Source organism: Hydrogenophaga sp. OTU3427 (assembly GCF_038440225.1).
In the GTDB taxonomy this organism is placed as follows: Bacteria; Pseudomonadota; Gammaproteobacteria; order Burkholderiales; family Burkholderiaceae_C; genus Hydrogenophaga.
In genome coordinates, this window is record NZ_JASATI010000008.1 from 55,997 (window position 1) to 113,432 (window position 57,436).

Annotated in this window: 47 protein-coding genes (2 of these 47 cut by a window edge); 25 read left to right on the forward strand and 22 right to left on the reverse strand. The window is 66.9% G+C overall.

The genetic code is table 11. The features are described 5' to 3' along the window. Both AAHB17_RS07025 and AAHB17_RS07030 read right to left on the reverse strand, forming a co-directional pair. On the reverse strand, positions 1-667 hold the beginning of the coding sequence (locus tag AAHB17_RS07025) for a S8 family peptidase (RefSeq protein ID WP_342129801.1). The gene continues 1,415 nt to the left of window position 1, outside the view; 667 of the gene's 2,082 nt are visible here — the first part of the coding sequence; its start codon is at positions 665-667; its stop codon lies off the left edge, out of view. Between the two features lie 478 nt (positions 668-1,145). After that, the gene (locus AAHB17_RS07030; RefSeq protein ID WP_342129802.1) at positions 1,146-1,724 is read right to left on the reverse strand and encodes a recombinase family protein; all 579 of its coding nucleotides are present in this window, start codon (positions 1,722-1,724) and stop codon (positions 1,146-1,148) included. Between the two features lie 489 nt (positions 1,725-2,213). On the opposite strand from AAHB17_RS07030, the gene AAHB17_RS07035 reads away from it, so the two are divergent. After that, entirely contained in the window at positions 2,214-3,050 is an 837-nt protein-coding gene (locus AAHB17_RS07035; RefSeq protein WP_342129803.1) for a hypothetical protein, read from the forward strand. A gap of 3 nt (positions 3,051-3,053) precedes the next feature. Here the strand turns inward: AAHB17_RS07035 and AAHB17_RS07040 are convergent, their stop codons facing one another. The 5 genes from AAHB17_RS07040 to AAHB17_RS07060 all read right to left on the reverse strand — a co-directional run bounded on the left by AAHB17_RS07040 (position 3,054) and on the right by AAHB17_RS07060 (position 7,520). After that, positions 3,054-3,500, reverse strand: coding sequence for a YbjN domain-containing protein (locus tag AAHB17_RS07040; protein ID WP_342129804.1), 447 nt, complete (start codon positions 3,498-3,500; stop codon positions 3,054-3,056). A 2-nt stretch (positions 3,501-3,502) separates the two neighbouring features. Next, positions 3,503-4,273, reverse strand: coding sequence for an NUDIX hydrolase (locus AAHB17_RS07045; RefSeq protein ID WP_342129805.1), 771 nt, complete (start codon positions 4,271-4,273; stop codon positions 3,503-3,505). Positions 4,274-4,324: 51 nt separating this feature from the next. Next, positions 4,325-4,942: a hypothetical protein gene (locus AAHB17_RS07050; protein ID WP_342129806.1), complete on the reverse strand. Its 618-nt coding sequence runs from the start codon at positions 4,940-4,942 to the stop codon at positions 4,325-4,327. 802 nt (positions 4,943-5,744) lie between these two features. Continuing rightward, positions 5,745-5,942, reverse strand: a complete 198-nt coding sequence (locus AAHB17_RS07055) for a helix-turn-helix transcriptional regulator (RefSeq protein ID WP_342129807.1) — start codon at positions 5,940-5,942, stop codon at positions 5,745-5,747. Between the two features lie 330 nt (positions 5,943-6,272). Continuing rightward, positions 6,273-7,520 carry a tyrosine-type recombinase/integrase gene (locus AAHB17_RS07060; protein ID WP_342129808.1) on the reverse strand — a complete coding sequence of 416 codons (1,248 nt, stop codon included), beginning with the start codon at positions 7,518-7,520 and terminating at the stop codon, positions 6,273-6,275. 276 nt (positions 7,521-7,796) lie between these two features. On the opposite strand from AAHB17_RS07060, the gene AAHB17_RS07065 reads away from it, so the two are divergent. The 4 genes from AAHB17_RS07065 (at position 7,797) to AAHB17_RS07080 (ending at position 12,026) form a co-directional block, all read left to right on the forward strand. Continuing rightward, a complete protein-coding gene (locus tag AAHB17_RS07065; protein WP_342129809.1) occupies positions 7,797-8,690 on the forward strand; it encodes a LysR family transcriptional regulator in 894 nt (297 codons plus the stop codon). Positions 8,691-8,851: 161 nt separating this feature from the next. After that, positions 8,852-9,832, forward strand: coding sequence for a Bug family tripartite tricarboxylate transporter substrate binding protein (locus AAHB17_RS07070; protein ID WP_342129811.1), 981 nt, complete (start codon positions 8,852-8,854; stop codon positions 9,830-9,832). Between the two features lie 14 nt (positions 9,833-9,846). Continuing rightward, the gene (locus tag AAHB17_RS07075) at positions 9,847-11,055 is read left to right on the forward strand and encodes a CaiB/BaiF CoA transferase family protein (protein WP_342129812.1); all 1,209 of its coding nucleotides are present in this window, start codon (positions 9,847-9,849) and stop codon (positions 11,053-11,055) included. Continuing rightward, complete coding sequence (locus tag AAHB17_RS07080) at positions 11,052-12,026, forward strand: hydroxymethylglutaryl-CoA lyase (RefSeq protein WP_342129814.1); 975 nt, start codon at positions 11,052-11,054, stop codon at positions 12,024-12,026. The genes AAHB17_RS07075 and AAHB17_RS07080 overlap by 4 nt, the downstream gene beginning before the upstream one ends. Positions 12,027-12,040: 14 nt before the next feature. Here the strand turns inward: AAHB17_RS07080 and AAHB17_RS07085 are convergent, their stop codons facing one another. Next, the gene (locus AAHB17_RS07085; RefSeq protein WP_342129816.1) at positions 12,041-15,898 is read right to left on the reverse strand and encodes an EAL domain-containing protein; all 3,858 of its coding nucleotides are present in this window, start codon (positions 15,896-15,898) and stop codon (positions 12,041-12,043) included. A 23-nt stretch (positions 15,899-15,921) separates the two neighbouring features. Continuing rightward, entirely contained in the window at positions 15,922-21,537 is a 5,616-nt protein-coding gene (locus AAHB17_RS07090) for an alkaline phosphatase D family protein (protein ID WP_342129818.1), read from the reverse strand. 195 nt (positions 21,538-21,732) lie between these two features. Here AAHB17_RS07090 and AAHB17_RS07095 point away from each other — a divergent pair, with 195 nt between their 5' ends. Further along, entirely contained in the window at positions 21,733-23,382 is a 1,650-nt protein-coding gene (locus AAHB17_RS07095; RefSeq protein ID WP_342129820.1) for a hybrid sensor histidine kinase/response regulator, read from the forward strand. Here the strand turns inward: AAHB17_RS07095 and AAHB17_RS07100 are convergent. Further along, entirely contained in the window at positions 23,375-24,055 is a 681-nt protein-coding gene (locus tag AAHB17_RS07100; RefSeq protein ID WP_342129822.1) for a response regulator transcription factor, read from the reverse strand. The two genes, AAHB17_RS07095 and AAHB17_RS07100, sit on opposite strands and share 8 nt — an antisense overlap. A 215-nt stretch (positions 24,056-24,270) precedes the next feature. Between AAHB17_RS07100 and AAHB17_RS07105 the strand changes: the two genes are divergently transcribed. The 4 genes from AAHB17_RS07105 to AAHB17_RS07120 are packed head-to-tail and all read left to right on the forward strand — an operon-like array spanning position 24,271 to position 27,835. Further along, positions 24,271-24,891: a nuclear transport factor 2 family protein gene (locus AAHB17_RS07105; protein ID WP_342129824.1), complete on the forward strand. Its 621-nt coding sequence runs from the start codon at positions 24,271-24,273 to the stop codon at positions 24,889-24,891. Positions 24,892-24,902: 11 nt separating this feature from the next. Next, on the forward strand, positions 24,903-25,886 hold the full coding sequence (locus tag AAHB17_RS07110; protein WP_342129826.1) for a Bug family tripartite tricarboxylate transporter substrate binding protein: 984 nt from the start codon (positions 24,903-24,905) through the stop codon (positions 25,884-25,886). Between the two features lie 54 nt (positions 25,887-25,940). After that, positions 25,941-27,281 carry an amidohydrolase family protein gene (locus AAHB17_RS07115; protein ID WP_342129828.1) on the forward strand — a complete coding sequence of 447 codons (1,341 nt, stop codon included), beginning with the start codon at positions 25,941-25,943 and terminating at the stop codon, positions 27,279-27,281. 59 nt (positions 27,282-27,340) lie between these two features. Beyond that, on the forward strand, positions 27,341-27,835 hold the full coding sequence (locus tag AAHB17_RS07120) for a RidA family protein (protein WP_342129829.1): 495 nt from the start codon (positions 27,341-27,343) through the stop codon (positions 27,833-27,835). A 2-nt stretch (positions 27,836-27,837) separates the two neighbouring features. Here AAHB17_RS07120 and AAHB17_RS07125 read toward each other — a convergent pair whose 3' ends face one another. After that, complete coding sequence (locus AAHB17_RS07125) at positions 27,838-28,734, reverse strand: LysR family transcriptional regulator (RefSeq protein ID WP_342129830.1); 897 nt, start codon at positions 28,732-28,734, stop codon at positions 27,838-27,840. A gap of 57 nt (positions 28,735-28,791) precedes the next feature. On the opposite strand from AAHB17_RS07125, the gene AAHB17_RS07130 reads away from it, so the two are divergent. The 6 genes from AAHB17_RS07130 to AAHB17_RS07155 all read left to right on the forward strand — a co-directional run bounded on the left by AAHB17_RS07130 (position 28,792) and on the right by AAHB17_RS07155 (position 33,989). Beyond that, complete coding sequence (locus tag AAHB17_RS07130; protein ID WP_342129831.1) at positions 28,792-29,874, forward strand: amidohydrolase family protein; 1,083 nt, start codon at positions 28,792-28,794, stop codon at positions 29,872-29,874. Positions 29,875-29,884: 10 nt separating this feature from the next. After that, complete coding sequence (locus tag AAHB17_RS07135; protein WP_342129832.1) at positions 29,885-30,781, forward strand: dioxygenase family protein; 897 nt, start codon at positions 29,885-29,887, stop codon at positions 30,779-30,781. A 149-nt stretch (positions 30,782-30,930) separates the two neighbouring features. Beyond that, complete coding sequence (locus AAHB17_RS07140; RefSeq protein ID WP_342129833.1) at positions 30,931-31,698, forward strand: SDR family NAD(P)-dependent oxidoreductase; 768 nt, start codon at positions 30,931-30,933, stop codon at positions 31,696-31,698. Next, on the forward strand, positions 31,695-32,594 hold the full coding sequence (locus AAHB17_RS07145; protein WP_342129834.1) for a 3-keto-5-aminohexanoate cleavage protein: 900 nt from the start codon (positions 31,695-31,697) through the stop codon (positions 32,592-32,594). Before AAHB17_RS07140 ends, AAHB17_RS07145 begins: the two co-directional genes overlap by 4 nt. A 38-nt stretch (positions 32,595-32,632) precedes the next feature. Further along, on the forward strand, positions 32,633-33,619 hold the full coding sequence (locus AAHB17_RS07150) for a quinone oxidoreductase family protein (RefSeq protein ID WP_342129835.1): 987 nt from the start codon (positions 32,633-32,635) through the stop codon (positions 33,617-33,619). 16 nt (positions 33,620-33,635) lie between these two features. Further along, the gene (locus tag AAHB17_RS07155) at positions 33,636-33,989 is read left to right on the forward strand and encodes a cupin domain-containing protein (RefSeq protein ID WP_342129837.1); all 354 of its coding nucleotides are present in this window, start codon (positions 33,636-33,638) and stop codon (positions 33,987-33,989) included. Between the two features lie 26 nt (positions 33,990-34,015). On the opposite strand, the gene AAHB17_RS07160 is transcribed toward AAHB17_RS07155, so the two are convergent. Continuing rightward, a complete protein-coding gene (locus AAHB17_RS07160; RefSeq protein ID WP_342129838.1) occupies positions 34,016-36,619 on the reverse strand; it encodes a PAS domain-containing protein in 2,604 nt (867 codons plus the stop codon). Positions 36,620-36,874: 255 nt separating this feature from the next. Between AAHB17_RS07160 and AAHB17_RS07165 the strand changes: the two genes are divergently transcribed. Continuing rightward, a complete protein-coding gene (locus AAHB17_RS07165) occupies positions 36,875-39,985 on the forward strand; it encodes a bifunctional diguanylate cyclase/phosphodiesterase (RefSeq protein WP_342129839.1) in 3,111 nt (1,036 codons plus the stop codon). A gap of 25 nt (positions 39,986-40,010) precedes the next feature. On the opposite strand, the gene AAHB17_RS07170 is transcribed toward AAHB17_RS07165, so the two are convergent. Together AAHB17_RS07170 and AAHB17_RS07175 are read right to left on the reverse strand one after the other, a co-directional pair. Then, positions 40,011-41,327, reverse strand: coding sequence for a GGDEF domain-containing protein (locus AAHB17_RS07170; protein WP_342129840.1), 1,317 nt, complete (start codon positions 41,325-41,327; stop codon positions 40,011-40,013). A 21-nt stretch (positions 41,328-41,348) separates the two neighbouring features. Continuing rightward, positions 41,349-42,080 carry a substrate-binding periplasmic protein gene (locus AAHB17_RS07175; protein ID WP_342129842.1) on the reverse strand — a complete coding sequence of 244 codons (732 nt, stop codon included), beginning with the start codon at positions 42,078-42,080 and terminating at the stop codon, positions 41,349-41,351. A gap of 248 nt (positions 42,081-42,328) precedes the next feature. Between AAHB17_RS07175 and AAHB17_RS07180 the strand changes: the two genes are divergently transcribed. The 4 genes from AAHB17_RS07180 (at position 42,329) to AAHB17_RS07195 (ending at position 47,388) form a co-directional block, all read left to right on the forward strand. Continuing rightward, positions 42,329-43,735 carry a nucleobase:cation symporter-2 family protein gene (locus AAHB17_RS07180; RefSeq protein WP_342129843.1) on the forward strand — a complete coding sequence of 469 codons (1,407 nt, stop codon included), beginning with the start codon at positions 42,329-42,331 and terminating at the stop codon, positions 43,733-43,735. 189 nt (positions 43,736-43,924) lie between these two features. Further along, on the forward strand, positions 43,925-45,289 hold the full coding sequence (locus AAHB17_RS07185; RefSeq protein WP_342129845.1) for an 8-oxoguanine deaminase: 1,365 nt from the start codon (positions 43,925-43,927) through the stop codon (positions 45,287-45,289). 53 nt (positions 45,290-45,342) lie between these two features. Continuing rightward, positions 45,343-45,987 carry a glutathione S-transferase gene (locus AAHB17_RS07190; protein WP_342129846.1) on the forward strand — a complete coding sequence of 215 codons (645 nt, stop codon included), beginning with the start codon at positions 45,343-45,345 and terminating at the stop codon, positions 45,985-45,987. A gap of 198 nt (positions 45,988-46,185) precedes the next feature. Then, entirely contained in the window at positions 46,186-47,388 is a 1,203-nt protein-coding gene (locus AAHB17_RS07195; RefSeq protein ID WP_342129847.1) for a hypothetical protein, read from the forward strand. A gap of 44 nt (positions 47,389-47,432) precedes the next feature. Here the strand turns inward: AAHB17_RS07195 and AAHB17_RS07200 are convergent, their stop codons facing one another. From AAHB17_RS07200 to AAHB17_RS07230, 7 genes are read right to left on the reverse strand one after another with little or no spacing between them, the layout of a single operon-like run. Beyond that, complete coding sequence (locus AAHB17_RS07200) at positions 47,433-48,164, reverse strand: lysophospholipid acyltransferase family protein (RefSeq protein WP_342129848.1); 732 nt, start codon at positions 48,162-48,164, stop codon at positions 47,433-47,435. Continuing rightward, positions 48,161-49,483 (reverse strand): dihydroorotase, encoded by a 1,323-nt coding sequence (locus AAHB17_RS07205; RefSeq protein WP_342129849.1) that lies wholly within the window; start codon positions 49,481-49,483, stop codon positions 48,161-48,163. Before AAHB17_RS07205 ends, AAHB17_RS07200 begins: the two co-directional genes overlap by 4 nt. Then, positions 49,480-50,595 (reverse strand): histidinol-phosphate transaminase, encoded by a 1,116-nt coding sequence (hisC, locus tag AAHB17_RS07210; RefSeq protein WP_342129850.1) that lies wholly within the window; start codon positions 50,593-50,595, stop codon positions 49,480-49,482. The genes AAHB17_RS07205 and hisC overlap by 4 nt, the downstream gene beginning before the upstream one ends. A gap of 2 nt (positions 50,596-50,597) precedes the next feature. Beyond that, positions 50,598-51,560: an aspartate carbamoyltransferase catalytic subunit gene (locus AAHB17_RS07215; RefSeq protein ID WP_342129851.1), complete on the reverse strand. Its 963-nt coding sequence runs from the start codon at positions 51,558-51,560 to the stop codon at positions 50,598-50,600. Positions 51,561-51,564: 4 nt separating this feature from the next. Continuing rightward, on the reverse strand, positions 51,565-52,098 hold the full coding sequence (pyrR, locus tag AAHB17_RS07220; protein ID WP_342129852.1) for a bifunctional pyr operon transcriptional regulator/uracil phosphoribosyltransferase PyrR: 534 nt from the start codon (positions 52,096-52,098) through the stop codon (positions 51,565-51,567). Further along, a complete protein-coding gene (ruvX, locus tag AAHB17_RS07225) occupies positions 52,095-52,481 on the reverse strand; it encodes a Holliday junction resolvase RuvX (protein WP_342129854.1) in 387 nt (128 codons plus the stop codon). The genes pyrR and ruvX overlap by 4 nt, the downstream gene beginning before the upstream one ends. After that, positions 52,474-53,067: a YqgE/AlgH family protein gene (locus tag AAHB17_RS07230; RefSeq protein WP_342129856.1), complete on the reverse strand. Its 594-nt coding sequence runs from the start codon at positions 53,065-53,067 to the stop codon at positions 52,474-52,476. Before AAHB17_RS07230 ends, ruvX begins: the two co-directional genes overlap by 8 nt. A gap of 23 nt (positions 53,068-53,090) precedes the next feature. Between AAHB17_RS07230 and AAHB17_RS07235 the strand changes: the two genes are divergently transcribed. Then, the gene (locus AAHB17_RS07235; protein ID WP_342129857.1) at positions 53,091-54,566 is read left to right on the forward strand and encodes a cryptochrome/photolyase family protein; all 1,476 of its coding nucleotides are present in this window, start codon (positions 53,091-53,093) and stop codon (positions 54,564-54,566) included. A 12-nt stretch (positions 54,567-54,578) separates the two neighbouring features. On the opposite strand, the gene AAHB17_RS07240 is transcribed toward AAHB17_RS07235, so the two are convergent. After that, positions 54,579-55,055 carry an Lrp/AsnC family transcriptional regulator gene (locus AAHB17_RS07240; protein WP_342129858.1) on the reverse strand — a complete coding sequence of 159 codons (477 nt, stop codon included), beginning with the start codon at positions 55,053-55,055 and terminating at the stop codon, positions 54,579-54,581. Between the two features lie 122 nt (positions 55,056-55,177). Between AAHB17_RS07240 and kynB the strand changes: the two genes are divergently transcribed. The 3 genes in view from kynB to AAHB17_RS07255 are tightly spaced (at most 59 nt apart) and all read left to right on the forward strand, a layout consistent with a single transcriptional unit that may run on beyond the window. Further along, entirely contained in the window at positions 55,178-55,813 is a 636-nt protein-coding gene (gene kynB, locus AAHB17_RS07245) for an arylformamidase (RefSeq protein WP_342129860.1), read from the forward strand. A 25-nt stretch (positions 55,814-55,838) separates the two neighbouring features. Further along, the gene (kynU, locus tag AAHB17_RS07250) at positions 55,839-57,113 is read left to right on the forward strand and encodes a kynureninase (RefSeq protein ID WP_342129862.1); all 1,275 of its coding nucleotides are present in this window, start codon (positions 55,839-55,841) and stop codon (positions 57,111-57,113) included. Positions 57,114-57,172: 59 nt separating this feature from the next. Continuing rightward, positions 57,173-57,436, forward strand: partial view of an amino acid aminotransferase gene (locus tag AAHB17_RS07255; RefSeq protein ID WP_342129890.1) — the 5' portion only. Its footprint extends 930 nt past the window's final position; only the first 264 of its 1,194 coding nucleotides appear in the window; the start codon lies at positions 57,173-57,175; its stop codon lies off the right edge, out of view.

Consider the following 57,436-nt stretch of genomic DNA (forward strand, 5'->3'; position numbering starts at 1 on the left):
CTGCAACGACAATACTGCTCGCACCTTGTGTCGTACCCCATGCGGTATAAGCATCAGTCCCCCCGCCAAGTTCGGAGGAACTAGCGAGGCCATGTTGAAATCGTAGAAACGTATCATTAGGAACTAGACTATTTTGAATCTGCAAGTCAAGCGATACGTAATCAACTTCAGGAAGTTTACTTATTTTTACCCGAAGTGATTCGGCAATGTCTTGCGATAATGGTTGCTCAAAAGAAAACAAGTAGTCCCCCAGAGCTAAAGTTCTAGCATACTTTAGTTGCTTTTCGCCGATAGCCTCAATTGCCTCAATGATGCTTTTCTTTTGCCAATCGACATCATTTGTGCCAAGCTTAAAGCTTACTATCAAGCCGAGAACCGATGACAGTCCACCATTATCTAATGCCGATTTATTCTGCAGCGACTCTATTTTCCTCTTGAAGGGCTGCTCAAGTTTCTTGATTGCTTTATCACTTTTCGTGACTACGAGGTCCAAAGAACTTTGACTTTTATCAAGAATGCCAGCACTCTGTAGCAGCCTTGAGAAATTGTCACCTAATGCTTTTGATTGCTCCAATTGATAAGGTACTGCATCTCCCGAGAAAGATGGCGTGGCAATTCCGCCAACAAGTAGTGCCATTGCCCATATGAGTAAGATTTTTGTCATCATTACCTTTGCCTATACAGTGAACTGCTGAGTAACAGAATGAATAGCGTGATAATTGTATTTACTACTGCATCTAGAAAATTGGCACAATATTCTCACAACAATAAAGAGTTGTCGTGCTGCGCCCATGTCGTTGACAATTATATGGCGGTGAATCTGCAGGATAAACAGAGCCTCAAGCGATAGAGGTTCAATCCACTACACACAAGTGCCACTCCCGATCTGTTGTGTACGACCGCATACCTGTTCGCTTTCTCTCCAGCCGATAGAGACCTGATATCCACGCTTATTAAGGGGCATCACTTGACCTCTAAGGGGCTTCACGCTGATGGATGAGGTAGATTTGGGCGTCCAGATGCTCCAGACTCATCGCCTTATTGCGGAAAGCAACATTGCAACGCAAAGTGACGATTCGAGGCGATCCAGTTTCGACCATGTGTCAACTGTGCCACAAGAGTTGATCTTTCGGTCGGTCTACTCTTCAGCCCGAGCAATACCGCTTCACACTGGCTGTGCTGATCCCAAACTTCTCGGCAGTTATGGTGATGCTTGCCTTGTTCACTTGGCGCCACTGACGGACCGCATCCGCATCAGCCACAGGAGGTCGACCCAGACTGGTCTTACCATGCTGCGTCCTACCTGTTTCAGCCAACATGCGTTTCGCGGTGGCACGACCTGCAGTCGTACGCTCAACGATCCGTTTGCGCTCCATGTCGGCCACCTGTGCGAGTACCGCCAAGATGAGTTCTCCAGCACCTGTCCCAATTCGTCCAAGCCCTAGCACATCGATTGCCACACCCTTCGCAGTAAGTGATCGGACAGTCGCCTGTACATCCAAGGCATCACGACCCAACCGATCCACTGCGCTGACATGAAGCACGTCACCTTTTCTGATGTATGCAAGTAGCTCACCGAAGCCCGGACGGTCTGCGGCTGGGACCGAGCCAGACACACCGATATCCGAGAACTCCATGTCAAACTGACCCCCAAGTAGTTGACGCTGAGACTCAATCGATTGCTCAGAGGTCGAAACTCGGTAATAGGCGATTTGTTGACTCATGTGGATCAGAAGATTTACATCAATTATGAGCCTAGATCAAAAATCTGTCAAGAATCTTTTGATCCATATAAACAGTGTTCACTAACCCTAGATCATTTGGTACAACTAGTGGACCAATTTTTATAGTCAATGCGGCATGAGCAACATAGGTAATCACCGTCTCTTTCAAGCAGTACAAGTTCTCGCCACTGGGCTCGGAGACGTAAGAAGCCGAATGGCAGTTGCGATGGCTATTGTCGACAGGATGCAATCGTCAGAGTTGAGTGACAGGCCAGACCTCAGAAGCAGATTGGATGCGTTGTTAAAAAGAACATCAAAACACCCGGCCAATCTCACATTGGGCAAAGTTACACGAAACACATTCGAGGTTACGGCTGGTGCCAGTCAGAACAAAACGTACTCGAAACTTGCACGAGAGCTATTTGATATTTGGATAGAAACAACCACGTGCTAACAATCTTCAGCAAGTTGTTCTTGGAGGTAAGTCGCATGCGCAATGGCATTCATTCTTTAATTCTCTTACTTCTTATACTTGGGCAATCGACAGCGCAGTCGCAGATCAATTCTGGACGTGATCTTGATTCTAATAGCAGTCCTGTAGAGGTGAAAGCTGGCGTTGATGGTTCGCCAACAAGGGTTGCTTACGTCCCAGAGTTGCTTATAAACGAAGAGAAATTACCATCCGAAACAAGGGAGCAGAGCATTGAAAAGATCTCTCAGAAGCTTGAACGGAATTTAAGCCAAGGACAGATTGATTTCATTCTGACCAAAGCAGTGATGGTGACCAAGCAATATGGTGTTGAGCGAAGCTATCTTGTTGCAAAAATAACACAGCCAGAACTATTTTCAAATCCAAGCGTGCAATTTTTAAACATGACTCGCCTTTTAAATGAGTCAGGCCTCTCATTGTCACAATTGAATGATGCACTGCCTGCATTTATAGTTGCAAAGGGTGCGGGCATTACGCTTCAAGAGGCAGTATACGTTAATCCATCCGTTGATGTGACTAGCGAATTTGTATCATTCATCAAGACCAAAACTGCGCCTAGGCGTATTGCAAACACTGCTACAGCAAAAATTGGCGTCATAAGACTCTCGGTCCTTTCGGAGAGTTTGTTGCTCAAGTCAAATAGTCGGGCCTATTCAAATAAAATCGCAAATGAACTTAATATGAAAGTTGCAAACGAGGCGATACAGAAAGTTGCGCTTTCTCAAGGCATTGATATTGTTTTTCAGCATGGCTTGCATGGATTTCTCACAAATGCACGAAATTCCAGAATAGATATTTCGTTGGATGTGCTGAAGCAAATTGACTTGAACAAGTGAAGCCTAATCATGACTCGCCAAGGCGACTTTAACCTTGCTGCAGCCATCTCCAAAATATCGGATCAACCTTAGCAGGTGCGATTTTTGGAGATGATCTTTCATGTAGATCGGCATGAAGCACCAGATACGGTTATCCCTGTAGTATGCAGACGGAACCAAGAATTTTTGATTGATCTCGTTGCAGAACTTCAAAAGTTCGTCTTGCGTTTTGTCTTCTTGCGCTTTGATGTACGTCGAGAATGCGAGAATATGAGCTGAGTCGAAAATCCGAATCCAAAATGGAAATATGCCATCTTCATTCAAGTAGATGCGTTCCTCTTCTTCGATCTGATGAGCAAGGCAGGCGTGCTCCAACATCAGAGAAAGATTGACGAGAGTGATTTCCTTCTCGGGAATCAGCTCAGAGTTCATAAATAGTTGAGTTTCGTTCAATTGTTGATACTTTTCCATGTTTAGTGCTCCTGTCTGGCCGACATCCAACGATAGAGATCGCATAGAACAGACTGATCCCTGTCTCTGCCAATAGGATCGGTTGTCAGCTGCAGAAGGCCATGCGCTTCTTGGATGCCAACCCACCGCGTTTCTTCAGTCTCGGTTCCAAAGGGCTGCTGATCACCCACTGGCACACCAACAAAGAAGATGGTCGAGCCTGTGGTGCCCATGTATCGATCGGGCAGAAGGCCAATCAGCTTGCAGTGGTAGCCGGCCTCTTCCAGAAGTTCACGACTGGCAGTCTGTTGAGGCGACTCGTAGCCATCTGGTCGCCCCTTGGCAAAGGTCCAGCAGTAGCCACCGAAGCCACCAGAAACCTGCCTGAGCAACGTTTGCCCCTCTGGTGACACCAACACCACCCCGTAGCTGTCTGCGTCAGGTACGGCCATCTTGTCTATCGCTGCAGTGCTATTCCATTCAAAGGCTTCTGGTTCCAGCTGTAGTTGATACAACTCGGTCCTGAGTCGGCCATAGAGACTTGCTCTGTTCTTGCCCTGCACCGACTGGACTTCGTTTTTGAAGTTGCTGTAGCCAATGGAACCAATCAGATGGACCATCGCATGGGCAAGATCAGATCGAGAAGCCTTGGCTCGATATTGGTAATCTGATCTTGTGGACTCTGTGATGCTTCCCATCGCGGGAAGGTATAGAAGCTTCAGTGCTTCAAGATCAGACCGAATCCTTGATCTGATTGTGAGTTGATCGTGTTGTCGGTCTTCTTCCTTTTGCACCAAAGAGAAGAATCCTATCGCCGTTTGTATCCAGATTTTGATGACTCTCTTTCAGGTTTGAATTTTGGTTCGTTCGAATGATGACCCTTCTGGTCCATAAATTTCATAGTCGTCAGATGACAAATCTTTGTCCTTTGCTGCATATTCAATCCAGCCTAAATCAGCAGGCTGCACGTCAGATGTAAGCACCCATGGGCTGAATTCGCGCAGAGAGTCTTTGGCACACAAAGATCCCATCGCTGACTCATGTTCTTGCCGAACTGCAACAATTGCGTGATGATGAAGCCTATCAGGGAACGAATACTGAAATCCACCTGCCATCGTTGGGTTATACGTTTTGATGCCCTTTTCTTGGTGTCTCTCGACAAACAGAAGCAGTATTGGTTGATCACCCTTTCGCTTTTTAAGCCACTTTTTATTCATGAATATCTTCTTTGGCAACAATTGATGCCAATACAAGTTGTTGAATATCTCACTCAAAAACTGTGGGCTGTGATCCGAATCTTTGGGACTTATGTAAGTCAAGCTCATAGAGAACAATTTGTATCCATCGTTCTCAAGCTGGGCCATCCATCTAGTCAACTCGCGAATCCATTGATCCTTGCGTACATCAACTCTATGCAAACAACTCAACTCATCTTCATTTTTGATCCCTGTGCTTACCTGCATGTACTCATTCCTTTATTCAATAAACCACAATTGTTATTAACCAAAGGGATGAGCAATGTATAGATGTAGTTAATCTATCGACACCCCCGAACGGTTCGATCCAATGCTTCCTCTGAATTCAAGATCGCTCAAAATCAGACAACTCTTTCGCGGTGCAACAGCACCCACCATGAAAGGAAGCTTCACGTTATGCATAATGAAAATACCAACTTGGCGTAGTCGGTGACGTATAGTCAAATTTACTTATTCCAAATCAATTTCAACTCTATCAACTCATCTTGTTGGTAAGCTGAAAATGGAAATGATCAAGGCCTCAGTCTCTGATCCCATGGCTAATCCACCGGCAAGACATGCCAAGTGCGAACAGGCGCGCCAGAATGAAGCAAAATCGGGCGACGATCAGAACGTCGGCACGTGCTAAAGCTTTGAGTTCTCTTACTCAATGCATAGACTCCACCAGCGTCCGTGGTGAGCCGCTTGCGCTAAGACTGTTCTACCTTGATAAGAACAGTTTCATCATCATGCTTCCGATATGGAACGACTGCTTTTTGCTAATAAGCTTTCGCCACGAAGGGGAGCTGATTGCAAAATGATCCAAGAAAGTTGCGATCCCTTCTTGAACTTCTTGCCTGTCGAGTGAGCATGAGCGCTTGAAATTGAGTAACTCTCAAATTCAAGAAATTCACTCAGCGTTTCATGGAATTTTCGATCCAATAGTTATCCTTGGGTGTATTCGTTTGAATTGCACCCCTTCTAGTAGATCACATGCAATATGCTCTATTAGAAAGGGTGCAAATGCCTATTACTGGAGTGCTCCACTGATGAGAGCATCGATATCTGATTTTCTCCAACATGTTGTCCTCGATCCTAGTTTGATCGGTTGCGGGAATCGGCCAGACTTGACGCCTGCCCACCAAGATGACTTCCCAATCGGGATAAGTGCTTCAATACCTTTTTGCTTGTCTCCAATGATTTGATGTAAACGAAGAAGTCGCGCCATAGATGTCCTTTCAATAGTTCCGGCATATATAGCGACTTCGGGGTTTGGTTGATGTAGGGGCGAAAGAAGGCACGCTGACTCAAGAATCAACGGGTACTTTGGCTAAGATTGGTTACTTGCGGCCAATCAACTCATGGTTGATTGCGCAGAAGCTTTGGACTTGAAGCTAGTTCGTCCAGAAGCTGGTGATCTGAATTAAGAGAGCGTCAAAGACGCACAATCCCTCAATAGGCTCAAGTGTACTTGAGTCCAATCTATTTGTCAACTACTTTCTTGCATTGAAGTCAAGATGTTGTTTCTTGGTTCCGACCAGTGGTGGAGGGTGGCCTCTCAACGAGAGTTGCCCATCGCGTTTGTAGCTTCCACCGCCAGTTCACTTCTACCAACGGCAAACGCGCCCCAATCTGCCATCAACTGCTTTCGCTTCTCGAAGTAGTCGCCCCGCTGGTATGCCGCCTCGGTTTCGTCGGCAAGCTGGTGTGCCAGCGCATGCTCAATGACCTCTCGCTCGTGACTGGTTGTTTCACCTGCCCAGTCTCTGAATGTTGACCGGAACCCATGGACGGTGATGTCCGGGCGATTCAACCCCTTCTTGAGCAGAGAGAGCATCGCCATGTTGGACAGATGCTGATCGGGTTTCATGGGGCTAGGAAACACCCACTGGGTACTCAGCTCGAACCCCTTCAACTGGTTCAGCAGCACAAACACGTCGTCAGACAGTGGCACCCGGTGTTCCTTGCCCTTTTTCATACGTGTTTTTGGGATCGTCCAAACACGGTTTTTCAGGTCTATCTCAGACCAACTGGCAGCGATTGATTCGTTGGTTCTGCAGGCGGTCAGGATGGTGAACCTCATGCACATAGCAGCGATGCCACCATGAGCCTTCAGAAGCCCGTAGAACGGCTTCAGGGCCGTGTATTCGAGTGCGGGATGGTGCTGCACTCTCTTGGCCTTTTGAGACGCTGGAAGCACGTGTTCCAGTCGTCCCTTGAGTTTCGCGTGGTTCACAACCGGACGATCTTCAACGATCATGGCTGCATCGATGATTCGCTCCATGCGGCCCCGGACGCGTTCAGCAGTTTCGCTCTTGGTGGTCCATATGGGGTCAAGAATCTGCCTCACGTGCTCCAAGGTGATCTGGTCGATGGTCAGATGGCCGATCACCGGATGCGCATATGTCTCTAGAGTGTTTCCCCACTGCTGGACGTGCTTAGGGTTCTTCCACCCGGGCTTCTGGGCAGCAATGTAATCAAGTGCGTGATCCTTAAACGTCTTGGTGTTTTGCTGACGTTTGGCCTCCAGCTGACGCTGCTGACGTTCAGCCCGAGGGTCTACCCCTTCAATGATCATCCGACGCTTCTCCAGCGTCAGTTCTCGTGCTCGTGCCAGTGTGACTTCGGGGTATGACCCGAGGCCCATGGTGTTCTTCCCACCAGCACCCCAGCGAAACATCCATGATCTCGTGACGCGACCCGGGTGTTTGGCTGACGCCTGAACCTTTAGGTAGAGGCCATCACCATCTGGGTGCATCTTCGCCACCTTGGTGTTCTTGCAAAACGTGTCTGTCAACTTGCCCATCTAGTCGTGCCCTATAGTCAAGGGGCGCGACGATACACGTAGTGCGACTAGATTTCAAGACACACTACAACATACACTTTAGAGCCGGATGTGGTGGATCAAAATTGGACAAGGCTGTACAAACAGAGATTCATAAGATGTTGTTTTTATTTGATTTTATGAACAAACCTGAATCAAAATGATCTTCATTGGACATCAGTTTGTCTCCCGCCCTCTCCGCCAACCATCAAGCACAAAAGCGGCCGCCTGGCCGCTTTTTTGTTGCCTGGACGCGCCATGAACCTGCACCGCCTGGACCTGGTCTCGTTGTCGCTGTTCCACCTGGTGGCCCGCTCGGGCAGCATCAGCCGGGGGGCCGAGTTGGCGCACTTGGCCGTGGGCGCGGCCAGCAAGCGCATCACCGACCTGGAAGCTGCCGTCGGCGTGCCACTGCTCGAGCGCCATTCGCGGGGCGTCAGGCTCACGGCCGCGGGCGAGGCCCTGCACCGCCATGCCCAGCGCATCCTGGCCGATGTGGACCTGCTGCAGGCCGACCTGTCCGACCACGCCAAGGGCCTCATTGGCGTGGTGCGCCTGTGGGCCAACACCTCGGCCGTCACGCAATTCCTGCCGGCGGACCTGGCCTCCTTCAGCGCCCGCCAGCCGGGCATACGCATCGAACTGAACGAAGCCGACAGCCAGGAGATCGTGCTGGCCGTGCTCGATGGCCGGGCCGATCTGGGCATCTTCGCCGAACGCACACCCGAACTGGGCCTGCAGACGCAGGCCTATCGGCGCGACCACCTGGTGCTGGTGGTGCCGCCCGGGCACCCGCTGGCGCGCCGGCGCCGCGCCACCATGGCCGAGGCCGCGGCCTTTGATTTCGTCAGCCTGGCCCAGGCCACCTCGCTGGCGCAACGCCTGCAGCTGGAGAGTCGCCAGCGTGGCATCCCCCTGCGCATCCGCATCCAGGTGCGCAGCTTCGACGCCATGTGCCAGATGGTGGCCGCGGGCCTGGGCATCGCCGTGCTGCCGGCCAAGGCGGTGCGACCGCTGGCGCGCGCCCTGGGCCTGCGCCAGCTGGTGCTGGACGAGGACTGGACCGAGCGCCAGCTGCTGCTGGGCATGCGCGACATCAACGGCCTGACCAAACCGGCCCGCACGCTGCTGGACCACCTGAGAACGTGCTGACGGTCTGAGCACATCGGGCACCGAGCCCTTGGTCCCCTGAGCTTTCGCGAACGACGAAAGCACGCTTGCCGGGATTGTCATTCCGCCGAGCGGACGCGGTGCCTAGACTGCGCAGCATCGCCGTTCCCGACGGCATGCGCCCCCCCCAGAGGAGACAACCCATGACCCTGCTTCGCCGCCACCTCGTCCAGCTGCCGCTGGCACTGGCCGCCCTGGCCCTGCAACCCCAGGCCATGGCCCAGGACAGCTACCCCAGCCGCACCGTCACCATCATCGTGCCGCAGGCCGCGGGCGGCGCCAACGACGCGATCGCCCGTGTCATCGCGCAAAAACTCAGCGAACAGACCGGCCACACCTTCATCGTCGACAACCGCACGGGTGCCGGCGGCAATGTGGGCACCGCCATGGCGGCCAAGGCCAAACCGGACGGCTACACCCTGATGCTCACCGCCGACAGCTCCATGGTCATCAACCCCTCGCTGTACAAGAGCACGGGCTTCGATCCGGTCAAGGACTTCGAGGCGATTGGCCCGGTGGCCACGGCCGGCTACGTGCTGGTGGCCAACCCGGCGTTTGCCGCCAGAAACGTGACCGAGCTGGTGGCGCTGGCCAAGCAGCAGCCGGGCAAGATCAACATCGGCTCGGCCGGCAACGGCACGCTCAACCACCTGATCGGCGAGATGCTGGGCAAGGCCACCGGCATCGACCTGGTGCACGTGCCCTACAAGGGCTCGTCGGCCGCCGTCACCGACCTCGTGGCCGGGCAGGTGCAGGTGTCGGTGCAGAGCCTGCCCTCCTCCATCGCCTTCATCCGCAGCGGCAAGATCAAGGTGCTGGGCGTGGTGAACCCCAAGCGTGTCGCCGCGCTGCCGGACGCGCCCACCATTGGCGAAACCATCAAGGGCTTTGGCGCCACCCCGTGGTATGGCCTGTTCGCGCCGATCGGCACGCCCAAGGCCCTGGTCACGCAGCTCAACAACGAAATCGCGAAGGCGCTCGAATCGCGCGATGTGCAGGAGCGCCTGGCTGGCCTGGGCTGCGAGCCCTTCAAGTCCAGCCCGGAACAATTCGCCACCCTGGTCCGTGACGACCTGCCCCGCTGGGCCCGCATCGTCAAGGAATCGGGCGCCACCATCGACTGAAGAACACCACCGCCATGAACATGCCACCCTTGAGCCCCGGCGCGCTGGCGGGCCTGCGCGTCGTCGAGATGGGCCAGCTCATCGCCGGCCCCTTTGTCGGCAAGACCCTGGGCGACTTCGGCGCCGAGGTGATCAAGATCGAAGCCCCCGGCGCGGGCGACCCGCTGCGCAACTGGCGCCTGATCCAGGATGGCACCTCGGTCTGGTGGCAGGTGCAGTCGCGCAACAAGCAATCCATCGCGCTGGACCTGCGCCAGCGCGCCGGGCAGGACATCGCCCGGCGGCTGATCGCCCAGGCCGATGTGCTGATCGAGAACTTCCGCCCCGGCACGCTGGAAGGATGGGGCATGGACTACGACACCCTGTCGCGCGACAACCCCGGCCTCGTGATGCTGCGCATCTCGGGCTACGGCCAGACCGGCCCCTACCGCGACCTGCCGGGCTTTGGCGCCATCGGCGAGGCCATGGGCGGTCTGCGGCACCTGACCGGCGAGCCCGGCCGCGTGCCGGTGCGTTGCGGCATCTCCATCGGCGACACACTGGCCGCCCTGCACGGCACCATCGGCGTGCTGACCGCGCTCTACCACCGCAAGGTCAACGGCGGGCAGGGCCAGGTGATCGACGTGGCCCTGCACGAGGCGGTGTTCAATGTGATGGAGAGCCTGGTGCCCGAGTACAGCGCCTTTGGCGCGGTGCGCGAACCCGCCGGCTCGGCCCTGCCCGGTATCGCCCCGTCCAACGCCTACCGCTGCAACGACGGCGTGGTGCTGATCGCGGGCAACGGCGACAGCATCTTCCGCCGCCTGATGGGCACCATCGGCCGCGAGGACCTCGGCAACGACCCCGGGCTGGCGGACAACGCCGGTCGTGTGCGCCGCGTGCAGGAGCTGGACCAGGCCATCGAGACCTGGACCGCGACCCGCAGCGTCACCGAGGTGCTGGCGAGCCTGGCCCAGGCCAAGGTGCCGGCCGGCCGGGTCTATACCGCCCAGGACATCGTGGAAGACCCGCACTACCGCGCGCGTGACATGATCCTGAAACAGACCACCCGCGACGGCCACGAGATCGAGGTGCCCGGCATCGTGCCCAAGCTGATGGGCACGCCCGGCGGCGTGCGCTGCGCTGCGCCCCGCCTGGGCGAGGACACCGATGCCGTGCTGGCCGGCCTGGGCCTGGGCCACCAGGCGATCGAACAACTGCGGCAGGACAAGGTGGTGGCATGAACACGATCTGGCAAGCCCAGGGCCAGCGCATCCACATGCAGGAGGTCGGCACACGCGACGGCCTGCAAGTGGAGCCGGTGTTCGTTCCCACCGAGGAGAAGATCGCCCTGGTGGATGCGCTGTCCGACGCCGGGCTGTCCAAGATCGAGGTCACCGCCTTCGTTTCGCCCAAGGCCATCCCGGCCCTGCGCGACGCGGAGGTCGTGATGCGCGAAATCCGGCGCCGGCCGGGCGTGGTCTACAGCGCCCTGGTGCCCAATGTGCGGGGTGCCGAGCGCGCCATCGAATCGCGCGCCGATGAGCTCAACCTCGTGATGTCCGCCAGCGAAAGCCACAACCTGTGCAACCTGCGCATGACACGCGAACAGTCGCTTGCCGCGCTGACCCTGGTGGCCCGCGCCGGCCACGCGGCCGGCGTGGCCATCAACGCCTCGCTGTCCTGCAGCTTCGGCTGCCCCATGGAGGGCGACGTGCCGGCCAGCGAGGTGATGGATTGGTGCGACCGCCTCGTCCACCAGTTGGGGGTGCGGGGCCTGACGCTGTGCGACACGACCGGCATGGCCTATCCCGGACAGGTACTCGCGCTGACTCAGGCCTTCCGCGCCCGCTGGCCCGGGGTCGAGCTGACCCTGCACTTCCACAACACGCGTGGCCTGGGGCTGCCCAACGTGCTGGCGGCCATCGCCGCCGGCGCCGACCGCTTCGACGCGTCGTTGGGCGGGCTGGGGGGCTGCCCCTACGCGCCCGGCGCCACCGGCAACGTCTGCAGCGAGGAGATCATCCACGCGCTGGAACTGATGGGCTACGACACCGGCGTCGACCTGCCTCGCCTGCTGGACGCGGCCCGCCGCCTGCCCGCACTGATCGGCCACGACATTCCCAGCCAGATCGCCAAGGCCGGCCGGCGGCTGGACCTGCACCCCTTGCCGGACGACTTCGAGGCCATCCGCGCCCGCGCGTTGTCGGCTTAGAACTTGTCCGTCAATTAGGCGGGGCCGACCACCCCGTCGCGCACCATGGCCTCGAAGGTCGCGGCGTCCACCGGGCGGGAGAACAGGTAGCCCTGCATCTCGTCGCAGTCCCGGGCGCTCAGGTAGTCCAGCTGTTCGCGGGTTTCAATGCCTTCCGCCACCACCCGCAGTCCCATGTTGTGGGCGAGGTCGATGATGGACACGGCGATCAACGCCGCTTCGCGCTGCGTGACGATGTGGCGCACGAAGGACTGGTCGATCTTGAGGGCGTCGATGGGAAAACGGCTGAGGTAGGCGAAGCTCGAATAGCCGGTGCCGAAGTCGTCGAGCGCCAGGTGCACACCCAGTCGCTTGAGGTCGCGCAGGATGTCGATGGTCTGCACCGGGTCGTCCATCAGCATGCTTTCGGTGAGCTCCAGCTCCAGACAATCCGCTGGCAAGCGGTGGCGCGCCAGCGCATCGGCCACCACGGTCACCAGGTCGCCCGAGCGGAACTGGCGTGCCGAGACGTTGAGTGCGACGCGGCGGATGTCGAGCCCGGCGTCGAGCCAGGCACGCAGCTGGCGTGCCACTTCGTGGATGACCCAGTTGCCGATGGGAACAATCATCCCCGTGGCCTCGGCCAGCGGAATGAAGCGCGCCGGCGACTCCAGCTGGCCGTCTTGGCGCAACCAGCGGATCAGCGCCTCCGCGCCACAGATCCTGCCGCTGTGCCCATCCACCTTGGGTTGGTAGTGCAGCAGGAACTCCTTGTGCTCCACCGCCTGCCGCAGCGCGCGCTCAAGCTCCAGGTTCGCACGCGCATGGGCGTTCATCGACGCGGCGTAGAAGCAGAAGCGGTTGCGCCCCTGGGCCTTGGCCTGGTGCATGGCCACGTCGGCGTTGCGCAGCAGATCGGCGACCGTGTCGCCGTCCTCGGGAAACAGACTGATGCCTATGCTGGCGCCCACATAGAGCTCGATGCCACCGGGCAATTCGAACAGCGTCAGCAGTTCGTCCAGGATGTTCTGGGCCGCGTTCGCCACGGCATCGGGCCGCACCACCTGCTCGAAGATCAGCAGGAACTCGTCGCCCCCGAAGCGGCCCAGGGAATCCTCGCCACGCACGCGCCGCCGCAGCCGCTGGGCCACTTCGATCAGCAGACGGTCCCCCACCTGGTGCCCCAGGCTGTCGTTGACGTTCTGGAAGCGGTCGAGGTTGATGGACAGCACCGCCACCCGTTGCCGGGCCCGCCGGGCCTGCTCCAGCGCGTGCTCCAGGCGCGACTGCAACAGCAGCCGGTTGGGCAGCTCGGTCAGTGGATCGTAGTGCGCCAGACGGGCGATCTGCTCCTCGCCGCGGCGGATCTGGCTGATGTCCGTCAGCAGGGCCACGTACTGCACGGGGTCCCGCCGGTCGTTGTAGACCGTCGATATGGTCATCCAGCCCGGGTAGACCTCTCCGCTCTTGTTCCGGTTCCAGATCTCGCCCTGCCAGTGCCCGTTCTGGCGCAGCGCCGCCCACAGTTGCTGGAAGAAGTCCGGCCCGTGGCGGTCGGAGCGCAGCATGCGCGGGTTCTGCCCCAGCGCCTCGTCGCGATCGAAGCCGGTGATGTCTGAGAACGCCTGGTTGACGGCCAGCATGTGGCCGTCGAGGTCGGTGATGATCACCCCTTCGTGTGCGCTCTCGAACACGGCGGCCGCCTGGCGCAATCGCTCGTCCGCCAGGTGGCGCGCGGAGATGTCCTCCACCACCGCGATGAAGTAGTCTGGGTGGCCGGCCTCGTCACGCACCAGGTTCACGGTGAGCTGAACCCAGAGGGACCGGCCATCCGGCCGGCGCAGGCGCCTTTCCACACGGTAGTGCGCCGCCTCGCCGCGCAGCAGGCGCCGGGCCTCGGCCAGGTCGGAGGGCAGGTCCTCCGGCGGCGTGAGTTCGTGGAAGCCAATCTCCAGCAGTTCCTCTTGCGCGTATCCCAGGATGTCGCACAGCTTGCGGTTGACACGCAGCCAGCGGCCCTCGGGCGTCATGTGCGCGATACCCACCGCCGCCTGTTCGAAAGTGGCGCGGAAGCGCTCTTCCACGCTGCGCAGGCGCCGGCCCACCCGCAGGCGCTCCCGCAGCAGCCCCGCCACCCGCGCCAACAGTTCCTCGACGGAGAATGGCTTGTGGATGTAGTCCTGCACCCCGTAGCGCAGCAGCCGGGCGCGCAGTTCGTCGTCGGCCTTGGCGGTGAGCATCACCACCGGCGTGTCGTCCAGTTCGCCACGCCGGCGCAGCGTCTGCACCAGGCGGTCGCCGCTCATGCCGGGCATCATCACGTCCGACACAATGAGATCGGGCAGCAGGTTCAGCGCCAGCCGCAACCCGGTCAAACCATCGAAGGCGCGGGCCACGCGGTAGGTGCCGGTCAGCGCGTCGACGATGAAGGCGTTCATGTCCGGGTTGTCCTCGACCACCAGCACCAGGGGAGCATCGTCGGACGCCACCGGCACCGCCTCGGGCGCGACCGGCCCCTGCACCGGCACCCGGCCATCGGCGAGCAGCCGGCGGCTGGCGTCGGCCTCCAACGCGGTGGACAGCACCGGCGCGCCCGCCGGCGCCAGCAGGGGCAGCGCGACCGAAAAACACGCGCCTCCCATGGGCGCGTGCCCCACGGCCACATGGCCGGCCAGCAAGGTGACGAACTCCCGGACGATGGCCAGCCCCAGGCCGGTGCCGCCAGCACGGCGCTCGGTCCCGCCGTCCACCTGCCGGAAACGCTCGAAAACGGCGGCCCACATGTCTTTCGGCACGCCCGGCCCGTTGTCGGCGACGCGCAGCACCGCGCGGCCCCCCTCCTGCGTCAGCGTCAGGGTGATCTGGCCTCCATCCGGCGTGAACTTGAAGGCGTTGGACAGCAGGTTGAGGACGATGCGCTCGCATTTTTCGAGGTCGGTCTCCACCACCAGCGCGTCGGGCACCTGGATGCCGTAGCGGATGTGCCGGTCCTCGGCCACGGTCTCGAAATGCGAGGCCAGCACGCGCAGCAGCGCGGCCAGGTCAAAGCGGGTGTACTGCACCGCCATGTGGCCGGCATCGAGTTTGGCCAGGTCCAGCAGGTCATCGACCTGGCGGTGCAGCAGCTGCGCGTTGCGCCACAACACGTCGACGTGGCGCCGCCCGGTCTCGTCGAGCTGCGGCGACTGGCGCAGCTGCGCCAGCGGCCCCAGGATCAAGGTCAGCGGGGTGCGCAGCTCGTGGCTGACGTTGGCGAAAAAGCGGGTCTTGAGTTCGTCGAGCTCGCGTGTGCGGGCGTACAGCCGTCCCAGCTCGTCGTTCGCGCTCTTGAGCCGCGCACTGGTCTCGGCGACCTCGCGCGAACGCGTGAAGACCTCCGCCTCCATCCGCTGGGCCTGTTCGCTCAAGGCGCCCCGCTGTCGCTCGTCCTCCTGTCCTTGTTCGCGCAGGCGGACGAATTCGGTGATGTCCTCGACACGGTGGATCACGTAGACGGGCCGGCCCTCGCCGTCCAGCACCGGCGTGTTCAGCGGGCTCCAGTAGCGAACCTCGAAGCCGCCACCTTCCTCGGGCGGCTTGCGGATGTCGTATTGCTGGACCGGCATCGCGTCGGGCTGCCCGGTCCGCAGCACCCGCATCAGTGAAGCCCGCAGGTTGCGCACGCCCTCGTTGCCGGGGTCGTCGGGGTTGTCGGGAAACACGTCGAACAGGCTCTTGCCGACGATGGCTTCGCGGCGCGTCATGGTGGCGCGTGCGTACGCGTCGTTGACCGCCACGATGCGCAGCCCGGTGTCCAGCACCAGGTAGAGGCCGGGCGCGGCGTCGAACAAGGCCCGGAAATCCGGCCCGCCCGACGCGCCGCAGGCGCCTGATGGAGGAAGCTGTGTGTTCATGACCTCGGTCCGCTGGGTTGGCCCTAGCGCGGCACGGGCTCCGCCATCGAATCCATGTCGACATGGACGGGCACCGGCCGCTCCCGCGCCTGGGGGCCGGCGGCTGGCTGTGCGAGCGGGTCGCTGGCGCGGGGGTCGCCAAGGGGCAGCATCCGGCCCGCGATCTGCTCGCCGTCTTCGTTGAAGATCCGCACGCCCAGCTCCCACCCCGTCCCGACCGGTGCCAGGCTCAGCTTGGCGAACTGGCGTTGAGCCTCGCTGAGCACCTGGATCCTGGATTCAAGCGTCAAGCCGACCGACCCGAAGTCCATCGCCACCGGCGCGCCCTGCGGGAAATCGCGCGCGTGGGCATTGACGAACGGAAGGGGCGCGTTCCAGCCCGAACAGACGACCGACAGCGCCGCCACGTCGGGCCCGATGGCGGGCGCCTGGATCCGCAGCTCGGCCACCGCGCTCAGGTGGTAGTCGCCCGCGATCAGGATCAGGTGCCGGATCTGGTGCCGGACCAGGAAGGTGCACAGCCACTCGCAGGCCTGGGGATAGGCCAGCCAGCCGTCCGAGCGCTGCCGCAGCGCCGGCTGCGACAGCTCGGCCCGCTCGGGCACGCCGAAGACGCTGCCCGAGCACAGCAGCTTGGGCTCGTCGCGGTGCGCCAGCAGCCACTGCTCGATGGCCTGGCGCTGTGCGCTGGACATCAGGCCCATGGCGTCGTCGCTGCCCGGCACCGCCGGGTGGCGCTCGCTGCGGGTGTCGGCGGCGAAGGCCGGTATGCCGCCGACATCGAAGCGGTGCCAGAAGCCGCGCACCGAGGACTCGCCGAGGGCGGGCCCGTCACCCGGGCTGACGTTGCGGCGCCATTGGTAGGCCAGCGCCGCCTCGAAACCGTTGACAAAGGCCGCGTCCTGGCCGGGACGCTCCCCGCCCTGCCAGTTGTCCGCGTATTCGTGGTCGTCCAGCACCATGTAGGTCGGCAGGCTGGCCAGCAGCTGGCGCGTGTGCGGGCCGGACCAGGCCTCGCGGTAGCGCTGCGGCCCGCGCTCCTCCAGCTCCGTGGTGTCGGCCACGTTGGCCTGGGCGTCGGCGTAGATCTGGTCGCCCAGCATCAGCAGCGCGTCCACCGGCAGGCTGGGGTGGGTCAGGTGCGCGTGCATGGCGCGCGACATCAGGTCCAGCTTGCGGCGATCGAAGGGTGTGCCCGGCCAGCGGCAGGAGGCCGCCAGCCAGCTCACCGGCCGCTCGCGCGGCTGACCGGTCCAGCGCCGCCACCACGGCAGATCGCCCAGCACCAGGCAGGGCGCGTCGGCGAGCTCGGCCGGGCAGTCGTTCTCGGTCTCCCTGCGCAAGACCAGGCGCAAGCGCGAGAGCCGCTGGAAATCCCCGTCGGCGGTTTCGCTCAGCCGCCCCACCCAGAAGGCGCCCGGGCCGTGGAAGGTGGCATTGGCGCTGTGGATGTGCGCGTCCTCGGACGCCATCCGCAGGCGCTCGGCCCGCCACCCAGGCAGCGCCGTGGGCGGGTCGGTGTCGGTCAGCAGCCAGGGTTCGCCCGGCTCGTGTGTCGGCTCCAGGGCCTGCTCGGTCCAGACCACGAGCTGGCGCACCCCGTCCCGGACCTCGACCTGCAGCAAGGGCCCCGTCAAGGGCCGCCGGGGCGTGGCGTGGCCGCGATCGCGCAGGGCCGGCCGGATGCGCGCGTTGTCGGCCTCGGCACTGCCTTGCTGGCAGCCGGCGTCGTCGTGGGGCTGCCGCAGGAACTGGACCAGGTGGGGGTAGATGTCGCGGTGCGCCTCGCGCCCGAACAGGAAGTCCATGTGCCCGTAGCCGGGCGCGATGAACAGGCGCACCGGCTCGGCGTTGTCGCGCGCCTCCCGGAAGGCGCGCAGCCGGTGCCACGCGCGCACCGCGCTGCGCGGGTCGAACACCCGGTTCTCGCGGCCGTGGCAGAACAGGGTCGGAAAGGTCCAGTGCGCGGCCAGTTGCCCGGGGGTCATGTAGGCGTTGGCGCCCTGGCGGTTGGTCAGGCGGCCACGGGCGATGATGAAATACAGCTGGCGGAAGACCTCGATGCCGGCCTTGCCCACCATCTGCGCCAGCTGGCGGTGGGTGGCCTCGCTGAGGTTGGCATGCACCCATTCGCGGCCATAGAACAAGGTCATGCGGTTGCAGGTCTCGAAGCCGCCCGCGGCATCGGCTTCGTGCCGCCGGTGGTGCGGCAGTTCCGCCGCCGGCCACGGCAGCGTGGCGGCCAGGCGGTCGATGACTTCGTCGCCCAGGCCACCGGCGCCCGCCGGCGGCACCGGATCGACCACCACGTCGGGCCCCAGCCAGTCCTTGTAGAGCGCGGCCAGCGCACCGGAGAACTGGTTGGACACCGAGGGCACGACCCAGGGGTGGACCGCGTGGATCGCCGCGGCGCGCACCATGGATGCCCCCTGGGCCCGCAGCCGCCCGGACAGCACCGCCATGGCGAACGCGGCGGCGCCCACGCAGTGCGCGAAAACGTCGATGGGCACGCCACCGGCCGCCCGGTGGACGTGCGCCACCGCGGCCGGGATGTCGTGGCGGGCCAGTTCGTCGATGCTGTGGTCCGCGTCCGCGTGGGGCAGCCGGTTGGACAGGCGGTGGTCGAGCAGCCACACCGTGTTGCCGTCCTCCAGGAAGGCGGTGGCCATGTTGTGGGTGCCCACCGTCTCGGTGCTGAAGACCCCGCTGCCGTGCGCGAGTCCGTGGATCAGCAGCACGTGGCGCGCGCCCCCCTCGGCGGGGCCACCGCCCGTCGGTGTGTAGCGCGTCAACTGCAGTTCGATGGTGTCGCCATCGGAGACCTGGCGGGGCACGGCCAGCGGCAGGATCTCGGGCTTCACTTCCACCGTGGCACCCCCGATCGTGGGCCACAAGGAGGCGGGCTCAGGCGGCGTGGGTGGCCGCAGCTTCTGGTAGGAGGCGCCCCGGAAAGACCAGAAATGGCTTTGCAGCAGCGCGCGCACCCAGAACGCCCCGAAGGCCGCCAGCCCGACCAGGGCCGCCGGCGTGTGCGGCGCCTGTTCGATCTGCAGGCGCCGGTGCTTGACCATGTCCACCAGGTCGACCTGCAGGGCCAGCTGGGCCTCGGGGCCACCCCGCACAGGGGCCAGGCTCAGGTCGAGTTCGGTCAAGGCCTCCCACAGCGACTTGTGGTCGCGCGCATAGGCCAGGCGTTTCTCGCCGGAGGCCTGGAGCGACAGCCCGCCGGGGCCGGGGGTGGCGAGGCGGAAGTCGTAGACCAGGCGCCGGCGTTCCCCCAGGTTGAGCCCGGCACGCCAGAAGCCGCACACCGCCGCCACGAGCCCCTGCTGGCTGCCGGAGACCCTCGCCAGGTCGCGCAGGCCACGGCGCTTCACATAGGTCAGGACGGCCTCCCAGGCGCGCCCCCAGCGTTGCCAGGTGCCCGAGGGCGGGTCGTGCGCCAGCAGCCGCACCTGCCCCGATCCGGACAACACCGGCGCGCCGTCGAGCGCGTCCTCGGCCAGCGTGAGTTCCTCCGGCGTGGGGTTGCGGAACACGTCCACCTTGGCGGGCAAGGCCATGCCGGGATCGGCCAGCCAGTCGTGAACGTTCAGGTGCAGGCTCACCCGCAGCACCCACTGGCGGCCCTGGAGTTCGTCCGTGTCCGGACCCGCCTGCGGCCCCCCCGGCGCCGCGCCGAAGACCTCATCCACCCACGCCACCCGATGCGGATTGACGAGGCGCCCCTGCAGACGCTCCTCGAAGCGCAGCACCACCGGGCCGTCGGGCACCCGTTCGTGGCGGGTGACAGCGGGCTGCCGCGACGGCAGGCCGCGAGGCACTGGCGGGCGCTCGCCGCGCAGCAAGGGGCGCATCGCCGTGGACATGTCGCGCGCGGCCAACACGGCCAGCGCCGAGATGGTCAGGAAGGGATTGACGCCCACCGCGGTCGACAGGACCGACCCGTCGAGCACGTGCAGCCCGTCGTGGCAGGCGCTGCCGCTGTCGCCGCTGAAGACCGCGCCGCGCCAGTCGACCACGCCGTCCCGGGCATCGTCCGCCATGCCACACCCGCCCAGGGGGTGCACCGTGACCAGCCCGTGGGGCTGCTTGTCCCGGTCCACCAGGCTGAAGTCGTCGGGCATCGGGCGCCAGGCCGGGTTGGCCAGGAAGTCGCCACCGTCGAAGCCGTCCAGCGTGCCGCCGCGGGCCCGCCGCGACAGCAGATCGTGGAAGGCCTGGTAGAAAGGCGCGCGCCCGCCGGCCTGCCCATCCGGCCACACGATGTCCAGCGTGGCGGGCCGGGGGCGACCGCTCTCGTCGCTGCCCTGCGGGGCCAGCCGCAGGCGGGCCTCGGTGTCGTCCAGTCCCATGCCCAGCAGCAGCAGGGCATGGCGCCCGATGTCGGCCGGCGTGGTGAGGGGGTCGGCGTGGTTGAGCGCCTCGTGGTAGCCGGTGCCGCCGTCCCGCGTGTAGCGGTGGGGCAGCGACAGCGTGGCGCACAGCGCGATGACGGCGCTGGCCAGCGCCGAGGGCACCGCGCCGTCCTGGACCAGCACGGGGCGCTCGCGCCCGCCGACCTGGACCGCCGTGCGCACGGTACCGACGATGGTGGGTCCGACCTGCTGGCTGGGCGAGGCGGACTGCGGGTCGGCCCCGGACACGCCGTCGACCGCCTGGGCCATGCCCCAGCCCATGGCCAGGACGTCGCCGTTGGTGGAGAAGCCCGCGCCCAGGCGCGGCGAATGGGACACCTCGGGCGAGCGCAGCAGGATTTCCGTGCTGCCCAGGGTGCCCGCCGCGAGGATCACCGTGTGCGCATGCACGGTGAAGTCCTCGCTGGCCGGGTCTGCGCCGGGCCGGCGCACCGCCGCGCGCCGAAAACGCACCGACCAGCGCATCGGCAGGCCATTGGCCTGGCGCCCGCCGGGTCCGGGCCGCACCTCCTGCGCCACGGCCCCGGTGAAGAAGCGCGCGCCGTGGCGCGCCGCGATGGGAATGACGTGCGACACCAGGGTGTTCTTGGCGCCCACGTTGCAGCCGGTGAAGCAGTTCCCGCAGCGGATGCAGGCCGGCTGCGACAGGCCCGCCGGACTGACCTGGTAACGCGACGCCACCGTGATGGGCACCGGCTCCGCCAGGCAGCCCAGGGACTGGCCCAGGCGGTCGAGCGCCTTGAACTTGCGCAGGTCCCGCGCGCCATCCAGCGGCTGGGCCTGCAGGCGCTGGCCGACCTCGGCCATGGCCGCGTACAGCGCGTCCTGTTCGGCCCCGCCCTCGCGGTAGCGGCCCGGCCAGGCGCCGCCGTTGAAGACCGAGCGGGCCGGCGCCAACGCCACCCCGGCGTTGATCAGCGAGCCGCCGCCCAACCCGTTGCCGACCAGCACCGACAGCTTGTCGAACAGGCGAAAATCCAGCAGCGCCTGGGCGTCGCCCGTGGGTTCCGGGTCGCCGCCGCGCTGGTAGCGCACATGCCCGGGCAGGCTGCCGATGTCCTCGGCGAACTCGCCCAGCGCGTATTCCTTGCCGCGCTCCATGACCCAGACCACCGCGCCGGACTCGGCCAGCTCGGTGGCGGCGAAGCTGCCCCCATAGCCCGAGCCGACCACCAGGACATCACAAGCCAGCGGCTCGCCGCTGTCCAGGAGGGCCTCCACCGGCCGGGACCATGATTCACTATTGCTTGACAATTTCGTTTGCCCACGAATAAGGTTGGCGACACCCTGTCACCAGAAGGACTCATGCGGCCAGTTCTACCATTGGCGAAGCTCCATGGACATCTCCCATTGGATATAGAGACAGCGCGGGAATCCTTGCGTATACGCGCGCTGCAATCGATCCATTCCCGGCGGATGATCCTCATCGCCGCCCCCCTGGTGGCGGTGAGTTTTTCGGAGTTCGTGCCGCTGTGGCGGCTGCTGGCCTGGGCCCTGCCCGTGATGGCGATGGCCTGGTTCAACGCGGTTCTGAGCCGCACGGCGCTCAAGGGGCTGGACGGCGCCACCGCCGAGGGCCTGGAGCAGCGCCAGCAGTGGCTGTGCTGCTCCACCCTGGTGAATCAGACCTTGATGGGCGCCACCGTGTGGTGGCTGGGCTGGGGCCAGCCGGCCGGCATCGCCACGGTGGCGACCACGGTACAACTGCTCTACCTGGCCGGGGCCATGGTGAACGCCTCCACCCACCCACGGACCTTTGTCCCCGGGGCCTGGATCAACGTCTCCGCCGCCGCCCTGTACTGGATCTTCGAGACCGAATATGGGCTGGCTGTGGGCTTTTCCCTGTTCGCCGTCGGCGGGATACTGACCAAGTTCTCCGGCCAGATCAATGCCGATTTCCGGGAGTCGCTGAAGATGCGCTTCGAGAACCTGGAGCTGGTCAAGCAGCTGGAGGCGGAAAAGCGCTCGGCCCAGGAGGCGAATGCGGCCAAGTCGCGCTTCCTCGCGGCCGCCAGCCACGACCTGCGCCAGCCGCTGCACGCGCTGATGCTGATCGCCTCCCTGCTCCACCGCGCCCCGGCCTCGGAAGTGCCCCGCATGGTCTCCCAGATCAACGAGGCGGCCAAGTCGCTGGACAAGCTGTTCGAGGGCCTGCTGGACATCTCCAAGCTGGAGACCGGGGCCGTGGTGCCCAAGTTCCAGCCTGTCAACGTCGGCACCATCGCGCAGGCGCTGGTGCGCGAGTACCTGCCCCAATGCCAGGCCAAGGGCGTCGGCCTGTCGCTGCAGGGCCAGGACGTGTGGGTCCTGACCGACGCGTTTCTGCTGGAACGCCTGATCCGCAACCTGCTGGACAACGCGGTGAAATACACCGAGCGCGGCGAGGTGCGGCTGGAGCTGGAGCGGGTCGAAGGCGAGGTGGAGGTGCGCGTGGTGGACACCGGCGTGGGCATCGCCGCCAGCGCCCTGCCCCACGTCTTCGAGGAGTATTTCCAGGGCCACAACCCGGCGCGCGATCCCATGCAGGGCACCGGCCTGGGCCTGGCCATCGTGCGCCGGGTCTCGGACCTGCTCAACGTCAAGCTGTGGCTGGACTCCAACCCCGGGCGGGGAACGGCCTGCCACCTGCGCATGCCCTGCGCGCCCTTCATGGGGTCGGCGGCCATCGGCCATGGTGTCGACACGGCGGTGTCCGAATCGGTCAAGGGCACCCGCGTCTGGCTGATCGAGGACAACGAGATGGTCCGCGACGCGACCGTGCAGGCGCTGCGGTCCTGGGGCTGCGAGGTGTCGGCCTGGGCGGGCATCCCCAGGGGCGACCTCCGCCACCTCGGCCCCGACCCCCATGTGCTGATCACCGACCTGCGGCTGGCCGCGGGCGAAACCGGCGTGGACGCCATCGAGCACCTGCGACAGCACTGGCCGGAACTGCCGGCCACCATCATGACGGGCGACCCCTACTGGGAATGGGGCCACGCGGGCGCGCTGCCCCGGGTGACGCTGATGCAAAAGCCGGTCAAGTCGGACGCGCTCGTCCAGTGGCTGGCCAGCGCCCGGCTCAGCTGATGCGCACCCCGCGCCGGGCGACTTCGTAGACCGCCTCGGTCCGGTTCTTCACGTCCAGCAGCCTGAAGATGGCGTTCAGGTGGGTCTTCACCGTGCCGTCGGTGATGCCCAACTCCTTGGCGATGAGTTTGTTGGACAGGCCACGCAAGGCGGCGCCCAGCACGTCGAGCTGGCGCTCCGTCAGGTCTGGAAAAGCGGCCGACAAGGCCTGATCGCCCGGCGCCAAGGGCGCGTCGAGCGACTCGCCCAAAAGGGCCAGCGCCGACGGCGGCAGGTAGATGCCGCCCCAGACCACGGTCTGCAAGGCGTGCAGGAGCGCATCGGGCGACGAGTCCTTGGGAATGAAGCCCGCCGCGCCGTGGTCGATGGCGCTCTGCACCACGGCCGCGCTCTTTTCGCCCGACAGCACCACCAGGCGGGCCATGGGCGCCGCGGTGCGCAGGGCCTCCACCGCGTCCAGGCCTTCCAGCCCATTCAGGTGCCAGTCGAGCAGGATCAGGTCGTAGCCCGCCGCGTGGGCCATCTCCACGCCGGCGATACAGGTCGCCGCGAGGTCGACCTGCAAACCCATCTCCATCGAGCGCAGCAGCAGGCGCATGCCCTCCCGGAACAGGGCGTGGTCGTCCACGACCAGCACCCTCAGGCCAGGCATCGATCGGGTTGAACAGTCCATGGGTGGGGTACCTCGTCTTCGGTCGGCGGCGTCCCGTGGATGCTAGCTTTTTTCACACCGCCTCTTTCGATATGAAATTCTCATTAATGCATTAAATTTAATCGTTTGACGAATGATTTGGTTGCCGTTGAAATACCGCTCAAGCCCAGGCCATCACCCACCCGGCCCCGGCCACCACACCACCGATCACGACACCCCATCAGGAGACACCAAGCATGGACAAGACCACCCACCCCAAGCGCCGGCTGCTGTTCGCGGCCCTGGCCGGCACGCTGGCACTCGCCCTGGGCGCGCCGGCCCAGGCACAGCAGGCCACGCCCGCCGACATCGACAAGCTGCTGGCCAAGCAGACCATCACCGAGCTGATCTACAAGTACCCCCGCGCGCTGGACCGGGGCGACCGCGACATGCTGATGTCGCTGGCCCACCCGGGCGCCAAGATGCGCTTCGGTAGCCGCGACTTCCCCAGCTGGACGGCCTACGTGGACTGGCTGATCAAGGCCCACGACGACATGAAGGGCAACAACCACCGCATCACCAACATCCTCATCGAGGTCAACGGCGACCGCGCGGTGAGCGAGTCCACCGGCACCGCCACCCTGCTGGTGCCCAAGGAAGGCAACCCCGCCCTCTTCGAGGAACGCTGGATGCACTCGCGCTACCTCGACACCTGGTCGCGCCGCAACGGCAAGTGGGCACTGGACGGACGCCACACGGTGAGCGACTACCGCCGCGTGCTGGACGTGCCGGCCGATCTGGTCAAATCCCGCTACGAGGTCATCGGCCACACCGGCCGCAACGACCCCTCCTACCCGCATTTCGACAGCGTCAAGTGAAGGCCACGTCCATGAACCCCACCCGACGTGCCGCGCTGGCCTCGCTGGCCCTGGGCCTGTCCAGCCCCGGCCTGTGGGCGCAAGGTGGCAGCTACCCGGCGCGCACGGTCAAGATCGTCGTGCCCTACGCGCCAGGTGGCGGCGTGGACCTGCTGGCCCGCATGCTGGGTGAGCGCCTGCAGCGCAAATGGGGGCAAGCGGTGGTGGTCGAAAACAAGACCGGCGCCTCCACCCTGATCGGCGCCACGGCCGTGGCCAAGGCCGTGCCCGATGGCCTGACCCTGCTGCTGACCAGCGAAGCCACCATCACCAGCAACCCCTTCCTGTTCGACAAGCTGCCCTACGACCCGGTCAACGAACTGGCGCCGATCTCGCAGCTCGTGAGCCTGCCCCAGATGGTGGTGGCCCACCCCTCGGTGGCGGCACGCAACATGGCCGAACTGATCGCGCTCGCCAAGGCCCGGCCGCAGGCACTGAGCTACGCGTCCTATGGCTCGGGCAGCCTGCCCCACCTGCTGTTCGAATCGCTCAAGGCCAAGACCGGCGCGCACATCGTGCAGGTGCCCTACAAGGGCATCTCGCCGGCCGTCACGGCCGTGCACAGTGGCGAAGTGCAGCTCACGCTGGCCGGCGTGTCGGGCGCGCGCAGCCTGCTGCAGGCGGGCAAGCTCAAGGCGCTGGCCGTGGGCCGCGCCACGCGCCTGGCCGACCTGCCCGAGGTGCCGACGCTGCGCGAGGCGGGCCTCGCCGAGATCGATCCGCGCGAGTCCTGGTTCGGCCTGTTCGCCACCGGCGGCACACCCGCCGCCACGGTGCACAAGATCCAGCAGGACGTGGCAGAGATCGGCGCCGATCCCGCCTTCCGCGACAGCGTGCTGCTGTCGCGTGGCTTCGAGCCGGTGTTTTCCACACCCGATGCCTTCGCCCGCTTCATCGATGGGGACATGCGCCAGAAGGCGCAACTGATCCGCATCTCCGGCGCCAAGGCCGAGTAAGCCCCCGCCCCACCTGAGTTGAACATGCGCCCTGCGTGGCGCAGGAGATTTGTCGTGCCCACGATTCCCACGCCCACCCGTTCCGACGCCGACCAGGCCTGCCTCATCCGGGGCGGTCACGTCCTGACCATGGACCCGGCGCTGGGCGAACTGCCGTGTGGCGACGTGCTGGTGCGCGGTGGCGCCATCGCCGCCGTCGGCCCCCGGCTGAGCGCCCCTGGCGTGCCCGAAATCGACGCCCGCGACATGGCCGTGCTGCCCGGTTTCGTCGACACCCACTGGCACCTGTGGAACAGCGCGCTGCGCGCCCTGGTGCGCGGCGACGACGCCGAACACGGCTACTTCCCGGTGACGCTGCGCACCGGGCCGCTGTTCACCCCCGAGGACAACCACCACGCGGTGCGCCTGGGGCTGGCCGAGGGTTTGCTGTCGGGCATCACCACGGTGCACAACTGGTCGCACAACACCCGCTCGCCGGACCACGCCGACGCCGAACTGCGCGCCATGGCCGAGATGGGCGTGCGCGGCCGATTCGCCTACGGCTGGGGCCAGGACCTGCCCCTGGACCGCCCCATGGACCTGCGCGGCCTCGAACGGGTGTTGCGCCACGGCCTGCCCGCCGGCGACCTGCTCACGCTGGGCGCGGCGCTGCGCACACCGGTGTCCAACCCCCGTGGCGCCGTGCCCATCGCCGTGGTGCGCGAGGAATGTGCGCAGGTCCGCGCACTGGGCCTGCCGCTGACCATGCACGCCCGCCCAGGCATCGTCTCGGTGCTGGCCGAACAGGCCCTGCTCGGCGCCGACCTGCAGTTGGTCCACCCGCAAGGCCTGTCGCTGGCGGACTGTGCGCTGCTGGCCGAGAGCGGCACCTCCATGACCTGCTCACCCACCATCGAGATGCTCTACGCCCAGGCGACACGCGGCGTGATCCAGTTCCAGGAGCTGGAGGACGCCGGGGTGCGCCAGAGCCTGTCGGTGGACAGCTCGGGCGCCTCGGCCAGCGCCGACTTCTTCGCCTGCCTGCGCGCCCTGCTGTGGTCGCACAAGCAGCGCTTCGGCAGCCAGAAACCGTTGAGCGCGCACCGCCTGCTGCGGCTGGCCACACAGGACGGTGCCAACGACCTCGGGCTCGGCCACCTCGTCGGCTCGATCACGCCGGGCAAACGCGCCGACATCCAGCTGGTGCGCCTGACCGATCTCAACATGGCGCCGGTGGTCGACCCCGCCCACGCCCTGGTGTATTCGGGCCAGCCGGCCAACGTCGACACGGTGCTGATCGATGGCCAGATCCTTCTGCGCCGTGGCCAGCCCACCCGCTGGGACGCCGCCGACGTCGTGCGCGGCGCCACCACGGCCATGCGGGCGCTGGCCTCCCGCGCCGGCATGCGCCATTGAACCCCTTTTTCCAAACCAGGCCGGGCCTATGCCCGACCGCATCACCCCAGGAGACCTTGATGAAACGCCACCTCACCCACCTGCTGTCCGCGCTGACCCTGGCCGGCGCCCTGCTGCCCCAGGCCCAGGCGGCCGAGTACCTGGAACACGGCGAACGGACCAAGGGACGTTCCTACTCGCCGGCCGTGGTCACCGAAGGCGGCCGCACCGTCTGGCTGGCGGGCGAGACCACCACCACCGACCTCGCGGGCAAGGACATCAAGGGCGACTTCGAGGCGCAGACGCGCACCATCTTCGCGCTCATGGAGCAGACGCTGCAGCGCGCCGGCGGCAGCCTGAAGGACATCGTCAGCCTGACCACCTACATGACCGATGCCCGCAACGGCGGCACCTTCGCCAAGGTGCGCACCGAGATGTTCCCCGACCGCAACTTTCCCGCCAGCGCGCAGATCACGGTGTCCAACCTGGCCGTGCCCGGCATGCTGATCGAGATCCACGCGGTGGCGGTGATCGGCGACAAGTGCAGCAAGGCAGCGCCGTGTATTCCACGTTGAGGCTAGAGCTGCTTGCAGCGCTCCACCAGGCAGGCACGGAAGGCCTCGGCGCCGGGCGACAGCGAGCGCGCCGCGCGCCAGACCAGCTCGACGTGGCGGTGCACCACGGGTTCGTGCAGCTCGCGAAAGCGGGCCCGGGTCGAGCGCACCAGCGCGCCCACGTAAGCCGGCACCACCGTCACGCCCAGGCCGGCCTCGACCATGCCCACCGCCGTGCTCATGTGGCCCACCTCGAAGCGCGGGACCCGGGGCACGCCCTCGCGGTGCAGCAGCGGATCGACCAGGGAACGGAAGCCGCCCGCGGTCGCCAGGCCGATCAGGGGCTGGCCCTCCAGGTCGGCCCAGTTCAGGCGCCGACGGCGCTGCGCCAGCGGCCAGCCGCTCGGCACCATGACGCCCAGGCTGTGGCGCAACATGACCGCGCGCTCCAGGGCCACGTCCATCTGCGGGAACACGCCGAAGCCGATGTCGGCATCGCCGCTGTCCACCACGCGCACGATCTGCTCGGTGGACAGGTCGGCGACGCGCACCGTGATCGCCGGGTGGCTTTCCTGGAAACGCGCGATGACCTCCGGCAGGAAGTTGCCAGCCAGGAAGGGCGTGGTCGCCACCGTCACGCGGCCCCGGCGCTTTTGCACCAGGTCCTGGGTGTTGGCCACCGCGTGTTCCACGTCGGCCAGGATGCGTTCGGCGCTGTCCAGGAACTCGCGCCCGGCGTCGGTCAGGGCGATCTGCCGGGTCGTGCGGTCCACCAGGGGCAGGCCCAGCTGCGACTCCAGCTCGCGCACCAGCAGGCTGGTGGCCGACTGTGTGAGGTGCAGCTTGCGCGCCGCCGCGGTGAAACCCGCGCAGCGCACCACTTCGACAAACGCGCGCAATTGCCGCAAGGTCACATTCATTGACTCACCTCATGACTGCTGTTCATTGATTCGATTTAAGCATACGAGAAGCTTCCCATGAAACACACCCCTTCCTCCACTGCCTTCGCTGGCGGCGCCTCGCGCCGAGGTTTCCTGGGCCTGTTCGGTTCGCTCGGCGCCCTGGGCACGGCGGCCCTGGTGCCCGAGGGCAGGCCGCTGGCGCAGACCCTGGCTTCCCAAGGCTCGCGCATCGACTTCCACCACCACTTCTTCTCGCCCGAGTGGGTCAGACTGGTCGAGCGGCAACACCTCAAGCAGCCGGTGCTGGGCTTCGAGCAGTTCAAGACCTGGACCGTGGCCAAGGACTTGGAGGTGATGGACAAGGGCGGTGTCGAGAAAGCCTTCCTGTCGGTCACGCAGCCCGGCGTGTGGTTCGGCGATGTGGCCGAGTCGCGCCGCGCCGCGCGCGAGCTCAACGAGTTCGCCGCCCGCATGAAGGCCGACCACCCGGGCCGCTACGGCCACTTCGCCGTCCTGCCGCTGCCCGACGTGGAGGGCAGCCTGCGCGAGATCGAATACGCCTTCGACGTGCTCAAGGCCGATGGCGTGGGCCTGTTGTCCAGCTACGACGACAAATGGCTGGGCGACAAATCCTTCGCGCCCGTGTGGGCCGAGCTCAACCGCCGCAAAGCCATCGTCTACACCCACGCCACCGCGCCTGGCTGCTGCGCCTGGAACTTCCAGCCCGGCATCCTGCCCACCTTCGTGGAGCTGGGCTCGGACCTGGCCCGCGCCATGGTCAGCCTGATCCACAGCGGCACGGCCAAGGCCACGCCCGACGTGCGCTACATCTGGTCGCACGGCGGCGGCAGCATCTGGGCCCAGCGTTTCCTGGTCGGCGAAACGGCCGAATCGCTGGCCCGCACCGCCCCGCCCGACTCGCGCCTGCACCACTTCCGCCGCTTCTACTACGACACGGCCGCCGCCGCCGACGCGGTGCACATGGGCATCCTCAAGATGATCGTGCCGACCTCGCAGATCGTGTTCGGCTCCGACTACCCGTGGGTCGAACCGGCACGCATCGTCGAAGGGCTGGAGAAGTCCGGTCTCAGCGCAGCCGAGCTGCAGGCGGTCTACCGCGGCAACGCCCAGGCCTTGCTGCCGTCCTCGCGCCAGTGAGGGGCCGAACATGAACATGGAAACCCCCACGCTGGGCGGCCTCTCGGCCACCGACCCCGCCGCGCTGCTCGCCGCCGTGCGCCAGGCCAACGCCGGCACCCCCCACCCGCGCCTGCGCGAGGTGCTCGACGCGCTGATCCGCCACGTCCACGCCTTCGCGCTGGAGGTCGACCTCACGCCGGCCGAACTCGACCTCGGCCTGGACTTCCTGGTGCGCATCGGTCAGGCCAGCGGGCCCCACAAGAACGAAGGCATCCTGCTGGCGGACATCCTGGGCCTGGCCACCCTGGTGCAGTTGCGCGGCGCGCGCCAGGCCCTGGCCCAGGGCGGCACCGAACCGGCGCTGGTGGGTCCCTTCTGGCGGGCGCAGCAGCCGTTGCGCGCCAGCGGCGACAGCATCGCCACGCCCGACACCCCCGGCGCGCCGCTGCACGTGCGCGGCCGGGTGGCCTCGCTGGACGGCAGGCCGCTGGCCGGCGCGCGGGTGGAAACCTGGCAGGCCTCGCCCAAGGGCCTGTACGAAAACCAGGACCCGGCGCAGCAGGACATGAACCTGCGCGGCGCCTTCCTCACCGATGCCCAGGGCCGATTCGATTTCCACAGCGTGCGCCCGGCCGGCTACCCCGTGCCCATCGACGGCCCCTGCGGCGAGCTGCTGGCGGCCCAGGGCCGTGGCGCCATGCGACCGGCCCACCTGCACTTCATCGTGGTGGCCCCCGGCCACAAGGTGCTGGCCACGCAGTTCTTCGACATCGAGGACCCACACGCCCACGAAGACGTGGTGTTCGGCGCCGTCGGTTCGCTGCTGCGCCATTTCGAGGCCGACGGCCAGGGCGGTTTCGGCCTGGACCTGGACCTGCGGCTGGAACCCGGCGAAACCCGCCTGCCCCACTGCCCCTTGCCGTGAAATGATCCACCCCCGCGCCGCTTCGCGTCACCCCCTCAAGGGGGCGGTGCCAGCCGTCCGGCCAAGCCGGCCCGGCGGCGCCCCCGGCTTGCGGCACGGCGCACGCCCTTCACGCCGCTCCGGCGACATGCCTGATTGAAATCCCTCCCATGGAAAAACGAACCTTCGCGCCGCGCGAGCGGCTGGACGGCGAAATCGCCGTCATCACCGGCGGCACCGGCGCCATCGGCCTGGCCACGGCCCACCGCCTGGCGGCGCTGGGCGCGCGCGTGGTGCTGCTGCAGCGCGGCGACCCCGAGGCCGCGGCAACGGCCCTGGTCCAGTTGCCAGGCACCGGCCACCACGCGGTGCGCGCCAGCGTCACCGACAGTGCGGCGCTGCAGGCCGCCGCCCAGGCGGTGGAGCGCGACATCGGCCGCGCCACCCTGCTGGTCAACTGCGCCGGCTTCACCCGCCCGGTGGCCGCGGCCGACCTCGATGGCCTGGACGACGCGCTGATCGACGGCATCTTCGCCACCCACTGGCGCGGCACCTTCGCCGCCATCCGCGCCTTCGCACCGCAGATGAAAGCCACGGGCGACGCGCTGGTGGTCAACGTCTCCTCCATCGCCGCCTTCACCGGCCTGGGCAGCAACCTGGCCTACGCCGCCGCCAAGGCCGGCACGGACGCACTGACCCGCGCGTTGGCCAAGACCCTGGCGCCGCAGATCCGCTGCCTGGCGGTGTCGCCCGGCGTGGTGGACACGCCGTTCGTGAGCGGCCGCGACGCCCAGTTCAACGAACGCGTGGGCGCCACCATCCCCTTGCAACGCGTGGGCGTGGCCGACGACGTGGCCGCCGCCGTGGTGGCCTGCTGCACCGCGCTGCGCTACGCGACCGGCAGCATCATCGTCGCCGACGGCGGGAGGCATCTGTGAGCGCCGACACACCCACCATCCTCACCTGTGCCGTCACCGGCAACCTCACGCGGCCCGAGCAGACACCGCACCTGCCCATCACGCCGGCGCAGATCAGCGAGGCCTGCCTGGAAGCGGCCGACGCCGGCGCGGCGGCCGTCCACATCCACGTGCGCGACCCCGACAGCGGCGCGCCGTCCATGGACGTCGAGCTGTATGCGCGCGTGGTCGAGACACTGCGCCGCCACCGGCCCGAACTCATCATCAACCTGACCACCGGCCCGGGCGGGCGTTTTGTGCCCGGCCAGGACGAACCGCGCGTGGCCGGCCCCGGCACCTCGTTGATGCGGCCCGAGTTGCGCGTGGCCCACATCGCCGCGCTCCAGCCCGACGTCTGCTCGCTGGACCTCAACACCATGAACTCGGGCGACCAGGTGGTGATGAACACGCCCGGCAGCGTGCGCCGCATGGCCGCGGTCATCCGCGCGCACGGCGTGGTGCCGGAGCTGGAATGTTTCGACACCGGCGACCTGGTCCTGGCCCAGGCCCTGATCGCCGACGGCACGCTGCAAGGCCCCGGCCTCTACACCCTGGTGATGGGCGTGCGCTACGCGCTGCCCTTCACGCCGGCCGCGATGGCGCTGGCGCAGTCGCTGATGCCGGCCGGCGCGCCGTGGTCGGCCTTTGCGGTGGGGCGCCACGCCTTCGCCGCCGTGGCCCAGGCCCAGTTGCTGGGCGGCAACGTGCGCATCGGCCTGGAAGACACCATCTACCTCGACAGGGGCGTGCTGGCGCGCAGCAACGCCGAGCTGGTGCTCAAGGCACGCCGCATCGTCGAGGACCTCGGTGGCCAGCTGGCCACCCCCGCCCAGGCCCGCCAGCGCTGGGGCCTGCGGGCCAGCAACGCCGCCCGCTGAACCGATCCACATCTTTCACCTCACAAGGACTTGTTGCCATGACGCCATCCACCCCGCCCCACGCGCTGCGCGTGCTCCACCCCGCCGCGACACCCGCCGACCTGCAACCTCGGCTGCAGGCCCAGGACATCCCCACCGCCCCCGAGGGCCACGCCGTGGTCGAGGTGCTGGCGGCGGCCGTCAACCCCAGCGACGTCAAGGCCGCCCTGGGCCTGATGCCCCAAGCCGTGTGGCCGCGCACGCCGGGGCGCGATTTCGCCGGCCGCGTGGTGGCCGGCCCCGCCGTCTGGCTGGGCACCGAGGTCTGGGGCACCGGGGGCGACCTGGGCATCACGCGCGACGGCAGCCACGCGCGCTACCTGGTGCTGCCGGTGGCGGCGCTGGCGCGCAAGCCCGCCACCGTGCCCCTGGCGGCGGCCGGCACGGTGGGTGTGCCCTTCATCACCGCTTACGAGGGCCTGCGGCGCGCCGGCCTGCGCGGCGCCGGCCAGACCGTGGTGGTGTTCGGGGCCAACGGCAAGGTCGGCCAGGCGGCGATACAGCTCGCGGCCCGCGCGGGCGCCCGTGTGCTGGGCGTGGAGCGCGGCGTGGCCAGCGAAGGCGGCCCTGGGCCCAAGGTGCTGGACGGCACACGCGCCGACCTGGGCGAGGCCATCCTGGCCGCCACCGGCGGCCGGGGTGCCGACATCGCCTACAACAGCGTGGGCTCGCCCTACTTCGCCGCCGCCCTGCAGGGGCTGGCCGTGGGGGGCACCCAGGTGCTGATCTCGACCATCGAGCGCCAGGTGCCCTTCGACATCCTGGCCTTCTACCGCCGCAACCTGCAGCTGCTGGGCGTGGACAGCCTCAAGCTCGGGGTGGTGGACTGCGCCGCCATCCTGGACACGCTGGCGCCAGGCTTCGCCGACGGCTCGCTGCGCGCCTTCGACGTCGACGCCGACGCGCTGGTGCCGCTGGCGGGGGCGCTGGAGGCCTACCAGCGTGTCATCAGCGGTTCGTCCTCGCGCGTGGTGCTGGCACCCTGACGCCAAGGAACACGCCATGCACCTGGTCCGCCACCACGACGCACCCGCCTACGACGCGCCGGGCCACGCCGGCTTCGAGATGCGCCGCCTGCAAGGCCGAGAGGCCGGGCCGGCCGACACCGCCTGGATCGGTCTGTCGGTGGTCGCTCCCTCGGGCTGCACCACGCTCAGTGCCTCGGCGCTGGAGAAGTTCTACGTCGTGCTGGAAGGCGAGCTGGCGTTCACCGGCGTGCTGCCGGACGGCAGCACCCGCACCGAAACACTGCGCGCCCTGGACAGCTGCCGCATCGCGCCGGGCGAGGCGCGGCGCCTGGTCAACCACGGTGAACACCCGGCCCGCGTGCTGCTGGTGATGGCCGAGCCGCGCTGAGCCTGGGCACGGCCGGCCTGGGCCAGTCAGCCCACGGCCCGGCCGCGCCCCTGCGCCTTGGCGGCGTACAGTTGTTCGTCGGCCCGACGGACCAGGTCGTCCACGCTGTCGCCGGGCTGCACGCCCACGGCCACGCCCACGCTTGCGCCAATGCCCAAGGCGAGGCCATCGACCTCGAAGGGCCGGTGGGCCGCCGCCAGCACCTTGTCGGCGACGAGGCGCGCGTGCGCCGGCTCGCGCACGCCGGCCAGGGCCACGGCGAACTCGTCGCCACCCAGGCGCGCCACCGCGTCGGTGGGGCGCACCGTTTCGCGCAGGCGCACGGCAAACTGCCGCAGGAGCCGGTCCCCCACGGGGTGGCCGTAGCGGTCGTTGACCGGCTTGAAGTGGTCCAGATCGATGTAGAGCAAGGCGATCTCCAGGCCTTCACCGGCGGCCACGCGCGCCTGCAGCCAGCCCCCGAAGCCGACGCGGTTGAACAGCCCGGTCAGGGCATCCCGCTGCGCCATCTCGGTCAGATCCGCTTCGCGCTGGCGGTGCGAGGTGATGTCCAGCGCGACGCCCACGAAGCCGTCCACGCCGCCGTCCCCCAGGCGCAAGGGGATGTAGGTGATGCTCAGGTGGCGGCCGCCCTTGTCGGCGTGGTACCCACGCTCGAACTGGACCGATTCGCCGGCCAGTGCCCGCGTCGCCCAGCCGTGGCTGCGCGCATAGTCCTCGTCGCCCAGCACGTCCAGCAGGCTGCGCCCCAGCAACTTGTCGCGCGACACCCCGCGCCAGCGTTCGAACGCCTGGTTGACGAAACGGTAGCGTTCGTCCTTGCCCACCACCGCCACGATGGCGGGAATGGCCTCGGCCACGGCCTGCATGGTGCTGCCCTGGCGTTGGGCCTCCTGCTGGGCGTCGCGCTGCGCGGAGATGTCCCGCATGATCGCCGAATAGCGCTCGACGCGGCCGTTCCGGTCGCGGTGGGCGATGACCATGTGGCTGACGGGCAGCACGCGCCCCTGCGCCACCCGGACCGTGGTCTCGCCCAGCCAGACGCCCTGGTCGCGCAGGGCGGGCACGATCACCTGCCCGAACAGCGCGTTGGTCTCCGACGTGTTGAACTCGCTGAAATGGTGCTGCTCCACCGGCTGGTCCTCGGCCATGGCCAGCACGCGCCGGGCGGCCGGGTTCATGTACTGGACCTGCCCCGAGGCGTCGGTCTGGACGACAAAATCGGACGTCGCGTCCAGCACGGCCGCCAGCATGCGCTGCGCCCGACCGCCCTCGACACGCTCGCTGACGTCGGTCACGGTGCCGGCGTGGCCCGCCAGTTGACCGTGGTGCAGCAGCGGCGCCGTCCGTATCTCGAAATGCCGCTCGCCACCGCCGCGCAGTTGCATGCGCATCTGCACCCGCGACGGCTCGGCCCGGCCGATGACCTCGCGCCAGGCATCCCAGGTGGCCTCACGCCGCTCCGGTGGCAGCAGCAGCAGCCAGCCGCGCGCCATCTCGCCGTGCGCCAGGCCGTGCATCTGCAGAAAGGCCTCGTTGACCCAGGTGATGTCCCCTTCGGTGTCGGTGCGGAACAGGCCCAGCGGCGAGGCCGCGCTGACCGCCGCCAGTTCCTGCTGGCGCTCCTGCAGCTCGTCGATCAGCGACTGGAATTCCCGTGCCAGGTCGCCCCGCTCGTCTTGTCCGCTGGTGTCCAGCCGCACCGGCGCATCGGGGGCGCGGCGCAGCAGCCGGATCGTGTCGCTGAGCCGGTGCAGGGGCCGCAGCAGCCAGGCCGCGCCCAGCCAGGCCAGCAGGGCCGCCGCCCCACCCACGATGAGCAGCACCCGCGCCATGCGGCGCTGGGCTTCCAGCGCCGGCGCGCGGGCCTCCCAGGCCGGCAGCATCACCTGCAATTCCCACGGCACGGTGGACAGGGCGACGCGGGACACCAGCCAGTCGCTGGAGGCCGCGGTGTCGCGCGCAGGCGCCAGGATCATGCCGGCGTCAGGGTGCACCACGTAGACGCGGTCCTGGCCACGGGTGGTGATCTCGATGTGTCCGGTCTGCCCCACCGGGTGCTGGTTCATGCGCCCCAGCACATTGGGGCGCAGGAGGTCGAGGCCCACCGCCAGGAACCCTGTCGGGCGCTTCGCCGCATCCCGTATCGGCGCGACCATCAGCACCGTGGGCCCACCGGTGGAGCGGGAACGCAGGGGCGCTGAAATCGTGGGACGCTGGCTGGCCAGGGCGTCCTTGAAATACGGACGGTCACCGATGTGGATGCGGGTGCCCGGCGGGTAAGGCGGGTGGTTCAGCAGCACCTCGCCGCTCAGGCCCACGATGGCGATGCCGTCGAACCAGGTCTTCAAGCCGGTGACACGGTGCAGGAACGCCTCGCGTGCGGCCGGGGTCGACAGGTCCTCGGCATCGACCAGCGCCGCGGCCTGGGTCAGCATGTCGACGTGCAGATCGAGCTTGTCGTTCAGGTCGCGCGCCAGGCTGAAGGCCAGCGACTCCTGCTCGCTGGCGAAGAGGCGGCGGGCGTCCTCCTCCAGTTGCCCGCGCTGCACCAGATAGACCGCGCCGATGGACGCCAGCACGGTGGCGCATGCCGCCAAGGTCAGCTTGATTTTGAGCGTGAATCGCACACGGTCTCCTGATGCGCGGTAACCCCCCCGATGGCGAAACTCTAGCGCAGTCGCGCAACCAAGTGGACAAGGTTTGATCAGCGTCAAACCGGCGGCCACCTTCCGGGAGGTATTGCCCACGACAATCGCCACAGCCGCCGGGCACCGGGGTCGGGCCACCAGGCCCCGGTCCGGTGGCCGAGCGCCCCCCTTTCAACCCTTGCAGGCAGGCACGCGGCGCACTCGCGCGGCGACCTGCCCGCGTGCGTTCAAACCATGGCCTGGACCTTTCCCCACCTGCCTGCCGATCGGGTCGGCCGCTTTCCCCGCGTGGCGTTTCTGCTCGTGGTGGCCGCTGTTGTCTTCGGGCTGGCGGGCTTCACGTTGCACCGGGACCGGCAGCGCCTGCGCGAAAACGCCAGCACCAGCACCCAGAACATCGCCCGGCTCCTGGACCAGTCCATCACGGGAGCCTTCGAGAAGGTGGACGCGGTGCTGCAGGCCGCGCAGTTGCTGGATGTGGAACTGGGCGCCGATGGCGAATGGCAGAAGGCGACCCAGGACGCGCTGGGCGCGCACGTGCATGGGCTGGCCCGGCTGGCGCCAGAGGCCTATGCGGTGCGCGTCACGGACCGGCACGGGGTCCTGCGCTTCGCCAGCGACCAGATGCCCGAACAGCGCATGGACTACAGCGACCGCGCGTTCTTCCAGCGCCTGCGCGACCAACCCGGCATCGGCCGCGTCATCGACGGGCCGCTCAAGGGGCGCCAATACAACCAGTGGATCATCGTGCTGGCGCGCCCGCTGCTGACGCGGGACGGGCACTTCGCGGGCGTGATCTACGCGAATTTCCGGACCGCGTTCTTCGAGCAGATCCTGTCCGTGGCGGAACTGGGCGACCAGGGCGCGGCCACCATACGGACCACCGACCTGGCCCTGGTGCACCGTTTCCCCGACACCAAGGGCGCCATCGGCAGCCGGAACGTGTCAAAGGAGCTGTTGACCCACCTCCAGGCACAACCCATGGCGGGCGAGTACATCGCCGCAACGGCGCTGGACGGCATCGAGCGCAGCAACGCCTACCGGCGCCTGCGGGATCTGCCTTTCTACGTGCTGGTGGGAACGGCCACCCTGGACGACGCCGCCGACCTGGCCCTCGAGGGCGCCGTGCTGTTTCTGCTGGCTGGACTGGCCATGCTGCTGGCGGGCGTGGTGGTCCATGTCAATGCCCGCAACGAACGACGCATGCGGGCGGAAATCGGCTCGCACATGAACACCAATGCCGCCCTGCAGCGCGAAGTGGGCGAGCGGACCCGCGCGGAACTGCAGGCCCAGGCGGCCCTGCAGTACTCCAAGAGCCTGCTGGCGTCCAGCCTGGACCCCCTGATCGCCATCAACCGCGAAGGCCTGATCACCGACGCCAATCCCGCCTTCGAAACCCTCACCGGCCTGGCGCGGGATCACACGCTCGGGCTGGCCTATGCGCTGGTTTGTGCCGACCCCGATGCCGCGCGCGCGGCGCTGGACCAGGCCTACCAACAGGGCCAGGTCGTCAACATCGAACTGGACACGCGCGACAGCGCGGGCGAGGTGAAACACACCCTGTTCAGCGCCAACGTCTTCCGCACCCCACATGGCGACGTGGCGGGGCTGGTGGCCACGCTGCGCGACACCACCGAGCAGCGGCGGGCCGACCGCTACATGCGGGTGGCCGCCGCCGCTTTCGAAGCCCAGGAGGGCATGATCGTCACCGACGCCCACCAGGTCATCCTGCGTGTCAACCAGGCCTTCACCGCCATCACCGGGTACAGCGCCGAGGACGCCGTGGGGCAGACACCCCGGCTGTTCCGCTCCGGGCACCACGACGCCGAGTTCTACGCCGGGATGTACCGGGCACTCGAACAGCACGACGCCTGGCAGGGCGAGATCTGGAACCGCCGCAAGAACGGCGAGATCTACCCGCAATGGCTGACGATCACCGCCGTCAGGGACGCCGCCGGGCGCCTGGACAACTACGTCTCGACGCTGTCGGACATCACCTTCCGCAAGGAGGCCGAGGACAAGATCAAGGCCCTGGCCTACTACGACGCGCTGACCGGGCTGGCCAACCGGCGCACGCTGATCGACCGGCTGAGCCAGGCCCTGGCCAGCAGCCAGCGCACGGGCCAGCACGGCGCCGTCCTGTTCATCGATCTGGACAATTTCAAGACCATCAACGACACCCTCGGACACGACTTCGGCGACCTGCTGCTCAAGCAGGTGGCGACCCGGGTGGCGGGCGAGGTGCGGGCCAGCGACACCGTGGCGCGCCTGGGCGGGGACGAGTTCGTGGTGATGCTCAGCGACCTGTCCGACAAGGCCGACACCGCCGCCAGCTACGCGAAGACGGTGGGCGCCAAGCTGCTGGCCGCCATCGGCACGCCCTACACCGTCAAGGCCTCGGAATGCCACACCACGCCAAGCATCGGCATCACGCTGTTCCACGACCACCGGCACAGCGTCGATGAAATCCTGCGGCAGGCCGACCTGGCGATGTACCAGGCCAAGGGTGGCGGGCGCAACGGGTTGCGCTTCTTCGACGCCGCCATGGACGCCGAGGTGGCCTACCGCGCCGCGCTGGAGAACGATCTGCGTGCCGCCATCGAAGGCCACCAGATGGCGCTGCATTTCCAGCCCCAGGTCAACGCCAGCGGCGCACTGGTCGGGGCCGAGGCCCTGGTGCGGTGGCAACACCCGCAGCGTGGCCTGGTCTCGCCGGCGGCCTTCATTCCCATGGCGGAGGAGTCGGGCCTGATCCTGCCACTGGGCAACTGGGTGATCCGCGCGGCCTGCAAGCAGCTGGCGGCCTGGTCCACCACACCGGGTCTGTCGGACCTCACGGTGGCTGTCAACATCAGCGCGCGGCAGATCCAGCAGCCCGACTTCGTTGATCAGGTGCGCGCCGCCATCCACGCGTCGCGGATACGGCCGCGATGCCTGAAACTGGAACTGACGGAAAGTGTGCTGATCTCGGACATCGATGGCATCGCCGCGAAGATGGTGGCCTTGCAGGCCGACGGCATCCGGTTCGCGCTGGACGATTTCGGCACCGGCTTCTCGTCGCTGAGCTACCTCAAGCGCCTGCCGCTGGACCAATTGAAGATCGACAGCAGTTTCGTGCGCGACATCCTGGTCGACCCCAGCGACGAGGCCATCGCCAAGCTGGTGATCTCGCTGGCGACCAGCCTGGGCCTGGACGTGATCGCCGAGGGCGTCGAGACACCGGCGCAACGGGACATGCTGGCCGCGCTGGGCTGCCTGAGCTACCAGGGCTATCTGTTTGGCCGCCCCTGCGACGCCCCCTCGTTCGAGCGCCTGGTGGGCACGGCCCTGGCCCCGGCCACCTGAGAACGTGTTTGCGTTCCGAGGGGAATCAGGCCGCCAGCGGGGCCGTCTCGGGCGCGTACTCGACGCGGTTGCGCCCGGCGAGCTTGGCGCGGTAGAGGGCGGCGTCGGCCCGGCTCAGCGCCGCCTCCAGGTCCTGGGCACCCACATCCGCCACCCCAATGCTGAGCGTGACGGCGATCTCGGCGCCCTGGCCGATGTCGATGCGCAACGACGCCATCGCCTCGATCAGGCGGCTGGCCATCACCCCCGCCTCTTCCACACCGGTGTCCGGGAACAGAAAGGCGAACTCTTCGCCCCCATAGCGGCAATAGATGTCCGTCTGCCGCAGGGTGACGCGCATCAGTTCGCCCACGGCCTTGAGCACCAGGTCGCCGGCCGCGTGGCCATGGGTGTCGTTGACCCGCTTGAAGTGGTCCAGGTCGGCGATGGCCACCGCCACCACCCCCTGGGAACGCCTGGCCCGGGCCAGGGCCGCCACGGCTTCCGTCATGAAATGGCGGCGGTTGCTCAGGCCGGTGAGCGCATCGGTGCTGGCAAACTTCTCCAGGCCCACGCGGATGGACTCGTTCTCCTGGATCAGCCCTTCCAGCTGATCGATCGCGTGGTGGATGCTGCAGATTTCCCGCACCCGGGAGGCCTTCAGCGGGGTTCGCTGCCCGGGTGATCCGCCTTCGCGTATCTCGGTCAGCACGGTGCTGATGCCATGCAGGCGCCGGATCAGGACCTGGTAGAGCAGCAGGACGAAGCCGATCAGCGCCGCCGCCAGGATCAGCAGGGACACCACCAGCTTGTCGGTGCCGTTGTCGACCACGCGCCTCGATCGCTCGACCTCGTTGTTCAAGCGCTCGATCGATTCGCCGGTGATCTGGTCGGCCAGGCGTGCCAGTCCGGTCGATTCGTCCGACCACGCCCGGCGCTGCGCGTCGCTGACGCCGTCCTGGCTGGCGATCTCGACCAGCAGGTTGCGCGCCCGCTTCAACGCGCCAACCACCCGCGCGTCGTCGTGGGTGCCCGGGCTGTCGACGATGACATCGACCACGTACAGGGATTGCATGCGCTGACGCACCGCCGGCTGGGCCAGCACCTTTTCGCCTTCGAGGCGCACGGCCTCGAGGTTGCGCACCAGCCGCTGGGCCTCCATGGACGCGGGAATGGACTGCAGCTGCATCTCCTTGAGCGCGGCCAGCAGCCGGGACTGCTCCATCGCCCGCCACAACTCGACCCCCATCACCAGCACCAGCACCACGGCCGCCAGACCGCCAAAAATCACGCTGCTGGAGACCATGGAGGGCATCCACCCTGGCCTGGCGTCCGAACGGGGTTTGCTGTCTGGGTGGTTCATCAGGATCAGGGCCGGCAGGGTCTACTGCAACTTGAACGGAAGGAACTGGGTGTTGATCTGGTCAAACCGGCCATTTCGCTTCAATTTGTCGATCGCGCCATTGAGGCGCTCCTGCAGCGCCGCCTTCTTGGGCGAGACGCTGATGGCCACCTCCCCGGACAGGCCCTGCTCACCGTTGAGCGTGTAGTGCCACCCCATCGCGGCGAAGCGCTTGTCACCAATGACGTTGATGGCGGTCGACATGGGCAACAACGCGGCCTGGACGGCACCGGACCCGATCACCTCCAACACTTCGGCATGGGTGTCCAGGACCACCAGCCGCCACCCCTTGGCGCTGGCATAGGCGTGCTGGGCGGAGCCCCGCACCACCGCCGTGGTCAGGGACGAGGCCGTGGCACCGGGAAAGGGCTGGGACGACAACCAGACGCTGAGCGAGCGGTAGAGCGGCCGCGTGAACAGGACCTGCTTGCGGCGCTCGGGCGTGGCCAGCAGGCTGACGACGGCGAAATCGACCTGGTCCGACGCCACCGCGGCGATCACCTTGTTCAGATCGTGCAGCTTGAACTCGCAGGCCTGCTCCAGGGCATCGCACAGTTCACGCGCCAGTTCCACGTTGAAGCCGGTCAGGCGGCCGCGCTCGTCCACGAAAGACATGGGGGCGGCATTGCCGACCACGGCGACCCGCAGCGGCTCGGCGCCCTGGGCCGACCCCAGCCCCAGGCAGATCCAACAGAAGCACAACAACAAACGCATCGCTGAACACGGCTTTCTGGCGCGAAGTGGCCCACGTGGCTGGCCCGGCCGCCACTGACCGACGCCAGTGGAGAGGATAACGTGCCCGCGTGGCCACCGTGTGGCACAAACGCACCGACAGCACCAGCAGCGCAGCAAACATGGCGCCGCGCATCCGGCCACCCGAGGGAAAACACCCATATTGGGTCCGATTTGTTTTGTATACAGTTTTGGTACTCAATTTAGTCCACCACCGCAGAGAAAGCGCCATGTCAAACGCCATCCACCCTGTCGACGAAAGGTTGCCCAACGGCAAACTCGCCACCCTGGGACTCCAGCACGTGCTGGTCATGTACGCCGGCGCCATCGCCGTGCCCCTGATCGTCGGGCGCGCGCTCAAGCTCTCGCCCGAGCAGGTGGCGCTGCTGATCTCGGCCGACCTGTTCTGCTGCGGCCTGGTCACGCTGATCCAGTCGCTGGGCATGACGCAGTGGTTCGGCATCCGGCTGCCGGTGATGATGGGCGTGACCTTCGCGGCCGTGGGCCCCATGGTGGCCATGGCCGAATCCATGCCCGGCGCCGAAGGTGCCCGCGCCATCTTCGGCGCCATCATCGCGGCCGGCTTCATCGGCATCTTCATCGCGCCGCTGGCCAGCCGCATGCTGCGCTTCTTCCCGCCGGTGGTGACCGGCACCATCATCGCCGTCATCGGCATCAGCCTGATGCGGGTGGGCATCGGCTGGGCCATGGGCGGGCCGGCCTTCCTGGCCAAGATCCCAGACCCGGCGACCCCCGGCAAGCTGATCGCCAACGCCGGCTACGCGGCCCTGGACAACATGGCCATCGCCTTCTTCGTGCTCGCCGCCATCCTGGCCATCGCCAAGTTCGCGCGCGGCTTCCTCGCCAACATCTCGGTGCTGCTGGGCATCGTGTTGGGCGGCATCGTGGCGGCGCTGGCCGGCAAGATGCATTTCGACAAGGTGGCCCATGCCCACTGGTTCGACGTGGTCCTGCCCTTCGCCTTCGGCATGCCCACCTTCGACCCGGTGCTCATCCTCACCATGACGCTGGTGATGATCGTGACCTTCATCGAATCCACCGGCATGTTCCTGGCCCTGGCCGACCTGACCGGGCGCAAGCTCAGCACCCAGAGCCTCACCGCCGGCCTGCGCACCGACGGCCTGGGCACCATCATCGGCGGCATCTTCAACACCTTCCCCTACACCAGCTTTTCGCAAAACGTGGGCCTCGTCGGCGTGACCGGCGTGCGCAGCCGCTTCGTCTGCGTGGCCGGCGGCCTGATCCTGATCGTGCTGGGCCTGATCCCCAAGATGGCGGCGCTGATCGAGTCGCTGCCGCAATTCGTGCTGGGCGGCGCAGGCCTGGTGATGTTCGGGATGGTGGCGGCCACCGGCATCCGCATCCTGTCGGGCGTGAACTTCAAGGACAACAAGAACAACCTCTACATCGTGGCCGTCTCCATCAGCTTGGGCATGGTGCCGCTGGTGGCCCCCGCCTGGACCCAGCACATGCCCCACGGCCTGCACCCGCTGCTGGAGTCGGGTATCCTGCTGACCACCATCAGTGCCGTCGTCCTGAACATGTTCTTCAATGGCGCCCAGGGCAGCGTGGCCGAGGCCCGCGAAGCCGCCCTGCAGGCCGAGGGCGGGCATTGAGAGGGCCCACCCCCGCGCCGCCTCTGGCGTCACCCCCTCAAGGGGACGATGCCAGCCGACTGGCAGAGCCAGATCCGCGGCATCCCCGGCAAGGCACCGCGTTGGCGTAAGCTGTCGCAGAACACGAATATCGCCAGTTGGGCCGGTCTGCACCCAAGCAGACCGGCCTTTTTCTTTTTGGAGTCACCCATGAGCACCCTGCTGATCAAGAACGCCCGCCTGCTCGTCACCATGGACGCCCAACGGCGCGAGATCGAGGACGGCGCCGTCTTCGTGCGCGGCCACGTGATCGAGGCCGTGGGCCGCAGCAGCGATCTGCCCACGCAGGCCGACGAAGTCATCGACGCCCGCGACCAGGTGGTCATCCCCGGCCTGGTCAACACCCACCACCACATGTACCAGTCGCTCACCCGTGTGGTGCGCCAGGCGCAGGACTGCGAGCTGTTCGACTGGCTGCGCACGCTCTACCCCATCTGGGCCGGCCTCACGCCCGAGATGGTGCGGGTGTCGACCCAGACCGCCATGGCCGAGCTGATGCTGTCGGGCTGCACCACCACCAGCGACCACCTCTACCTCTTCCCCAACGGGGTGCGCCTGGACGACAGCATCGAGGCCGCCAGCGAGATCGGCATGCGTTTCCACGCGGCGCGGGGTTCGATGAGCGTGGGCCAGTCGCAGGGCGGCCTGCCACCGGACCGGGTGGTGGAGACCGAGCCGGCCATCCTGCGCGAAACGCAGCGCCTGATCGAACGCTGGCACGACCCGGCCCGCCACGCCATGCAGCGCATCGTGGTGGCGCCCTGCTCGCCGTTTTCGGTCAGCCGCGAACTGATGCGCGACGCCGCGCTGCTCGCGCGCGCGCACGGCGTGTCGCTGCACACCCACCTGGCCGAGAACGACAAGGACATCGCCTACACACGCGAGATGTTCAACTGCACCCCGGCCGAATACGCCGAGCAGCTGGGCTGGGTGGGGCCCGACGTGTGGCACGCCCACTGCGTCAAGCTCGACGAAGCCGGCATCCGCCTGTTCGCCAGCACCGGCACCGGCGTGGCCCACTGCCCGGGCTCCAACATGCGCCTGGCCTCGGGCGCCGCGCCCATACGCGCCATGCGCGACGCCGGCGTGCCGGTGTCCATCGCGGTCGACGGTTCGGCCTCCAACGACAGCGGCCACATGCTGGGTGAAGCCCGGCTGGCGCTGCTGCTGCAGCGGGTGAGCCACGGGCCGGAAAAAGGCCCGTCGGCGCTGACCGCGCGCGAGGTGCTGGAGCTGGCCACGCTGGGCGGCGCGCGTGTGCTGGGCCGCGACGACATCGGCGCCCTGGCACCGGGCATGTCGGCCGACATCGTCACCATCCCGCTCGACGAGATCGGCGTCGCCGGGGCCCACCACGACCCGCTGGCCGCCCTGTTCTTCTGCCACGTGCCCCGCGTGCGACACAGCGTGATCCACGGCAGCGTGGTGGTGCGCGACGGCCGGCTCGCCACGCTGGACCTGCCGGTGCTGCTGGAACGGCACAACCGCCTGGCGCGGCAGCTGGTGCATGGGTGACAACACCCGGGCACGGATCAGGCTCTAATGGGTTTTTCCCCAGGAGACAACCCATGCTGACACTCTGCGGCTTCTCTGCCAGCAACTACTACAACAAGGTCAAACTCGCGCTGCTCGAAAAAGACCTGCCCTTCCAGGAGGAGCTGGTCTGGATCGGCCAGTGCGACCGCGCGGCCACGCCACTGGGCAAGGTGCCCTACCTCAGGACGCCACACGGCAGCCTGTGCGAGTCGCAGGTCATCCTCGACTACATCGAGGCCCGGCACCCGCAGCCGCCGCTGCTGCCGGCCGACCCCTTCGCCGCGGCCAAGGTGCGCGAGATCATCACCTTCCTCGAACTGCACCTGGAGCTGGTGGCGCGCAACCTCTACGCCGAGGCCTTCTTCGGCGGCAAGGTCAGCGACAACACCAAGGAAAAAACCGGCCAGCAACTTGAAAAGCACATCGCGGCCTTTGCGCGGCTGGCCAGGTTCTCGCCCCACATCGCCGGCGAACACTTCAGCATGGCCGACTGCGCGGCCATCGTGCACCTGCCGCTGGTGTCCAGCGCCACCCGGCTGATCTACGGCCGCGACTTCCTGGCCGATCTGCCGGTGCGCGACTACCTGCAGCGCATGGCCCAGCGGCCCCATGTGTTGAAGGTCAACGCCGACCGCAAGGCCAGCACCGAACTCATGCTCACCCGCGCCAAGGCCTGAAGCACGAGAGTCCACCCCGTCGCTTGCCCGCTGCGCGTGGCCGCATCCCCCTCAAGGGGCAACACCAGCCGTCCGGCAGAGCCGGCCCGGCGGTGCCCCTCGCTCGGCCGTTTCACGTGTCGCGGCACAACATGAAAACTGATAGGATGCGCCCGCGCCGGCCACACCGGGGCCGGATGAACAGGGAGAGAGGCCCATATGGCCCAGAACAAACAGATGACGTTGCCCGCCGGCTGGAATCCCGAGGCCGGCACCGCCTGGGCCGACGGCCGCCCGGTGGACGCGGTCCAGGCGACCCTGGCCGCGCTCAACCGCCAGACCCCCAAGGACCCGCGCCTGGCGCTGCAGGCGGCCTACTACCTTTTCCTGATGGGCGACCTGGCGTCCTGCGCCCAGGTGCTGGCCCAGCAGCATCGCGCCACGCCCGACCACGTGGAAGTGGCCCTCAACCTGGGCGTGAGCTACCGCCGCCTGGGGCTCAACGCGGAGGCGGTGCCGCTGCTGGAGCAGGTGCTGCGGCTCGACCCGTCGCGTTATGTGGCCTACGACGGCCTGTGCATCTGCCTGCACCACCTCGGGCGCGACGCCGAAGCCACCGAGGCCGGTACCCGCGCCCTGCGGCTCAAGCACGAGGCCAGCCGTGGCGCCCCCGCCGGGTGGCGGCCGCCCACCGAGCGACCCCAGGCCCTGGCCAGCCAGGCCGGCAAACGCAACGTCATCAGCTTCTCGCTCTGGGGCGAAGGGCCGGCCTACCTGCGTGGCGCCCTGCGCAACGTGCTGCTGGCGCCCGACATCTACCCCGGCTGGACGGTGCAATGCCATGTCGACCCCAGCGTGCCGGCCGACTTCCGGGACCTGATCCAGCGCCTGGGCGCCGAGGTGGTGACACACCCGGCCGGACAGCCGTTGCGTGAGAAACTCTGCTGGCGCTTCGCCGCCGCCAACGACCCCACCGTGGGGCGCTTCCTGGTGCGCGACGCCGACTCGGTGATCGGCACCCGCGAGGCGCTGGCGGTCCAGCGATGGGTGGAGAGCGACCGTCACTTCCACGTCATGCGCGACTGGTGGAGCCACACCGACCTCATGCTGGCCGGCATGTGGGGCGGCGTGGCCGGAGTCCTGCCCGATCTGACCGCCCTGCTGCGGGCCTACCGCAGCCCCAGTGCCGAGACCCCCAACATCGACCAGTGGTTCTTGCGCGATGCCGTCTGGGGCATGGTGCGACAGTCCTGCCTGGTGCACGACCGCTGCTTCCACCCCGAAGGCGCGCAGCCCTTCCCGGGCGAGGCACCGGCGGGCAACCGGCACGTGGGCCAGGACGAATTCGCGGCGCGCGCCGACTGGCAGGCCCGATGGCTGGCGCCGTGGATCGCGGCCCACCCCTGCCTGGGCAAGCCCTGAACCAGGCGACGGGCCATCGGTCTTCCACGCGCAGCGACGTGGGCCTACAACATCTTCCCGATGTCCCGGCGCAGCACCTGCGCCCAGGTACGGCGGTCCATGCCACCGGCGGTCTGGGGCTGGCCGTAGCGCAACTCCGCCACCACGTCGCCGGCACACAACGTGCGCCAGATCGAGGCCAGCAGCGTGGTGTCGCCAATGTAGGTGGGCGCGTCGGTGGGCAAGCCGCTGCCGCTGGACACAAAACGCAGCGCCACCGGCAGCACCGGCACATTGACGGTGATGGCCGCCTGCAGCAGGTTGCCGTGGAAGGGCAGCAGCTCGCGCCCGTCCCCGGTCGTGCCTTCGGGAAACACCGACAGCAGGTCACCGGCGCGCAGGGCCTCGGCCATGTGGTGCACCACCCGCATGGCATCGCGCCGGCTTTCGCGCTCGATGTAGAGCGTGCCGGCGCCGGTGATCAGTGCGCCCAGCACCGGCCAGTGCCGCACGTCGGCCTTGGAGACGAACCGGCTGGGTTGCGCGGCGTTGAGCACCAGGATGTCCAGCCACGAGATGTGGTTGCAGACCTGCAGCAGCGGGCCATGGGTGGGTGGGTCGCCCAGCACCACCAGGTCGACCCGCAGGATGGCCAGCATGCGCCGCGACCAGCGCCGCACCTCGTCGGCGCGCTCGGCCGGCGACAGGCGTGGAAAGTGCCGGCGCAGGGTCCACAACCCGCCCAGCACATGCCACAGGGCCGACAGCAAGGCCCCGGCGGCGCGCAGCGACCTCACGCGGTGACCGCGCTGCGTTCGAACGCGATCTGCCCGCCCACCAGCGTGGCGCGCACGCTGGCCGGCAGCTCGTGACCACCAAATGGCGTGTGTTTGCCCTGGCTGCGCAGGGTGTCGTCGCCCACGATCCAGTGTTCACCGGGGTGGAACACACACAGGTCGGCCACGCCCCCCACGGCGATGCGGCCCACGCTGGCCTGCAGCGTGCCCAGGCTGGCGCCCAGCACACCGGCCGGACGGTGGGTCAGCGTGCCCAGGGCCCGCATCAGCGGCACGCCATCCTGCGCGGCCCACTTGAGGGTCAGGCCCAGCAGCAACTCGATGGCGGTGGCGCCGGCCTCGGCCTCGGCAAAGGGCAGCACCTTGGCATCGGCATCCACCGGGTTGTGGTCGGACACCAGGGCATCGATGCAACCATCGGCCAGGCCGGCCCGCAGCGCCTCGCGGTCGCGCTGCTGGCGCACCGGCGGCGTCACCCGGGCGCGGCTGTCGAAGTAGCCGATGTCCACATCGGTCAGGTGCAGGTTGTGCACGCTCACGTCACAGCTCACCGGCAGGCCTTCGGCCTTGGCCTGGCGCACCAGTTCGAGGCCGGCCGCGCTGCTGAGGCGGCACAGGTGCACGCGGGCACCGCTGCCGGCCTTGTGCACGCCGCGCAGCAGCTCGAACAGGGTGTGCAGCGCGATCACCTCGGCAGCCACCGGCACGCCGGCCAGGCCCATGCGCGTGGCCAGCGGGCCGCTGGCCGCCACGCCTTTGCCCAGCCAGAAATCCTGTGGCCGCAGCCACACGGTGTAGCCGAAGGTGGCGGCGTACTGCAGGGCACGCTGCAGCACCTGGGTGTTGACGATGGCGAATTCGGCCTGCCCAAAACCGATGCAGCCCGACTCGGTCAACTCGACCATTTCGGTCAGCACCTCGCCCTTGAGGCCACGCGTGAGCGCGCCGAGCGGAAACACCCGCGCCAGGTGCAGCTTCTCGGCGCGGAACTTGAGCATGTCCACCAGGCCGGGTTCGTCCAGCACCGGGTCGGTGTCGGGCGGGCAGACCAGCGAGGTCACCCCCCCGGCCACGGCCGCGGCCATCTCCGACTCGAGCATGCCCTCGTGTTCCTGGCCCGGTTCCTTCAGGCGCGCGCAGAGGTCGACCAGCCCGGGGGCGACGATGCAGCCGTCGGCATCGACCGTGCGGTTGGCATGAAAGTCGGCCGGCACCTGGCCCACCGAGAGGATGCGGCCGGCGGCGATGGCGATGTCGGCGCGCTCGTCGCGGCCGGTGGCGGGGTCGATGACGCGACCGCCCTTGATCAGAATCTTCATGCTTGTGTCACCTCGGATGGGCGGTGCGTGGGTTCGTCGGGGTGGCCCAGCAGGGCGTGCAGCGCGTCCACCAGGGCCTCGCACTCGGCTTGCGAGCCGACCGTGATGCGCAGATGCTGGGCGGTGCGGGGCTGCCTGAAGTGGCGCACCAGCACCTGGTGCTCACGCAGGCGCTGCTGCAGGCCGGCGGCGTCGTGCCGGGGATGGCGCGCGAAAATGAAGTTGGCGCTGGAAGGCAGGCAATCAAAGCCGAGCGCGGCCAGCTGGCCGGCCAACCACTCGCGGCTGTCGATGATGCGCCGCGTGAGCGACTGGAAATAGGCCTCGTCCTCGATCGCGGCCTGGGCGCCGGCCAGGGCCACGCGGTCGAGCGGGTAGGAGTTGAAACTGTCCTTGACCGTGGTCAGGGCCTGGATGAGGTCGGGGTGGCCCAGCGCGAAGCCCACGCGCAGGCCGGCCAGCCCGCGCGACTTGGACAGGGTCTGCACCACCAGCAGCTGCGGGAACTCGTTCACCAGCGTGGCCGCGCTTTCGGCGCCGAAATCCACATAGGCCTCGTCCACCACCACCACCGAGTCGCGGTTGTGCGCCAGCAGCCCGCGGATGTCCGACAGCGGCAGTGCGATGCCCGTGGGCGCGTTGGGGTTGGGCAGCACGATGCCGCCATTGGGCCGCCGGTAGTCGGCCACGCGGACACGGAAATCCGGGTCCAGCGGGACCGGCACGTGTTCGATGCCGTAGAGGTCGCAATAGACCGGGTAGAAGGAGTAGCTGATGTCGGGCGTGAGCACTGGCCGGCCATGGCGCAGCAGGGCCATGAAGGCATGGGCCAGCACCTCGTCGGAGCCGTTGCCGACGAAGACCTGCGCGCGCGCCAGCCCGAAGCGGGCGGCGATGGCGTCGCGCAGGGCCAGGCCCTGCGGATCGGGGTAGAGGCGCAGGCGCTCGTCCACCACCTCGGCCATGCGTTGCAGCGCCAGCGGCGACGGCGGGTAGGGGCACTCGTTGGTGTTGAGCTTGACCCAGCCCCCGCCCTGGGGCTGCTCGCCGGGCACATAGGCCTGCAGGCCGTGGATGGCCGGGCTCCAGAACCGTTGGGACGCTTCGCTCACGGTCAGGCCTCGTTGCCGGCGACGATGGACATCACCGCCATCCGGACGGCGATGCCGAACGTGACCTGCGGCAGCACCACGCTCTGCTTGCCGTCGACCACCGACGAGGCGATCTCGACGCCCCGGTTGACGGGCCCGGGGTGCATGACGATGGCATCGGGCTTGGCCCAGGCCAGGCGCTCGGGCGTCAGGCCGAAGCTCTTGGCGTACTCCTGGCTGGACGGCAGCAGCGCGCCGCTCATGCGTTCGTTCTGCAGGCGCAGGGTGATCACCACGTCGGCGCCCTTGATGCCTTCTTCCAGCGTGTGGCACACGCGCACGCCCATCTGCGACAGGTCGCTGGGCACCAGGGTGCGCGGGCCCACCACGCGCACCTCGGGGCAGCCCAGGGTGGTCAGCGCGTGGATGTCGGAGCGCGCCACGCGCGAGTGCAGCACGTCGCCGACGATGGCCACGGTGAGCTTGCTGAAATCGCCCTTGAAGTGGCGGATGGTGTACATGTCCAGCAGCCCCTGGGTGGGGTGGGCGTGGCGACCGTCGCCGGCATTGACCACGTGCACGTGCGGGGCCACGTGCTGGGCGATCAGGTAGGGCGCGCCCGACTCGCTGTGGCGCACGACGAAGATGTCCGCCGCCATGGCGGACAGGTTGGCGATGGTGTCCAGCAGCGACTCGCCCTTGGAGGCCGAGCTGCGCGCGATGTCCAGCGTGTAGACGTCGGCCGACAGGCGCGTGGCCGCGATGTCGAAGGTGGTGCGGGTGCGGGTGCTGTTCTCGAAGAACAGGTTGAACACGCTTTTGCCGCGCAGCAGCGGCACCTTTTTCACCTCGCGGTCGCTGACGCTGACGAAGTTGGCGGCGGTGTCCAGGATCTGCGTGAGGATGGCCTTGGGCAGGCCTTCGGTGGAGAGCAGGTGGACCAGCTCGCCGTTCTTGTTCAGTTGGGGGTTGCGGGGGTGGATCATGGGTTCACTTCTTTCGGTCCGCCTGGGTTTCGACCACGAAGCGCAGCCGGCCGTCGTCGCCCTGGGCCAGTTCCAGCGACTGGGTGTCGGGCAAGGCCACGCGGGCGGCGGCAAAGTCGGCGCCGATGGGCAGTTCGCGCCCGCCGCGGTCGACCAGCACCGCCAGCTTCACGCTGGCCGGGCGGCCGTAGTCGAACAATTCGTTGAGCACCGCGCGCAGGGTGCGTCCGGTGTAGAGCACGTCGTCGAGCAGCAGCACGTGGGCGTGGTTGACGTCGAAGGGCAGCCGGGTCTGGGCGCTGACCGCCAGGCCACGCTGGGCAAAATCGTCGCGGTGCATGGCCGAGGAGATCACGCCGGCCTCGCCCGGGCGCAACAGATCGCGCTGCAGGCGGGCGGCCAGCCAGGCACCGCCGGAGGTGATGCCCACCAGGCGGGTGTCGGGCTGCTGGGCCAGCAGGCCCTTCACGCCGCGTTGCAGTTCGGCATAAAGCGCCTCGGCATCCAGTGCCAGGCTGGGGCTGTCGGTTCGGGTCAAGGCAGGCTCCTCAAATACTGTTCCAGGATGATGCAGGCCGAGGCGGCGTCGGCGTCCTTGGCGCCGGCCGCCAGGGCTTCGGTGGTGCTGTAGCGCTCGTCGACCTCATGCACCGGCAGGCCAAAACGCCCGCGCAGCTGGCGGGCGAACTTGCGCGCGCGCTCGGTGTTCTCATGGGGGGCACCGTCGGGGTGGAAGGGCACGCCCACCACCAGCGCATCGGGCTGCCATTCCTTCAGGCGGGCGGCGATCAGGGGAAAACGGGCATCGCCCTCGGCCACCAGCGTGGGCTGGGGCGTGGCGCTGCGGGTCAGCACGTTGCCGCTGGCCACGCCGGTGCGCTTGGTGCCGTAATCGAACGCGAGAAAGGTGTTCTCAGGCATGGCCGGCGTCGGGCGACAACATCCAGGGCTCCAGGCCCAGCAGCTTCATGGCCTTGGCGTAACGCTCTTCCACCGGGGTGTCGAAGATCAGCGCCGGGTCGGCCTCGACGGTGAGCCAGCTGTTTTCGGTGATCTCGGATTCGAGCTGGCCCTGGCCCCAGGACGCGTAACCCAGGGACACGAAGACCTTGTGCGGGCCGGCGCCCACCGCCATGGCTTCGAGCACGTCCTTGGAGGTGGTCATCTCCAGGCCGCCGGCGATGCTCAGCGTGGAGGCGTAGACCGATTCCTTCTCGTCGCCGCTGGAGACGGCCTCGTGCAGCACGAAGCCGCGCTCGGTCTGCACCGGGCCGCCCTGGAACACCGGGGTGCTCATCAGGTCGTCGCGGTGCAACTCCAGCTCGACCTTGTGGAACAGGTCGGGCAGCAGGATGTCGCTGGGCTTGTTGATCACCAGGCCCAGGGCACCGCGTTCGCTGTGTTCGCACATGAACACCACGCTGCGCCCGAAAACCTCGTCACTCAGGCCGGGCATGGCGATGAGGAAATGGTTGGTGAGGTTGATGGGGGCAGAATCCGATGACATGCACCGATTTTAAGAGCCTGCACATGAAGAAATACGACAGGGGCCTGGTCTGGTTCCGGCGCGACCTGCGGGTGGCCGATCAAGCGGCGCTCTACCACGCCCTCAGGAGCTGCAAGCAGGTCTGGTGCGTGTTCGTGTTCGACACCGACATCCTGGCCCCCCTGCCCCGCGCCGACCGGCGGGTGGAGTTCATCCAGGCCTCGCTGCTGGACCTGGACGGCGAGCTGCGCGCCCTGGGACTGGCCCACGGCCAGGCGCCCACCGGCCTGATCGTGCGCCACGCGAGCGCCCAGAAGGCGCTTCCCCGGCTGGCGGAGGAACTGCGCGTGCAGGCGGTCTTCGTCAACCACGACGACGAGCCCGACGCCCTGGCGCGTGACGCCCAGGTGCGCGGCAGCCTGGCCCATGCTGGCGTCATGCTGCACGACTTCAAGGACCAGGCGGTGTTCGAGCGCAGCGAGGTGCTGACGCAGTCCGGCACCGCGTTTTCGGTCTTCACCCCCTACAAGAACGCCTGGCTCAAGAAGTTGGAGCCGTTTTTCCTGCACAGCTACCCGGTGGAGAAACACGCCGCCGCGCTGGCGCCCTGCCCGCCCAGCCACCCGTCGGGTGTGCCCACGCTGGCCGAGATCGGCTTCGAGCCCACCAACCTGCGGGCATTGAAGATACCCACCGGCAGCCACGGCGCGCGCGGCCTGTTCGAGGACTTCCTCGACCGCATGGACCGCTACCACCAGACACGCGACTTCCCCGCCGTCAAGGGCCCGAGCTACCTCAGCGTGCACCTGCGATTCGGCACCCTGTCCATCCGCCAGCTGGCGCGGGTGGCCTACCAGATGCACCTGCAAGGCGTACAGGGCGCCAGCACCTGGTTGGGCGAGTTGATCTGGCGCGACTTCTACATGCAGATCCTGCACCACCACCCCCACGTGGTAGGCAGCGCCTTCAAGCCCGAATACGACGCCATCAAGTGGGAGCACGGCAAACACGCACAGGCGCTGTTCCAGGCCTGGTGCGAGGGCCGCACCGGCTACCCGCTGGTGGACGCTGCCATGGCCCAGATCAACCAGACCGGCTACATGCACAACCGCCTGCGCATGGTGGTGGCCAGTTTCCTGGTCAAGGACCTGGGGATCGACTGGCGCTGGGGCGAGCGCTACTTCGCCGAGAAGCTGATCGACTTCGACCTCTCGGCCAACAACGGCGGCTGGCAGTGGGCGGCCTCCACCGGCTGCGACGCCCAGCCCTACTTCCGCATCTTCAACCCGGTGAGCCAGAGCCAGAAGTTCGACCCCGAGGGCAAGTTCATCCGCCGCTACCTGCCGCAACTGGCCAAGCTGCCCAACGCCGCCCTGCACGCGCCCTGGCTGGCCAAGCCCATCGATCTGCAACCGGCCGACTTCGTGCTGGCGCGCGACTATGTGGTGCCCATCGTGGACCACGCCGAGGCCCGCGAACGCACGCTGGCGCGCTACGCGGTGGTCAAGAAAGCGGTCTGAACTGGCGCGGCTTCACGGCGTGGGCAAGGGCAGGTTGCCGATCTGGCCCTTGAAGTCCTGCAGCGAAAAATGGGTGTGCACCCGCCGCACGCCGGGCAGGCGGTGCAGGCGTTTTTGCAGCAGGTCGGAATAGCCGTCCAGATCGCGCGCCACCACGACGAGCATGAAGTCCTCGGGACCGGAAATGGCGTGGAACATGACCACCTCGGGAATCTCCACCACCGCGTGCTCGAAGGCGTGTGAAGACGTTTCGTTCTGGTGGTCTATGCTGACCAGCACGAAGGCCAGCACGCCGTAGCCGAGCGCCCGGCGGTTGAGCGCGGCGTGGTAGCCGGTGACGATGCCGGCGTCCTCCATGCGTTTGACCCGCCGCCAGGCCGGCGACTGCGACAGATGGGCCACCTGCGCGAGCTCGCCCGAGGTCAGCCGCGCATTGGCCTGCATGGCCTGCAGCAGCACAAGGTCGGTCTTATCCAGCTCTGTTTGCATAAATTCTCCCAATATGCCCGCATCATGAATAATTTATTCTATTTTCAAAAACATATTGGATAACAGTTGAGCAAAAAATACAATCATCGACATAGCTCACCACCTTTTGACCAGGCTCACGCATGAACAAGCGCCAACTGTGGGACATCTCGCCCCCCGTGCACACGGCCAGCCCGGTGTTCCCGGGCGACACCCGCTACAGCCAGCAGTGGTGCGCCACCATCACGCCCGAGTGCCCGGTCAACGTCAGCGCCATCACGCTGTCGCCCCACGTCGGCGCCCATGCGGACGCGCCGCTGCATTACGAAGCGGGTGGCGCGGCCATCGGCACCGTGTCGCTGGAGCCCTTTCTTGGCCCCTGCCGCGTGATCCACGCCATCGGTTGCGGCCCGCTGGTCACCTGGGAGCACATCGCCCACGCCACGGCCCAGTTGCCGCCGCGCGTGCTGGTGCGCACCTACGAACACATGCCGGTGGACCGCTGGGACGGCGCGCTCAGCGCCTACGCGCCCGAGACCGTGGCGCGCCTGGCCGACCTGGGCGTGATGCTGATCGGCATCGACACCGCCAGCATCGACCCGGCCGACAGCAAGCTTCTTTCCAGCCACCAGGTGATCCGCCAGCGCGGCATGCGGGTGCTGGAGAACCTGGTGCTCGACGCCGTGCCCGAGGGCGACTACGAGCTGATCGCGCTGCCACTCAAGCTCACCGAAGCCGACGCCAGCCCGGTGCGGGCCGTGCTGCGGTCGCTGGCCTGAACACCACAACAACAACGGAGACCACATGCACACACAACAAGACTGCCGCGCGCTCGACGCGCAAGACCCGCTGCGCCACCTGCGCGACCTGTTCACCCTGCCCGAGGGCGTGATCTACCTCGACGGCAACTCGCTGGGCGCCATGCCCCAGGCCGCGCCGGCGCGCATCGCCCAGGTCACCACCCAGGAATGGGGCCAGGAGCTGATCCGCGCCTGGAACTCGGCCGGCTGGTTCCAGTGGCCACAACAGATCGGCGACAAGATCGCCCGCCTGGTGGGCGCCGACGCCGGCGAGCTGGTGGCCACCGACGGCACCTCCATCAACCTGTTCAAGGTGCTCAGCGCGGCCCTGACCATCGCGCGGCAGGACGCCCCCGAGCGCACCGTGGTGCTGAGCGAACGCAGCAACTTCCCCACCGACCTCTACATCGCCGAAGCCCTGTGCAAGGAGCGCGGCTGCACCCTGCAGCTGGTGGAGCCGGACGAGATCGCTGGCGCGCTGAACAACCAGGTCGCCGTGCTGATGCTCACCCACGTGAACTACCGCACCGGCGCCATGCACGACATGGCCGCCGTGACCGCCGCGGCCCAGGCCGCCGGTGCCCTGACCGTGTGGGACCTGGCCCACAGCGCCGGTGCCGTGCCGGTGGCGCTCAAAAGCGCCCAGGCCGACTTCGCCATCGGCTGTGGCTACAAGTACCTCAACGGTGGCCCCGGCGCACCGGCCTTTGTGTGGGTGCACCCGCACCACGCCGAACGTTTCTGGCAGCCGCTGGCCGGCTGGTGGGGCCACGCCGCGCCCTTCGCCTTCACGCCCGACTACCGGCCCGCGCCCGGCATCCAGCGCTACCTCTGTGGCACCCAGCCCATCCTCAGCATGGCGGCGCTGGACGTGGGCGTGGACACCCTGCTGGCGGCCGAGCCCCTGGGCGGCATGGCCGCGCTGCGCGCCAAGTCGCTGGCACTGACCGACCTGTTCATCGAGCTGGTGGAACAGCGCTGCGCCGGCAATGGCATCGGCCTGGCCACGCCGCGTGCCCACGCCCAGCGCGGCTCGCAGGTCTGCCTGACCCGCACCGAGGGCGCCTACGCCATCGTCCAGGCCCTGATCGCGCGTGGCGTGATCGGCGACTTCCGCAAAGGCGACGGCGGCCAGCACCTGGACATCCTGCGCTTCGGCTTCACGCCGCTCTACATCGGCTTCGAGGACGTCTGGAACGCGGTCGAACACCTGCGCCAGGTGCTGGAGACCGGCGAATGGCAGCGCCCCGCGTTCAACCAATCGCACGCCGTCACCTAAACTTTTCGGTTTTCTTTTCTCCACCTTCAACGAGCCCCACCATGAGCACCTCCCCCTCGCTGTTCGCCCACGTGCCCGCCTACGGCGGCGACCCCATCCTGTCGCTGATGGAGACCTTCCAGAAGGACCCGCGCCCCAGCAAGGTCAGCCTCTCGATCGGCATCTACTTCGACGAACAGGGCCGCCTGCCGGTGCTCGAATCGGTGCGCCGCGCCGAGACCGACGCGCTGGCCCACATTGGCCCCCGCCCCTACCTGCCCATGGAAGGCGCACCCGCCTACCGCAGCGCGGTGCAGCAGTTGGTGTTCGGCGCCCACAGCGAG

What these genes read in the sequence shown, in the direction of transcription:
- AAHB17_RS07030 (WP_342129802.1), bottom strand. Translation starts at nt 1,724, where the DNA reads ATGAGTCAACAAATCGCCTATTACCGAGTTTCGACCTCTGAGCAATCG.
- AAHB17_RS07035 (WP_342129803.1), top strand. Translation starts at nt 2,214, where the DNA reads ATGCGCAATGGCATTCATTCTTTAATTCTCTTACTTCTTATACTTGGG.
- AAHB17_RS07040 (WP_342129804.1), bottom strand. Translation starts at nt 3,500, where the DNA reads ATGGAAAAGTATCAACAATTGAACGAAACTCAACTATTTATGAACTCT.
- AAHB17_RS07050 (WP_342129806.1), bottom strand. Translation starts at nt 4,942, where the DNA reads ATGCAGGTAAGCACAGGGATCAAAAATGAAGATGAGTTGAGTTGTTTG.
- AAHB17_RS07055 (WP_342129807.1), bottom strand. Translation starts at nt 5,942, where the DNA reads ATGGCGCGACTTCTTCGTTTACATCAAATCATTGGAGACAAGCAAAAA.
- AAHB17_RS07060 (WP_342129808.1), bottom strand. Translation starts at nt 7,520, where the DNA reads ATGGGCAAGTTGACAGACACGTTTTGCAAGAACACCAAGGTGGCGAAG.
- AAHB17_RS07065 (WP_342129809.1), top strand. Translation starts at nt 7,797, where the DNA reads ATGAACCTGCACCGCCTGGACCTGGTCTCGTTGTCGCTGTTCCACCTG.
- AAHB17_RS07070 (WP_342129811.1), top strand. Translation starts at nt 8,852, where the DNA reads ATGACCCTGCTTCGCCGCCACCTCGTCCAGCTGCCGCTGGCACTGGCC.
- AAHB17_RS07075 (WP_342129812.1), top strand. Translation starts at nt 9,847, where the DNA reads ATGAACATGCCACCCTTGAGCCCCGGCGCGCTGGCGGGCCTGCGCGTC.
- AAHB17_RS07080 (WP_342129814.1), top strand. Translation starts at nt 11,052, where the DNA reads ATGAACACGATCTGGCAAGCCCAGGGCCAGCGCATCCACATGCAGGAG.
- AAHB17_RS07085 (WP_342129816.1), bottom strand. Translation starts at nt 15,898, where the DNA reads ATGAACACACAGCTTCCTCCATCAGGCGCCTGCGGCGCGTCGGGCGGG.
- AAHB17_RS07095 (WP_342129820.1), top strand. Translation starts at nt 21,733, where the DNA reads ATGATCCTCATCGCCGCCCCCCTGGTGGCGGTGAGTTTTTCGGAGTTC.
- AAHB17_RS07100 (WP_342129822.1), bottom strand. Translation starts at nt 24,055, where the DNA reads ATGGACTGTTCAACCCGATCGATGCCTGGCCTGAGGGTGCTGGTCGTG.
- AAHB17_RS07105 (WP_342129824.1), top strand. Translation starts at nt 24,271, where the DNA reads ATGGACAAGACCACCCACCCCAAGCGCCGGCTGCTGTTCGCGGCCCTG.
- AAHB17_RS07110 (WP_342129826.1), top strand. Translation starts at nt 24,903, where the DNA reads ATGAACCCCACCCGACGTGCCGCGCTGGCCTCGCTGGCCCTGGGCCTG.
- AAHB17_RS07120 (WP_342129829.1), top strand. Translation starts at nt 27,341, where the DNA reads ATGAAACGCCACCTCACCCACCTGCTGTCCGCGCTGACCCTGGCCGGC.
- AAHB17_RS07125 (WP_342129830.1), bottom strand. Translation starts at nt 28,734, where the DNA reads ATGAATGTGACCTTGCGGCAATTGCGCGCGTTTGTCGAAGTGGTGCGC.
- AAHB17_RS07130 (WP_342129831.1), top strand. Translation starts at nt 28,792, where the DNA reads ATGAAACACACCCCTTCCTCCACTGCCTTCGCTGGCGGCGCCTCGCGC.
- AAHB17_RS07135 (WP_342129832.1), top strand. Translation starts at nt 29,885, where the DNA reads ATGAACATGGAAACCCCCACGCTGGGCGGCCTCTCGGCCACCGACCCC.
- AAHB17_RS07140 (WP_342129833.1), top strand. Translation starts at nt 30,931, where the DNA reads ATGGAAAAACGAACCTTCGCGCCGCGCGAGCGGCTGGACGGCGAAATC.
- AAHB17_RS07150 (WP_342129835.1), top strand. Translation starts at nt 32,633, where the DNA reads ATGACGCCATCCACCCCGCCCCACGCGCTGCGCGTGCTCCACCCCGCC.
- AAHB17_RS07155 (WP_342129837.1), top strand. Translation starts at nt 33,636, where the DNA reads ATGCACCTGGTCCGCCACCACGACGCACCCGCCTACGACGCGCCGGGC.
- AAHB17_RS07165 (WP_342129839.1), top strand. Translation starts at nt 36,875, where the DNA reads ATGGCCTGGACCTTTCCCCACCTGCCTGCCGATCGGGTCGGCCGCTTT.
- AAHB17_RS07170 (WP_342129840.1), bottom strand. Translation starts at nt 41,327, where the DNA reads ATGAACCACCCAGACAGCAAACCCCGTTCGGACGCCAGGCCAGGGTGG.
- AAHB17_RS07175 (WP_342129842.1), bottom strand. Translation starts at nt 42,080, where the DNA reads ATGCGTTTGTTGTTGTGCTTCTGTTGGATCTGCCTGGGGCTGGGGTCG.
- AAHB17_RS07180 (WP_342129843.1), top strand. Translation starts at nt 42,329, where the DNA reads ATGTCAAACGCCATCCACCCTGTCGACGAAAGGTTGCCCAACGGCAAA.
- AAHB17_RS07185 (WP_342129845.1), top strand. Translation starts at nt 43,925, where the DNA reads ATGAGCACCCTGCTGATCAAGAACGCCCGCCTGCTCGTCACCATGGAC.
- AAHB17_RS07190 (WP_342129846.1), top strand. Translation starts at nt 45,343, where the DNA reads ATGCTGACACTCTGCGGCTTCTCTGCCAGCAACTACTACAACAAGGTC.
- AAHB17_RS07195 (WP_342129847.1), top strand. Translation starts at nt 46,186, where the DNA reads ATGGCCCAGAACAAACAGATGACGTTGCCCGCCGGCTGGAATCCCGAG.
- AAHB17_RS07205 (WP_342129849.1), bottom strand. Translation starts at nt 49,483, where the DNA reads ATGAAGATTCTGATCAAGGGCGGTCGCGTCATCGACCCCGCCACCGGC.
- AAHB17_RS07215 (WP_342129851.1), bottom strand. Translation starts at nt 51,560, where the DNA reads ATGATCCACCCCCGCAACCCCCAACTGAACAAGAACGGCGAGCTGGTC.
- ruvX (WP_342129854.1), bottom strand. Translation starts at nt 52,481, where the DNA reads ATGCCTGAGAACACCTTTCTCGCGTTCGATTACGGCACCAAGCGCACC.
- AAHB17_RS07230 (WP_342129856.1), bottom strand. Translation starts at nt 53,067, where the DNA reads ATGTCATCGGATTCTGCCCCCATCAACCTCACCAACCATTTCCTCATC.
- AAHB17_RS07235 (WP_342129857.1), top strand. Translation starts at nt 53,091, where the DNA reads ATGAAGAAATACGACAGGGGCCTGGTCTGGTTCCGGCGCGACCTGCGG.
- AAHB17_RS07240 (WP_342129858.1), bottom strand. Translation starts at nt 55,055, where the DNA reads ATGCAAACAGAGCTGGATAAGACCGACCTTGTGCTGCTGCAGGCCATG.
- kynB (WP_342129860.1), top strand. Translation starts at nt 55,178, where the DNA reads ATGAACAAGCGCCAACTGTGGGACATCTCGCCCCCCGTGCACACGGCC.
- kynU (WP_342129862.1), top strand. Translation starts at nt 55,839, where the DNA reads ATGCACACACAACAAGACTGCCGCGCGCTCGACGCGCAAGACCCGCTG.